General features: G+C 65.4%; 38 protein-coding genes (1 of these 38 running past the window's edge). 27 read left to right on the forward strand and 11 right to left on the reverse strand.

The features are described 5' to 3' along the window. A protein-coding gene (locus tag GGD63_RS32950) for a M20 family metallopeptidase (protein ID WP_183248338.1) crosses the window boundary here: on the forward strand, positions 1 to 680 show its 3' portion. The gene continues 478 nt to the left of window position 1, outside the view; only the last 680 of its 1,158 coding nucleotides appear in the window; its start codon lies off the left edge, out of view; it ends in the stop codon at positions 678 to 680. Next, the gene (gene trmB / locus GGD63_RS32955; protein WP_183248340.1) at positions 677 to 1,387 is read left to right on the forward strand and encodes a tRNA (guanosine(46)-N7)-methyltransferase TrmB; all 711 of its coding nucleotides are present in this window, start codon (positions 677 to 679) and stop codon (positions 1,385 to 1,387) included. Before GGD63_RS32950 ends, trmB begins: the two co-directional genes overlap by 4 nt. An 89-nt stretch (positions 1,388 to 1,476) precedes the next feature. Here the strand turns inward: trmB and GGD63_RS32960 are convergent, their stop codons facing one another. Continuing rightward, positions 1,477 to 2,559, reverse strand: a complete 1,083-nt coding sequence (locus GGD63_RS32960; protein WP_183248342.1) for a DUF2336 domain-containing protein — start codon at positions 2,557 to 2,559, stop codon at positions 1,477 to 1,479. A gap of 362 nt (positions 2,560 to 2,921) precedes the next feature. Here GGD63_RS32960 and rimP point away from each other — a divergent pair, with 362 nt between their 5' ends. From rimP to infB, 4 genes are all read left to right on the forward strand, one after another. After that, the gene (gene rimP, locus GGD63_RS32965; protein ID WP_183248344.1) at positions 2,922 to 3,674 is read left to right on the forward strand and encodes a ribosome maturation factor RimP; all 753 of its coding nucleotides are present in this window, start codon (positions 2,922 to 2,924) and stop codon (positions 3,672 to 3,674) included. A 2-nt stretch (positions 3,675 to 3,676) separates the two neighbouring features. Further along, positions 3,677 to 5,287 carry a transcription termination factor NusA gene (nusA, locus tag GGD63_RS32970; RefSeq protein ID WP_183248346.1) on the forward strand — a complete coding sequence of 537 codons (1,611 nt, stop codon included), beginning with the start codon at positions 3,677 to 3,679 and terminating at the stop codon, positions 5,285 to 5,287. A 23-nt stretch (positions 5,288 to 5,310) separates the two neighbouring features. Next, positions 5,311 to 5,994, forward strand: coding sequence for an RNA-binding protein (locus GGD63_RS32975; protein ID WP_183248348.1), 684 nt, complete (start codon positions 5,311 to 5,313; stop codon positions 5,992 to 5,994). 70 nt (positions 5,995 to 6,064) lie between these two features. Further along, entirely contained in the window at positions 6,065 to 8,770 is a 2,706-nt protein-coding gene (gene infB, locus GGD63_RS32980) for a translation initiation factor IF-2 (RefSeq protein WP_183248351.1), read from the forward strand. A gap of 9 nt (positions 8,771 to 8,779) precedes the next feature. Here the strand turns inward: infB and GGD63_RS32985 are convergent, their stop codons facing one another. Further along, positions 8,780 to 9,007 carry a hypothetical protein gene (locus GGD63_RS32985; RefSeq protein WP_183248407.1) on the reverse strand — a complete coding sequence of 76 codons (228 nt, stop codon included), beginning with the start codon at positions 9,005 to 9,007 and terminating at the stop codon, positions 8,780 to 8,782. Here GGD63_RS32985 and rbfA point away from each other — a divergent pair. The 4 genes from rbfA to pnp all read left to right on the forward strand — a co-directional run bounded on the left by rbfA (position 8,927) and on the right by pnp (position 13,399). Beyond that, complete coding sequence (gene rbfA / locus GGD63_RS32990) at positions 8,927 to 9,370, forward strand: 30S ribosome-binding factor RbfA (RefSeq protein ID WP_183248353.1); 444 nt, start codon at positions 8,927 to 8,929, stop codon at positions 9,368 to 9,370. The genes GGD63_RS32985 and rbfA overlap by 81 nt on opposite strands. After that, the gene (truB, locus tag GGD63_RS32995) at positions 9,367 to 10,500 is read left to right on the forward strand and encodes a tRNA pseudouridine(55) synthase TruB (protein ID WP_183248354.1); all 1,134 of its coding nucleotides are present in this window, start codon (positions 9,367 to 9,369) and stop codon (positions 10,498 to 10,500) included. Before rbfA ends, truB begins: the two co-directional genes overlap by 4 nt. Before the next feature lie 2 nt (positions 10,501 to 10,502). Next, the gene (gene rpsO, locus GGD63_RS33000; RefSeq protein ID WP_028133641.1) at positions 10,503 to 10,772 is read left to right on the forward strand and encodes a 30S ribosomal protein S15; all 270 of its coding nucleotides are present in this window, start codon (positions 10,503 to 10,505) and stop codon (positions 10,770 to 10,772) included. A 464-nt stretch (positions 10,773 to 11,236) separates the two neighbouring features. Continuing rightward, positions 11,237 to 13,399, forward strand: a complete 2,163-nt coding sequence (pnp, locus tag GGD63_RS33005) for a polyribonucleotide nucleotidyltransferase (protein ID WP_183248357.1) — start codon at positions 11,237 to 11,239, stop codon at positions 13,397 to 13,399. A gap of 115 nt (positions 13,400 to 13,514) precedes the next feature. Here the strand turns inward: pnp and katG are convergent, their stop codons facing one another. Next, positions 13,515 to 15,680 carry a catalase/peroxidase HPI gene (katG, locus tag GGD63_RS33010; RefSeq protein WP_183248359.1) on the reverse strand — a complete coding sequence of 722 codons (2,166 nt, stop codon included), beginning with the start codon at positions 15,678 to 15,680 and terminating at the stop codon, positions 13,515 to 13,517. Positions 15,681 to 15,794: 114 nt separating this feature from the next. Between katG and GGD63_RS33015 the strand changes: the two genes are divergently transcribed. The 4 genes from GGD63_RS33015 to GGD63_RS33030 all read left to right on the forward strand — a co-directional run bounded on the left by GGD63_RS33015 (position 15,795) and on the right by GGD63_RS33030 (position 18,802). Then, entirely contained in the window at positions 15,795 to 16,721 is a 927-nt protein-coding gene (locus GGD63_RS33015; protein ID WP_183248360.1) for a hydrogen peroxide-inducible genes activator, read from the forward strand. Between the two features lie 6 nt (positions 16,722 to 16,727). Beyond that, a complete protein-coding gene (locus GGD63_RS33020; RefSeq protein ID WP_183248361.1) occupies positions 16,728 to 17,180 on the forward strand; it encodes a GNAT family N-acetyltransferase in 453 nt (150 codons plus the stop codon). 83 nt (positions 17,181 to 17,263) lie between these two features. Then, on the forward strand, positions 17,264 to 18,103 hold the full coding sequence (locus tag GGD63_RS33025; protein WP_183248362.1) for a hypothetical protein: 840 nt from the start codon (positions 17,264 to 17,266) through the stop codon (positions 18,101 to 18,103). Between the two features lie 102 nt (positions 18,104 to 18,205). Further along, positions 18,206 to 18,802 carry a glutathione S-transferase family protein gene (locus GGD63_RS33030; RefSeq protein WP_183248364.1) on the forward strand — a complete coding sequence of 199 codons (597 nt, stop codon included), beginning with the start codon at positions 18,206 to 18,208 and terminating at the stop codon, positions 18,800 to 18,802. On the opposite strand, the gene fabI is transcribed toward GGD63_RS33030, so the two are convergent. The 3 genes from fabI to fabA all read right to left on the reverse strand — a co-directional run bounded on the left by fabI (position 18,799) and on the right by fabA (position 21,519). After that, entirely contained in the window at positions 18,799 to 19,599 is an 801-nt protein-coding gene (gene fabI, locus GGD63_RS33035) for an enoyl-ACP reductase FabI (protein ID WP_183248406.1), read from the reverse strand. The two genes, GGD63_RS33030 and fabI, sit on opposite strands and share 4 nt — an antisense overlap. Before the next feature lie 133 nt (positions 19,600 to 19,732). Next, on the reverse strand, positions 19,733 to 20,956 hold the full coding sequence (gene fabB, locus GGD63_RS33040; protein ID WP_183248366.1) for a beta-ketoacyl-ACP synthase I: 1,224 nt from the start codon (positions 20,954 to 20,956) through the stop codon (positions 19,733 to 19,735). Between the two features lie 41 nt (positions 20,957 to 20,997). Further along, the gene (gene fabA, locus GGD63_RS33045; RefSeq protein WP_183248368.1) at positions 20,998 to 21,519 is read right to left on the reverse strand and encodes a bifunctional 3-hydroxydecanoyl-ACP dehydratase/trans-2-decenoyl-ACP isomerase; all 522 of its coding nucleotides are present in this window, start codon (positions 21,517 to 21,519) and stop codon (positions 20,998 to 21,000) included. Positions 21,520 to 21,871: 352 nt separating this feature from the next. Between fabA and irrA the strand changes: the two genes are divergently transcribed. Next, complete coding sequence (gene irrA / locus GGD63_RS33050; protein WP_027546833.1) at positions 21,872 to 22,363, forward strand: iron response transcriptional regulator IrrA; 492 nt, start codon at positions 21,872 to 21,874, stop codon at positions 22,361 to 22,363. Positions 22,364 to 22,430: 67 nt separating this feature from the next. On the opposite strand, the gene GGD63_RS33055 is transcribed toward irrA, so the two are convergent. Beyond that, positions 22,431 to 22,961 (reverse strand): SH3 domain-containing protein, encoded by a 531-nt coding sequence (locus tag GGD63_RS33055; RefSeq protein ID WP_183248370.1) that lies wholly within the window; start codon positions 22,959 to 22,961, stop codon positions 22,431 to 22,433. Positions 22,962 to 23,286: 325 nt separating this feature from the next. On the opposite strand from GGD63_RS33055, the gene GGD63_RS33060 reads away from it, so the two are divergent. Next, on the forward strand, positions 23,287 to 24,288 hold the full coding sequence (locus GGD63_RS33060; protein ID WP_183248372.1) for a D-glycerate dehydrogenase: 1,002 nt from the start codon (positions 23,287 to 23,289) through the stop codon (positions 24,286 to 24,288). 146 nt (positions 24,289 to 24,434) lie between these two features. Here GGD63_RS33060 and GGD63_RS33065 read toward each other — a convergent pair whose 3' ends face one another. Continuing rightward, entirely contained in the window at positions 24,435 to 25,346 is a 912-nt protein-coding gene (locus GGD63_RS33065; protein ID WP_183248374.1) for a LysR family transcriptional regulator, read from the reverse strand. Positions 25,347 to 25,461: 115 nt separating this feature from the next. Between GGD63_RS33065 and GGD63_RS33070 the strand changes: the two genes are divergently transcribed. Beyond that, entirely contained in the window at positions 25,462 to 26,469 is a 1,008-nt protein-coding gene (locus tag GGD63_RS33070) for an aldo/keto reductase (protein WP_183248376.1), read from the forward strand. Positions 26,470 to 26,478: 9 nt separating this feature from the next. Here GGD63_RS33070 and GGD63_RS33075 read toward each other — a convergent pair whose 3' ends face one another. After that, positions 26,479 to 27,282 carry a molybdopterin-synthase adenylyltransferase MoeB gene (locus GGD63_RS33075; RefSeq protein WP_183248378.1) on the reverse strand — a complete coding sequence of 268 codons (804 nt, stop codon included), beginning with the start codon at positions 27,280 to 27,282 and terminating at the stop codon, positions 26,479 to 26,481. A gap of 248 nt (positions 27,283 to 27,530) precedes the next feature. Between GGD63_RS33075 and GGD63_RS33080 the strand changes: the two genes are divergently transcribed. Further along, on the forward strand, positions 27,531 to 28,892 hold the full coding sequence (locus GGD63_RS33080; protein WP_183248380.1) for a peptidoglycan-binding protein: 1,362 nt from the start codon (positions 27,531 to 27,533) through the stop codon (positions 28,890 to 28,892). Between the two features lie 142 nt (positions 28,893 to 29,034). Here GGD63_RS33080 and ggt read toward each other — a convergent pair whose 3' ends face one another. Beyond that, entirely contained in the window at positions 29,035 to 30,714 is a 1,680-nt protein-coding gene (ggt, locus tag GGD63_RS33085; RefSeq protein ID WP_183248382.1) for a gamma-glutamyltransferase, read from the reverse strand. A 240-nt stretch (positions 30,715 to 30,954) separates the two neighbouring features. Between ggt and GGD63_RS33090 the strand changes: the two genes are divergently transcribed. Beyond that, positions 30,955 to 31,698: a ParA family protein gene (locus GGD63_RS33090; protein WP_183248384.1), complete on the forward strand. Its 744-nt coding sequence runs from the start codon at positions 30,955 to 30,957 to the stop codon at positions 31,696 to 31,698. A gap of 264 nt (positions 31,699 to 31,962) precedes the next feature. Here GGD63_RS33090 and mutM read toward each other — a convergent pair whose 3' ends face one another. Then, a complete protein-coding gene (gene mutM, locus GGD63_RS33095; protein ID WP_183248386.1) occupies positions 31,963 to 32,844 on the reverse strand; it encodes a bifunctional DNA-formamidopyrimidine glycosylase/DNA-(apurinic or apyrimidinic site) lyase in 882 nt (293 codons plus the stop codon). Positions 32,845 to 32,925: 81 nt separating this feature from the next. On the opposite strand from mutM, the gene ubiE reads away from it, so the two are divergent. The 8 genes from ubiE (at position 32,926) to GGD63_RS33135 (ending at position 42,704) form a co-directional block, all read left to right on the forward strand. After that, on the forward strand, positions 32,926 to 33,687 hold the full coding sequence (gene ubiE, locus GGD63_RS33100) for a bifunctional demethylmenaquinone methyltransferase/2-methoxy-6-polyprenyl-1,4-benzoquinol methylase UbiE (protein ID WP_183248387.1): 762 nt from the start codon (positions 32,926 to 32,928) through the stop codon (positions 33,685 to 33,687). Then, positions 33,684 to 35,258, forward strand: coding sequence for a 2-polyprenylphenol 6-hydroxylase (gene ubiB / locus GGD63_RS33105; protein WP_183248389.1), 1,575 nt, complete (start codon positions 33,684 to 33,686; stop codon positions 35,256 to 35,258). Before ubiE ends, ubiB begins: the two co-directional genes overlap by 4 nt. A 56-nt stretch (positions 35,259 to 35,314) precedes the next feature. Next, positions 35,315 to 36,754, forward strand: coding sequence for a bifunctional phosphopantothenoylcysteine decarboxylase/phosphopantothenate--cysteine ligase CoaBC (gene coaBC / locus GGD63_RS33110; RefSeq protein ID WP_183248391.1), 1,440 nt, complete (start codon positions 35,315 to 35,317; stop codon positions 36,752 to 36,754). After that, positions 36,751 to 37,209: a dUTP diphosphatase gene (gene dut / locus GGD63_RS33115; protein ID WP_183248394.1), complete on the forward strand. Its 459-nt coding sequence runs from the start codon at positions 36,751 to 36,753 to the stop codon at positions 37,207 to 37,209. Before coaBC ends, dut begins: the two co-directional genes overlap by 4 nt. Before the next feature lie 191 nt (positions 37,210 to 37,400). Next, positions 37,401 to 39,905, forward strand: coding sequence for a PAS domain-containing sensor histidine kinase (locus tag GGD63_RS33120; RefSeq protein ID WP_183248396.1), 2,505 nt, complete (start codon positions 37,401 to 37,403; stop codon positions 39,903 to 39,905). After that, positions 39,902 to 41,434, forward strand: coding sequence for a tRNA (adenosine(37)-N6)-threonylcarbamoyltransferase complex ATPase subunit type 1 TsaE (gene tsaE / locus GGD63_RS33125; protein WP_183248398.1), 1,533 nt, complete (start codon positions 39,902 to 39,904; stop codon positions 41,432 to 41,434). Before GGD63_RS33120 ends, tsaE begins: the two co-directional genes overlap by 4 nt. Positions 41,435 to 41,521: 87 nt before the next feature. After that, positions 41,522 to 41,839 (forward strand): PilZ domain-containing protein, encoded by a 318-nt coding sequence (locus GGD63_RS33130; protein WP_183248400.1) that lies wholly within the window; start codon positions 41,522 to 41,524, stop codon positions 41,837 to 41,839. Between the two features lie 142 nt (positions 41,840 to 41,981). After that, on the forward strand, positions 41,982 to 42,704 hold the full coding sequence (locus tag GGD63_RS33135) for a nucleotidyltransferase family protein (RefSeq protein WP_183248402.1): 723 nt from the start codon (positions 41,982 to 41,984) through the stop codon (positions 42,702 to 42,704). Positions 42,705 to 42,890: the final 186 nt, after the last annotated feature.

The raw sequence follows: 42,890 nt of genomic DNA on the forward strand, positions 1-42,890 counted from the left end.
CCTCGCGTGCACTGATCGAGCAGGAAGGACGCAAGGCCAAATACGTGCTGGTGACGGAACCGGCGCGCGACGGCGGCAAGATCGTCACCGGACGCAAGGGCGTCGGACGCTTCGAGGTGTTCATCAAGGGCGTGCCGGCGCATGCCGGCTCGCGGCCCGAAGACGGCCGCAGCGCCATCCGCGAGCTCGCCAACATCATCCACGCGCTGGAGGGAATGAACGACCTGAAGCGCGGCGTCACCGTCAATGTCGGCGTGGTGCGCGGCGGCACGCGCCCCAACGTGACACCGGAAGAGGCCTATGCCGAAATCGACCTGCGCGTTCCGAGCTTCACCGACGCGGACGAATTCGTCGGCAAGATTCTTGGACTGAAATCGAAGACGGACGGCGTCACGGTCACGGTCACGGGCGAACTCAATCGTCCTCCCTACGAGAAGGGCAATGCGGGCGCCTCGCTCTACGAGCACGCCAAAGCGCTCGCCAACGAGATCGGCTTCGAGCTGATCGACACCTATACCGGCGGCGGCTCGGACGGCAATTTCACCGCTCCCCACACCGGCACGCTCGACGGGCTTGGCGTCGACGGCAAGGGCGCGCACACCCATTATGAGCAGCTTTATGTCTCCTCGCTCAAACCGCGCGCGCGGCTGCTCTATCGACTGTATCAGACGCTGCGATGAGCGAGCGCAAGTCAGACCCCGAGCGCGACGACAGCGAGCGCGCCTTCTTCGGGCGCCGCAAGGGCCACAAGCTCAGGCAGCACCAGGCCGAGCTGATCGATCATCTGCTGCCGCATCTTGCGCTCGACATCGCGGGCGCAGCGCCGGCGGATGCAAGCGAGATCTTCGATCCCGCAGCCGATGATGTGCGGCTCGAGATCGGCTTCGGCGGCGGCGAGCATCTCGCGGCCGAGGCGCAGGCTTTCGCCACGACCGGCTTTATCGGCTGCGAGCCCTATGTCAACGGCATGGCAAAAATCCTCGCGCAGATCGAAGTCGCCAACATCGCCAACATCCGCCTGTTCGCGGGCGACGCCGCCGAGCTGCTGGCCTGGCTACCGAAGGCCTCGCTGTCGCGGATCGACCTGATCCATCCGGATCCCTGGCCGAAGCGGCGGCACTGGAAGCGGCGCTTCGTCCAGGACAGGACGATCGCCGCAATGGCGCGCGTGCTGAAGCCGGGCGGCGAATTCCGCTTCGTCTGCGATATCGACGATTACTGCGCCTGGACGTTGTCGCATCTTGCGCGCTCGCCGGACTTCGTCTGGCTTGCCGAGCGCGCCGACGATTTCCGGCAACCATGGGCCGGCTACACCATGACGCGCTACGGCCGGAAAGCGGCGCGCGAAGGCCGCAAGACGGCTTATTTGCGGTTCAGGCGGGTGTAGTTGTCATTCCGGGGCGATGCGCAGCATCGAACCCGGAATCTCGAGGTTCCGGGTTCACGCTTCGCGCGCCCCGGAACGACCGAAAGCATTCAAATCGTCTGCCGGTTGCGCCAGAAATTCACGACGCGCTCGGCCGTCGTCGGCATCAGACGCGTAAAGTTCATGCGCGCGGCCTCGATGTCGGCATCAGCAGGCGTACGATTGGGGCCGTACCAGAGCAGGATCAGCGCGCGCACCGTGGGCCAGCCGAGATTGAGCACGCGGCCGAGGATCAGAATCGGATCGTAGCGGTCGCCCCCGATCAGGCGGTCGAGAATCGAAATGCGGATGCCGGCCATCGCCGAAAGCGATGCGATCGATTCCTCGTATTTGTGCGCCTTGGCGAAGCCGAGCAGCGCGCTCTCGCCGAGATGGCCTTCGCGATGCAAGGTAAGCACCGTGCGCTGGGCCGCGGAGAAATCGCGTCGCGGTCCCGGCGGCAGCGCAGCCTCCTCGATCGCCGCCATCGCACGCTTGATCTCGACCTGGCGCACGGGATTGACCACGCTGGAGAGGCGGCGGCGGATGACGTCGAGCGTGCCGTTGAGAAGCTCCTTCAGGTGCTCGCCGGAGAGATCGCTGCGCTGGCCGATCTTGAGCGTCAGCACGCCGTCCTGCGCGGCGCGCTTGATCAGCTCGGAATAGCTGCCCGGCGAGAACATCGCGCCGGCATTGCCCGCGGCGCGACGCACGACATCGCGATCGCCGCGCTCGACCAGCACGTCGGTGACGACGGCCGGCAAGACGGGGCGCTCCGTCATCGCCAGCAGATGGCCCTGGCCCTTCAGCCGCGCGATCTCGACGAGAGCGGCGTCATCGAGCACGGGCGAGCGGCGCAGCACGGGACCTGCCACCATGATCTCGTTTTCGCGCGCGAACTGGTTCACCAGATGCGGCGGCGCGTTGTTCAGGCGCGAGAAGCGCTCGGCGAGATCGATGCGCGAGGCGAGCTCGGCATGTGGAACGAGATCGATCAGGAGATCGTCGAAGAGATCGATCAGCTCGGGACCGAGCCTCGTGGGATCCTGGAAGAACAGCCCGGCGATGGCACGCGCAATCTCGCCGCGACGGCGGGGGTCGCCGCGTTTGACGATAGCATCCAGTCCGGGAATGAGCGACGTGGCAGCGGTCATGAAAACGCAAACTCGTACAGGGCACGCCGCGGGTGCGCCCTTGGTCCAAGCCGCCCCACAATCAGAGAATTTAGGCCCCGGAAATGAAAGAAGCGTTGCGCGGGAGACCGCGAATCGGGCGCAAAAAGCCTCGCCTGGCCTGCGATGGGCCTTGTCCGGGAGGGCGGAAAGGGCTATATGAGCGCCAATTCATCTTCTCATACGATCCGCGTAGTGAGAGTGGGCCCGAAAGGACCCGCTCTTTTTTATTACCTGAACGCGGGTTGGTGGAAGATCCGGCCCGACGCGCTGTCGGGAGAGTTCCCCAAGCGGGCTTTGACATCGTAACCAAGCCTTAACCATCGAGCGCCTTGACCCTGGATATGACCGAACCGAACACTGGTTCCACGGATGCCGAATTGCTGGCCGAGCCGCGGCTCGTGGTCGAGCCGGGCGTGGCGGCGCGGGTGTCTGCGGTCGCAGCCCCGGTGCTTGAGGGCATGGGCTACCGCCTGGTGCGGATCCGCATTTCCGGGGAAGCTGGCTGCACCGTGCAGATCATGGCCGAGCGGCCGGACGGCTCGATGCAGCTCGAGGATTGCGAGGCGATCTCACGGGCGCTCTCGCCCGTGCTCGATGTCGCCGACCCCATCGACCGCGCCTATCGCCTCGAGATCTCCTCGCCGGGAATCGACCGCCCCCTGGTGCGGCGCTCCGACTTCGAGCGTTATTCCGGGCATCTGGTGAAGGTCGAGATGGCGGTCGCGCATGAGGGGCGCAAGCGGTTCCGCGGCACGCTCGGTGCCGTCGATGGCGACCGCGTCCATCTGCATCGCGACGACGTCAAAGCGGGCGACGATGCCGACGTTCTCCTGACGATGGAGGATATCGGCGAGGCCCGGCTGGTGCTGACCGACGAGCTGATTGCCGAATCCATGCGCCGCGGCAAGGCCGAGGCGCGCGAGATGCGCCGCAATCTGGGTCTTGAGCCGCCGCAGGCGCCGCACGCGAAAATTAGCGAAAAAACCACCAAAAACACCAAGCCGAAAAAGAAGCCGGCCCCGACCAATACGAAGAAACATCGCCTTGCCGCCGAACGTGCGCGGCGCGGCGAGATCGAGCCTGAAGGAGACTAGCCATGGCAGTCAGCGCCAATCGACTCGAATTGCTCCAGATCGCGGACGCCGTCGCGCGCGAGAAATCGATCGACCGCGGCATCGTCATCGCGGCGATGGAGGACGCCATCGCCAAAGCCGCGCGGGCCCGTTACGGCAGCGAGACTGACGTTCACGCCGAGATCGACCCGAAGAAGGGCGAGCTGCGGCTGTCGCGCCACATGCTGGTCGTCGACAAGGTCGAGAATCACTCCAACCAGATCTCGCTGGTCGATGCGCAGCGCGCCAATCCCGGCGCCCAGGTCGGCGACACCATCGCCGACACCCTGCCGCCGCTGGAATATGGCCGCATCGCCGCGCAGTCGGCCAAGCAGGTCATCGTGCAGAAGGTGCGCGAGGCCGAGCGCGACCGGCAGTACCAGGAATTCAAGGACCGCATCGGTGACATCGTCAACGGCGTCGTCAAGCGCGTCGAATATGGCAGCGTGATCGTCGATCTCGGGCGGGGTGAAGCCATCATCCGCCGCGACGAGATGCTACCGCGCGAAGTGTTCCGCAACGGCGACCGCGTCCGCGCCTATATCTTCGACGTCCGCCGCGAGACGCGCGGCCCGCAGATCTTCCTCTCCCGCACCCATCCGCAGTTCATGGCAAAACTGTTCGCGCAGGAAGTGCCGGAAATCTATGACGGCATCGTCGAGATCAAGGCGGTGGCCCGCGATCCCGGCTCGCGCGCGAAAATCGGCGTAATTTCCCGGGATTCCTCGGTCGATCCGGTCGGCGCCTGCGTCGGTATGCGCGGCTCGCGCGTGCAGGCCGTGGTGAACGAACTGCAGGGCGAGAAGATCGACATCATTCCCTGGTCGCCGGACATCGCGACCTTCGTGGTCAACGCGCTTGCGCCGGCCGAGGTCTCCAAGGTCGTCATCGACGAAGACCGCGAGCGCATCGAGGTCGTGGTCCCCGACACCAACAACCAGCTTTCGCTGGCGATCGGCCGCCGCGGCCAGAACGTGCGTCTGGCCTCGCAGCTCACCGGCTGGGACATCGACATCCTGACCGAGCAGGAGGAATCGGAGCGTCGCCAGGCCGACTTCGAGAACTCCACCCGCGTCTTCATGGAATCGCTCAACGTCGACGAAGTGGTCGGCCAGCTACTGGCGTCCGAAGGCTTCACCTCGGTCGAGGAACTCGCGATGGTCGACGTCAAGGAGCTCGCCGGCATCGAGGGCTTTGACGAGGAGACCGCGCAGGAGCTCCAGAACCGCGCCCGCGAATATCTCGAGCAGCAGGAAGCCGAGCTCGAGGCGAGGCGCAAGGAGCTCGGCGTCGAGGATGCCCTCAAGGACGTGCCCGGCGTCACCTCGAAGATGCTGGTGAAGTTCGGCGAGAACGACATCAAGACCGTCGACGACCTCGCCGGCTGCGCCACCGACGATCTGGTCGGCTGGACCGAGCGCAAGGAAGGCGGCGAGCAGACCAAATTTGCGGGTGCGCTCGACGGTATCGACATCACCCGTGACGATGCCGAAGCCATGATCATGCAGGCCCGCGTCAAGGCCGGCTGGATCACCGAGGCCGATCTCGCCAAGCCTGCTGAAGAGGCTGAGGCGACCGAAGATCAGCCGGCTTAAGGGCGACGGAGGATGTCGCCCGGATGCTCGCCAGCACTGACAGCGAACTCGACCATGGGCCGCGGACCGAAAGGTCCGCGACCATGCGGATGTGCGCGGTCAGCCGGCAGGTCCGGCCGATCGACGAGCTGATCCGCTTCGTCGTCTCGCCGCAGGGCGACATAGTTCCCGATCTCAAGCGCAAGCTGCCCGGACGCGGCATGTGGGTCACCGCCTCGCGCGAGGTGGTTGCGGAAGCCGTGCGGCGTCACCAATTTAGCAAGGCCTTCAAGCGCGAGCTGCGCATCCCTCAGACGCTTCCCGCCGATATCGAGGCGCTCCTCGTCAGGAGCGTGACGGAAGCCCTTGGAATCGCTGCCAAGGCGGGCCAGGTTGTGGCCGGCTTCGGTAAGGTCGAGAGCGCCCTGCGGGAAGGCACGGCCGAGGTCCTGATCCACGCCAGTGACGGGGCTGCGGACGGAATCCGCAAATTGGACATGCTGGCGCGTCAAAATGCCGGAAATCGCGGCGCCAAGCCGCAGATTCCCGTCGTCACCGCACTGAAATCGTTAGAATTGGATTTGGCACTGACCCGGTCAAATGTGATACATGCTGCGCTGCTCGCGGGCCCGGCGAGCAGGTCATTCCTGTCACGTAGCCAGATGCTGGTCCGATACCGGATGGCGGACGATGACAAGACTGCCGAAAAGCACGGCCAGGATTTCTGAGAGACAACGACGAACCGATCTGACGGTGCGGCAACGCACAACACTGATAAATCAGGATTAGGACTGCTGAATGGTTGATACCAAGACCCCTGGCGACAAGAAGCTGAGCGTTCCGAGCAAGACGCTATCGCTCAAGCCGCGCGTCGAAACGGGCACCGTACGCCAGAGCTTCAGCCATGGCCGCAGCAAGCAGGTCGTGGTCGAGAAGCGCGGCAAGCGCCGCATTGGCGACGGCCCGGAGCCGCACACGCCTGAGGTTGCCGTAAAGCCGGCACCAGCCGCGCCTGCGCCGTCGCGCCCGGCGCCGCCGCCGCCGCCGCGCAATGCCGGTTCCGGCGTGGTCCTGCGCACCCTGACCGAGGACGAGCGCTCGGCCCGTGCGAGCGCGCTGGCCGATGCCAAGCTGCGCGAGGTCGAGGAACGCCGCCAGGCCGAGGAAGAGGCCCAGCGCCGCGCGGTCCGCGAAGCTGCCGAACGCGCCGAGCGCGAGGCCGCCGAGTCCCGCCGCAAGGCCGAGGAAGAGCGCCACCGTCACGAGGACGAAGCCAAGCGGAAGGCCGAGACCGAGGCCAAGAAGCGTTTCGGCGAGGGCGAGCAGCCGGCATCCGCCGCGCGCCCCGCGACCGCGGCGCCGGCCGCCCCTGCGCCGCGCCCCGGCGCGCCCGCGCCCCGGCCTGGAACCACGACAGCGCGTCCGGGAACCACGACGGCGCGCCCTGCAACGACGACCGCGCAGCGTCCGGGTGGACCGGCAGGTCGCGGCCCCGCAGTTGCGGCCGAACCTGACGAGGACGAGGCGCCGCGCCAGATCCGTCGCGGTCCCGGCGGCGCCGCGCGTCCTGCGGCAGCCCCCAAGACCACCCACAAGCCCGGCCCGCAGAAGGAGCGCGGCCGCCTGACCGTCGTCACCGCGCTCAATGCCGACGAGGTGCGTGAGCGCTCGATCGCCTCGTTCCGCCGCCGCACCCAGCGCCTGAAGGGCCACGCCTCGAACGAGCCGAAGGAAAAGCTCATTCGCGAAGTGGTCATTCCGGAAGCGATCACCATCCAGGAGCTCGCCAACCGCATGGCCGAGCGTGCGGTCGACGTCATCCGCATGCTGATGAAGCAGGGCGCGATGCACAAGATCACCGACGTGATCGATGCCGACACCGCGCAGCTGATCGCCGAAGAGCTCGGTCACACCGTCAAGCGCGTTGCCGCCTCCGACGTCGAGGAAGGCCTGTTCGACCAGGTCGACGATTCCACGGACACCGAGACCCGTTCGCCCGTCGTGACCGTGATGGGCCATGTCGACCACGGCAAGACCTCGCTGCTCGACGCGCTCCGTCATGCCAACGTGGTCTCCGGCGAAGCCGGCGGCATCACCCAGCATATCGGCGCCTATCAGGTGCTGTCGCCCGAGAGCGGCAAGAAGATCACCTTCATCGACACGCCCGGCCACGCCGCGTTCACCGCGATGCGCGCCCGCGGCGCCAAGGTCACCGACATCGTCGTACTGGTGGTCGCGGCCGATGACGGCGTGATGCCGCAGACGGTCGAAGCCATCAATCACGCCAAGGCGGCAGGCGTGCCGATCATCGTTGCCATCAACAAGATCGACAAGCCCGATGCCAAGCCCGAGCGCGTGCGCACCGAGCTGCTCCAGCACGAGGTGCAGGTGGAATCCTTCGGCGGCGAGGTCGTCGACGTCGAGGTGTCGGCCAAGAACAAGACCAATCTCGACAAGCTGCTCGAGATGATCGCGCTGCAGGCCGAAATCCTCGACCTGAAGACCAACTCGGAGCGTCCGGCCGAAGGCACCGTGATCGAAGCCAAGCTCGACCGCGGCCGTGGTCCGGTCGCCACCGTGCTGGTCCAGCGCGGCACGCTTCGTGTCGGCGACATCATCGTCGCCGGCGCCGAGATGGGCCGCGTCCGCGCGCTGATCTCGGATCAGGGCGAGACCGTGCAGGAGGCAGGTCCCTCGGTGCCGGTCGAGGTGCTCGGCTTCAACGGTCCGCCGGAAGCCGGCGATCGCCTCGCGGTGGTCGAGAACGAAGCCCGCGCCCGCCAGATCACCAGCTACCGCGCGCACCAGAAGCGCGAGAACGCGGCAGCCTCGATCTCCGGCATGCGCGGCTCGCTCGAGCAGATGATGTCGCAATTGAAGACGGCGGGCCGCAAGGAATTCCCGCTGATCGTCAAGGCCGACGTGCAGGGCTCGCTGGAAGCCATCCTCGGCTCGCTGGAGAAGCTCGGCACCGACGAAGTCGCCGCCCGCATCCTGCATGCCGGCGTCGGCGGTATCTCCGAATCCGACGTGACGCTCGCGGAAGGTTTCAACGCCGCGATCATCGGCTTCAGCGTTCGCGCCAACAAGGAGGCCGCTGCGGCCGCCAAGCGCAACGGCATCGAGATCCGCTACTACAACATCATCTACGACCTCGTGGACGACGTGAAGAAGGCGATGAGCGGTCTGCTCGCGCCGACCTTGCGCGAAACCATGCTGGGCAATGCCGAGATCCTGGAGATCTTCAACATCTCCAAGGTCGGCAAGGTCGCCGGCTGCCGCGTCACCGACGGCACCGTGGAACGCGGCGCCAATGTGCGCCTGATCCGCGACAACGTCGTCGTGCACGAAGGCAAGCTGTCGACCCTGAAGCGCTTCAAGGACGAGGTGAAGGAAGTCCAGTCCGGTCAGGAATGCGGCATGGCCTTCGAGAACTATCACGACATGCGTGCCGGTGACGTGATCGAGTGTTATCGCGTGGAGACGATCCAGCGCTCCCTGTAAGTCCAAATCTTACCGAAGCGCCCGGATCTTTTTGAGCTGAAATTGCGGGAGTGCGATGGCCGGATTCATTCCGGCCATCCGCGCCTCATTCGTTTCAACAGGACAAATGACAATGCTCGTGTCCCAAACGCGGGCACGACGAGGTGATTTTCGACCATGCCCCGCCACCACCAGAAGAAAAGTTCCGCGACCGGCGGCTCGCAACGTCAGTTGCGCGTCGGCGAGCAGGTCCGCCATGCGATGGCCGAGATTCTGGCGCAAGGCAACGTGCATGATGCGGATCTCGAAGGCCACATCATCACCGTGCCGGAGGTACGGATGTCGCCCGACCTGAAGCTCGCAACAATCTACGTGATGCCGCTCGGTGGCCGCGACACCGAGATCGTCATCGCTGCGCTCGAGCGCAACAAGAAATTCCTGCGCGGCGAAGTCGCGCGGCGCGTTAACCTGAAATTTGCACCTGACATTCGTTTCCGCGTCGACGAGCGATTCGACGAAGCGGAACGGATCGAGAAGCTTTTGCGAACACCTGCGGTGCAGAAGGATCTCGAACAGGACTTGGAACAGGATCCGGATTCGGATCGGGAAGAAGAGCAATGACGATGGACCCGGCTCACGGCGCGATCGAGGGCAACGATGCCGATCAGCGCGATGTGCAGAAAAATAATTTTGCGGACGATAATTTTGCGGGCCTGGGCGCCAATTCCCAGCCGCATCAGGAGCCGCGCCGCGTCAACAACGATCCGCGCGCCAAGCAGCAGAAGGGCAACCAGGTTCGCCGCGACCGCCGCGATGTCCACGGCTGGGTCGTGCTCGACAAGCCGATCGGCATGACCTCGACGCAGGCCGTTGCCGTGCTCAAGCGCCTGTTCAACGCCAAGCGTGCGGGACACGCCGGCACGCTCGACCCGCTCGCCTCCGGCGGCCTGCCCATTGCACTTGGAGAAGCCACCAAGACGGTTCCCTTTGTGATGGACGGCCGCAAGCGCTACCAGTTCACGGTGTGCTGGGGCGAGGAGCGCGACACCGACGATATCGAGGGCCGGGTCACCGCGACCTCCGACCAGCGCCCGACCCGGGAGGCCATCCTGGCCCTCCTGCCCCGCTTCACCGGGGTGATCGAGCAGATCCCGCCGCGCTATTCGGCGATCAAGGTCCAGGGCGAGCGCGCCTATGACCTCGCCCGCGACGGCGAGGTCGTGGAGCTGGCCCCCCGCCCGGTCGAAATTCACCATTTAACCCTTGTCGATCAACCAGATAACGACCGGGCCGTATTCGAGGCCGAGTGCGGCAAGGGCACCTATGTCCGCGCGCTCGCCCGCGATATGGGCCGGATTCTCGGCACTTACGGCCATATCTGCGCGCTCCGGCGGACCCTGGTCGGCCCATTTGGCGAAAACGACATGATTCCGCTGGATCAGTTGGAGGCTTTGTGCGATAGAGCCGCGTCCGGCGAGGGTAGCCTCGCCGACGCGCTTTTGCCCGTTGAGACCGCGCTGGACGACATCCCGGCACTGGCCGTCACTCGGGCTGATGCGGCAAGGCTCCATCGGGGCCAAGCCGTTTTGTTGCGCGGACGGGATGCGCCCACTTGTAGCGGCACAGTCTATGTCACGGTGGCAGGCCGTCTTTTGGCGCTTGCCGAAGTTGGCAATGGCGAAATCATCCCCAAGCGTGTGTTCAACCTGACCGGCCTGACTGCCAGCCCCGGTCGCAACGAGAGAAATTGACGATGTCGATTGCCGCAGAACGCAAAGCGGAAGTCATCAAGACGAATGCCACCAAGGCCGGCGACACCGGCTCGCCCGAGGTTCAGGTCGCGATCCTGTCGGAACGCATCAACAACCTCACCAGCCATTTCAAGACCCACGTGAAGGACAACCATTCGCGTCGCGGCCTCTTGAAGCTGGTCTCGACCCGCCGCTCGCTCCTCGACTACCTGAAGAAGAAGGACGAGGCTCGGTACAAGGCGCTGCTCGAGAAGCACAACATTCGTCGTTAAGAGTTCCTGCGCGCGCCACCGGCGCGCGTTTTTGCGCGTGGTTTCGAACGAAAGCGCTTATTTGAAGGTTTTTGATCGAGGCTGCGTGCGCGTCGGGTGCGAGCCCAAAGCGCGATGAGAATCGCACTTTGGATTGTTGTTTGAGCATGATCTTTTCGGAAAACCGCTTCACACTTTTCCGGATCATGCTCGAGTAACGATTCGCATCCGGGGCATGATCGGCGAAGACCGCGGTTCGGTGTTCGCGTTCGTGCCGACTGACAGTCCAGCAGCAATCCGGCGGCTGGGCACAACGGGCAAGGCGCCCGTATGACCCGAAAGGATGGACGCCATCCGACATCCAAAAACCATGGCAGGATCGCAGGACGCTGATCATCCGCTCCGATCAGCGTCCCGCAATCTTGCGCATGGTTTTTGTTTTTCGAAGCGTCCCTTGTTTCGAGAACCCATGAAAGAAGACCTCTATGTTCACTAAGCATTCAGTCGAGATCGACTGGGGCGGACGCCCCCTCAAGCTCGAAACCGGCAAGATCGCCCGTCAGGCCGACGGCGCCGTCATCGCCACCTATGGCGAGACTGTGGTGCTCGCCACCGTCGTCGCGGCCAAGGCGCCGCGCGAAGGCGTCGACTTCCTGCCGCTGACCGTCGACTACCAGGAGAAGACCTACGCTGCGGGCCGCATTCCCGGCGGCTATTTCAAGCGCGAGGGTCGTCCGACCGAGAAGGAGACGCTGGTCTCCCGCCTGATCGACCGTCCGATCCGCCCGCTGTTCGTCGACGGCTGGCGCAACGAGACCCAGGTGATCGTCACCGTGCTGTCGCACGACATGGAGAACGATCCCGACATCGTCGCGCTGGTGGCATCGTCGGCTGCGCTGACGCTCTCCGGCGCGCCGTTCAAGGGCCCGATCGGCGCCGCGCGCGTCGGCTTCGCCAATGACGAGTTCATCCTCAACCCGACGCTCGACGAGATGGTCGACACCCAGCTCGACCTGGTCGTCGCCGGCACCGCCGACGCCGTGCTGATGGTGGAATCGGAAGCCAAGGAGCTGAACGAGGACATCATGCTCGGCGCCGTGATGTTCGGTCACCGCCACTTCCAGCCGGTCATCAACGCGATCATCGAGCTCGCCGAAAAGGCCGCCAAGGAGCCGCGCGAAGTCACCGTGATCGACAACGCCGCGCTCGAGAAGGAAATGCTCGGCCTTGTCGAGCAGGAGCTGCGCGCCGCCTACGCCATTCCGGTCAAGCAGGATCGCTACGCCGCGGTCGGCAAGGTCAAGGAGAAGGTGATCGCTCACTATTTCCCCGAAGGGCAGGAGCCGAAATACGACAAGCTCCGCGTCGCGGCGGTGTTCAAGGAGCTGGAAGCCAAGATCGTTCGCTGGAACATCCTGGACACCGGCAAGCGCATCGACGGCCGTGACGTCAAGACTGTCCGCAACATCGTCGCCGAAGTCGGCGTGCTGCCCCGCGCCCACGGCTCGGCGCTGTTCACCCGCGGCGAGACCCAGGCGATGGTCGTGACCACGCTCGGCACCGGCGAGGACGAGCAGTACATCGACGCGCTGTCGGGGACGTACAAGGAAACGTTCCTGCTGCACTACAACTTCCCGCCCTACTCGGTCGGCGAGACCGGCCGCCTCGGCGGCACCAAGCGCCGCGAGATCGGCCACGGCAAGCTGGCCTGGCGCGCGATCCATCCGGTGCTGCCGCCGCATCACGAGTTCCCCTACACGGTGCGCGTGGTCTCGGAGATCACCGAATCCAACGGCTCCTCGTCGATGGCTTCGGTCTGCGGCGCCTCGCTCGCGCTGATGGACGCCGGCGTGCCGATGAAGCGGCCGACCGCGGGCATCGCGATGGGCCTGATCCTCGAAGACAAGCGCTACGCGGTGCTCTCGGACATCCTCGGTGACGAGGACCATCTCGGCGACATGGACTTCAAGGTCGCCGGTACGGAAGCGGGCATCACCTCGCTCCAGATGGACATCAAGATCGAGGGCATCACCGAGGAGATCATGAAGGTCGCCCTCGGCCAGGCCAAGGAAGGCCGCATCCACATCCTCGGCGAGATGGCCAAGGCGCTCACCAACGCCCGCGCCGAGCTCGGCGAATACGCGCCGCGCATCGAGACCTTCAAGATCCCGACCGACAAGATCCGCGAAGTGATCGGCACCGGCGGCAAGGTGATCCGCGAGATCGTCGAGAAGACCGGCGCCAAGGTCAACATCGAGGACGACGGCACCGTGAAGGTCGCCTCCAGCGACGGCGAGGCGATGAAGGCCGCGATCAAGTGGATCAAGTCGATCGCGTCCGAGCCGGAAGTCGGCCAGATCTATGACGGCACCGTCGTCAAGGTGATGGAGTTCGGCGCCTTCGTGAACTTCTTCGGTTCCAAGGACGGCCTCGTCCACATCAGCCAGCTCGCTTCGGCGCGCGTGCAGAAGACCTCCGACGTCGTCAAGGAAGGCGACAAGGTCAAGGTCAAGCTGCTCGGCTTCGACGACCGCGGCAAGACCCGCCTGTCGATGAAGGTGGTCGACCAGACCACCGGCGAGGACCTCGAGGCCAAGGACAAGGCCGCCGAGGGCGAGAAGGCCCCGCGCGAAGCGGCCGGCGAGTAAGGCTCGCTATAGTTCAGAAAAACGAAGGGCGGCCGAAAGGCCGCCCTTTTTGTTTTGTGCTCGCTCCGAGGAGTGCTGAGCTCCCTCTCCCGCTTGCGAGAGAGGGAGCAACAACTCACGCCGCGATGTCGAACCGGTCGAGGTTCATCACCTTGGTCCAGGCCTTGGCGAAGTCCTTGACGAACTTCTCCTTGGAGTCCGAGGTCGCATAGACCTCGGCGAAGGCGCGGAGCTGCGAGTGCGCGCCGAAGATCAGATCGGCGCGGGTGCCGGTCCACTTCACCGCGTTGGTCTTGCGGTCGCGTGCCTCGTAGCTGCCGTCAGCAGCCGGCGTCCACTGCGCGCTCATGTCGAGCAGGTTGACGAAGAAGTCGTTGCTCAGCGTGCCCACCTTCGCGGTGAGGACGCCGTACTTCGAGCCGTTCGCATTGGCGCCGAGCACACGCAGGCCGCCGACCAGCACGGTCAGTTCGGGGCCGGTGAGCTTGAGCAGCTGCGCGCGATCGACGAGGGCTTCTTCCTGCTGCAGGAACTGCTGCCGCTTGCCGATGTAGTTGCGGAAACCATCGGCGCGCGGCTCCAGCGGCGCGAACGAGGCCGCATCCGTCTGCTCCTGCGAGGCGTCCATGCGGCCCGGCGTGAAGCCGACCTTGACGTCGACGCCGGCATCCTTGGCGGCCTTCTCGACCGCGGCGGTGCCGCCGAGCACGATCAGGTCCGCAAGCGAGACCTTCTTCGCACCTGACGATGCGTTGAACTCCTTCTGGATCGTTTCGAGCTTGCCGAGCACCTTGGCGAGCTGGGCCGGCTGGTTCACCTCCCAGTCCTTCTGCGGGGCAAGGCGGATGCGTGCGCCGTTGGCGCCGCCGCGCTTGTCCGAGCCGCGGAACGTCGAGGCTGACGCCCAGGCGGTCGAGACCAGCTCGGAGACCGAGAGACCCGAAGCCAGCAGCTTGGTCTTCAGCGAGGCGATATCCTGCTCGCTGACCAGCTCGTGGTCGACCTTCGGAATCGGATCCTGCCAGATCAGCGTCTCCTTCGGCACCAGCGGGCCGAGATAGCGCTGGATCGGACCCATGTCGCGGTGGGTGAGCTTGAACCAGGCGCGGGCAAAGGCGTCCGCGAACTGATCGGGGTTCTCCAGGAAACGCCGCGAGATCTTCTCGTAGGCCGGATCCATACGCAGCGACAGGTCGGTCGTCAGCATGGTCGGCCGATGCTTCTTCGACTTGTCGAAGGCATCGGGAATGATCGCGTCGGCGCCCTTGGCGGTCCACTGGTTCGCACCGCCCGGGCTCTTCGTCAGCTCCCATTCGTACTTGAACAGGTTCTCGAAGAAGTTGTTGCTCCACTTCGTCGGCGTCGTCGTCCACGTCACCTCGAGGCCGCTGGTGATGGAATCACCTGCGAGGCCCGACGCGTGCTTGCTCTTCCAGCCGAGGCCCTGATCTTCCAGCGCGCCCGCTTCCGGCTCCGGCCCGACCAGCGACGGATCGCCGGCACCATGGGTCTTGCCGAAGGTGTGGCCGCCGGCGATCAGCGCGACGGTTTCCTCGTCGTTCATCGCCATGCGGAAGAAGGTCTCGCGGATGTCCTTGGCCGCGGCGATCGGATCCGGCTTGCCGTTCGGACCTTCCGGGTTGACGTAGATGAGGCCCATCTGCACGGCGCCGAGCGGCTCGGCGAGCTGGCGTTCGCCGCTGTAGCGCTCATCGCCGAGCCAGGTGCCTTCCGGACCCCAATAGAGCTCTTCCGGCTCCCAGACGTCGGCGCGGCCGCCAGCGAAACCGAAGGTCTTGAAGCCCATCGATTCCAGCGCGACATTGCCGGCGAGCACCATCAGATCGGCCCAGGAGAGCTTGCGGCCGTATTTTTGCTTGATCGGCCAGAGCAGACGGCGGGCTTTGTCGAGGTTGGCGTTGTCGGGCCAGCTGTTGAGCGGCGCAAAGCGCTGCTGACCGGCTCCGGCGCCACCGCGCCCGTCGGTGATGCGGTAGGTGCCCGCGCTGTGCCAGGCCATGCGGATCATGAGGCCACCATAGTGACCGAAGTCAGCCGGCCACCACTCCTGCGAATCGGTCATCAGGGCGGTCAGGTCCTTGATGACCGCGTTCAGGTCGAGCGACTTGAACTCCTTGGCGTAGTCGAATGCCTCGCCCATGGGATCGGACAGGCCTGAATTCTTATGCAGCATCTCGATGCTGAGCTGCGTCGGCCACCAGTCGCGGTTCGCCGGCGCGCGTTTTCCACCCGAAAACGGGCACTTCGAAGTGTCGTCCATGAATACCTCCTCTGGTGGCGTCGAACTCGCGCCTTTGACCAGGTAGAAGCACTCTAAGCTTCGCATTCGATCAGGGGAAGTTGACTTTAATGATCGCTGCGATAGGATTTTCTGATGGCCAACGTGACAATGCGCCAGCTCAGGTATTTCGACGCGCTGGCGCGGCACGGCCATTTCGGCCGTGCCGCGGAGGCCAGCTCGATCTCGCAGCCGGCCCTGTCGATGCAGATCAAGGAACTGGAGGACGCGCTCGGCGGCCTGCTGCTGGAGCGCAGCGCACGGCAGGTGGCACTGACCCGGTTCGGCGAAGAGCTCGCGCCGCGCGTCCGCGACATCCTGCGCTCGGTCGACGAGCTCGGCGATTTCGCCCGCGCCTCGCAGGACCGCTTCGCCGGCCGGCTTCGCATCGGCATGATCCCGACCATCGCGCCGTATCTGCTGCCCACGATCACCAAGAATCTCACGCGCATGCATCCGGAGCTCGACATCCGCGTGCGCGAGACGATGACGCCCCGGCTGATCCAGGAGCTGGTGGAGGGACGGCTCGACACCGCCATCGTCGCGCTGCCGGTGTCGGAACCCTCCCTCACCGAAGTTGCCCTGTTCGAGGAAAAATTCCTACTGGTGCGGCCCGGCGCGGACGAGGGAACGCCGGCGCCCTCGCGCGAGATGATGCGGGAGATGCGGCTGTTGCTGCTCGAGGAGGGGCACTGCTTCCGCGATCAGGCGCTATCGTTCTGCAACATGCAGTCGGCGCCGCCGCGCGAGATGCTGGACGCGAATTCGCTGTCGACGCTGGTGCAGATGGTCAGCGCCGGCATCGGCGTGACGTTGATTCCGGAGATGGCGGTGCCGGTGGAGACGCGGTCGGCCTCGGTCTCGCTGACGCGCTTCCGCGACCCCGAGCCCTCGCGCACCATCGGCATGGTCTGGCGCAAGACCAGCCCGCTGGCGCGGCAGCTGCTGCAGATTTCCGAGGTGGTGTGCCTGTCGGCCGGCAAGGTGCGCGCGCGGCAATCCGTGCGCAGCCAACGAACTTAGGCTCCGATGGCGCATCCCGTCATCCGCCCCGCCCGCGCAGATGAATATGACGAGATTGCCCGCGTCTGGATGGAGAGCTGGGTCTCGACCGGGCTTGCCGAGGCCAGCAACTTCCTGCTCGCGAACCTCAGGGCGCGCGTCCGGCGCGAGATCGAGGATGGCTGGAGCCTGTTCGTCGCCGACGACAACGCCACCATCGCCGCCATGCTGGCGCTGCATCTGCCAAAACTCTATCTCGACCAGCTCTTCGTCGCGCCCAGCCATCAGGGCCAGTCGCTCGGCCGGCAACTGCTCGCCTTCACGCGCACGCAAATGCCTGATGAGATCTACCTGCGCTGCGTCCGCGAGAACGAGAAGGCCTGGCGCTGGTACGAGCGAGAAGGTTTTGTGTTCGAGAAGGAAGAGGTCGCGACGGCAACAGGCTTCATGATGAAGTGCTATCGGTGGAGGAGGCGGTAGGCGCCGGCGCAGCTTGCGGTTGTCATAATCCCAACCTAGTGTGGCGTGACCGATGACCTCCTGCCTCTGATCTCCCGGAATCCATGGTTCGAATTGCTGTCGCGCTGATCGCCCTGCTGTCCCTTTTGACTTCGGCAGCGGCCCAAACCCCTCCCGCAACCGGCACCCCTCCGGCCTCAACCGCGACACCGGCGAAACCGGTTTCCAAGAAAGCGGCGCCGAAGGCCAAACCGGTTGCAAAGCAGCCGGTCGTGGTGGAGAGCGGCCCATGCCGGCTTGGCGTAATCTCGGTGATCGGAGACCACTACTCCGTACAGAAATTTGGCCTCACGATCTTCGAGAATGAGGCAAGCGAGATTCCGATCGACTGGGGCCTCGATGATCTCGTCTTCGCGCGGGTGCGCGCGGCAACAAACAACGACCCTGCGGTGCGCAGGATCGTCTATCCCAAGAGCGTCTTCGAACCCTTCTATAATCCGAAGACGATCCTCATCCGGGATCCCGGCGAGCGTCTGCCGGTGATCGTGCGGAGCTTTACCGCGAATGCCAGTTGCGAGCGCTATCTTGTCGCGACGACTTTCAAGGCGGAGTTGCCGAATACGCACATGACGCTGAACGGAATCGGAACCTACAATCAGGGCCTCGGCGGTCTCCTCCGGCATTCTCATCTTTTCGCCAACGTTGCGATCACGCTGATCGACGGCCGAAGCTACGAGGAGATCAAGCGCCCCTTTGTGAATTTCGGCGCGAACTTCGCTGCGAGTATGCGACTGACCGAAGAACCGCTCACCAAGCTCGACAACTCGCTGTTCCCTGACCCACCCGCGGCAGCTTCAGCCAGCACGGCGCTGCGCGAGAGGACGCGGGCACTCGTCGCAGACAGGCTCGACCGGGGCTTGCCCGGCTATCTCAAAGAAGACTGAGCCGAAGTCAGGACTATCTGTATCGTCGTGCATTGCGGATTCAATGCAGAGGCGTCATGAATCCGCCCTGGCTCACTTCCCGCCAACGAAAGGTCCCGCGCCATGATCAAGCTCTATTGGTCGCCCCGCTCGCGCTCGTTCGCGACGCTCTGGCTGATGGAAGAGAGCGGCCTGCCCTATGAGCGCGTGCTGACCGACATCTCGACCGGAGCGCAGAAGGCGCCGGACTATCTGAAGATCAATCCGATGGGCAAGGTGCCGGCGCTCAGCGACGGCGATGCCGCACTCGGCGAAGCCGCCGCAATCTGCGCCTACATCGCCGACCGCTATCCCGAGACCAAGCTCGCGCCTGCTGTGACCGACCCGCGCCGCGCGCGCTATCTGCAATGGCTGTTCTTCTCGCCCGGTTGCATCGAGCCCGCCATCATCCAGATCTTCACCAAGATCGAGATCCCGACCTCGACCGCGGCCTGGGGCAGCGCGACGCAGGTGTTCGACGTGCTGGAGGCCGCGCTCGCCAAGGGGCCGTGGATTCTCGGCGAGGATTTTTCCGCCGCCGACATCACGGTCGGCTCCGGCCTGAATTTTGCGGTGCGCCTGTTCAAGATGGTGCCGTCGCGGCCGGCCTTCGACGCCTATCTGGCGCGCTGCATGGCACGGCCGGCGTTCCAGCGCGCGGAGAAGATCGCGGCGGGCTAGCCTTCCGGCTTCAGATCATCCGGCCTCGGCATCAGGACGATGTTGTAGCCGGAATCGACGTAGTGGATCTCGCCGGTCACGCCGCCCGAGAGATCCGACAGCAGATACAGCGCCGAGCCGCCGAGCTCGTCGAGCGTGACGCCGCGGCGGAGCGGCGAGTGCTTCTGCATGAACGCGAACATCGCCCGCGCCTCGCCGATGCCCGAGCCTGCGAGCGTGCGGATGGGGCCCGCGGAGATCGCGTTGACGCGGATGCCGCGCGGTCCGAGATCGGAGGCGAGGTAACGCACCGAGGCTTCCAGCGCCGCCTTGGCGACGCCCATCACGTTGTAGTTCGGCATCGCGCGCTCCGAGGCGCCGAAGGTCAGCGTGATCATGCTGCCGCCCTCCGTCATCAGCTCGGCGGCACGCTTTGCGACCTCCGTGAACGAGAAGCAGGAGATCACCATGGTGCGCGAAAAATTCTCGCGGCTGGTGTCGGCGTAGCGGCCCTTCAGCTCATTCTTGTCGGCAAAGCCGATGGCGTGGATCACGAAGTCGAGCTTGCCCCATTTCTCGCGCAGCACTGCGAAAGTCGCATCGACGCTTGCGATGTCCTCGACGTCGCAAGGCAGCACCAGATCCACACCAAGCGATTCAGCCAGCGGCTTGACGCGCTTGCCCAGCGCCTCGCCCTGGAAGGTGAAGGCGAGCTCGGCGCCGTGGGCATGCAGCGTCTTCGCCATGCCCCACGCGATCGAATGATCATTGGCGATGCCCATGATCAGACCGCGCTTGCCTTTCATCAGTCCTTGCATCATGGCTCCCACAACTCCGATGTCATCGCCCGCGCAGGCGGGCGATCCAGTATTCCAGAGGCGGTCGAGTTAGATCGAGAGGCCGCAGCGTACTGGATGCCCCGCCTTCGCGGGGCATGACCAAATCAAACAATCACACATCCAGTCGGCTGAACACCAGCGTGGCGTTGGTGCCGCCGAAGCCGAACGAGTTCGACAGCACGGTGCCGACCTTCACGTTGTCGATGCGCTTGCGCACGATCGGCATGTCGGCGAACACAGGGTCGAGCTCCTGGATGTGCGCGCTCTCGCAGATGAAGCCGTTGTTCATCATCAGCAGCGAGTAGATCGCCTCCTGCACGCCGGTGGCGCCCAGCGAATGGCCGGTCAGCGCCTTGGTGGCCGAGATCGGCGGGCACTTCTCGCCGACGCCGAACACTTTGCGGATCGCCTCGATTTCCGGCGGGTCGCCAGCGGGCGTCGAGGTCGCATGCGGATTGATGTAGTCGACCTTGGTCTTCACCGTCGACATCGCCATGCGCATGCAGCGCTCGGCGCCTTCGCCCGACGGCGCGACCATGTCGTGGCCGTCCGACGTCGCGCCATAGCCGACGATCTCGCCATAGATGCGCGCGCCGCGCGCCTTGGCATGCTCGAGCTCTTCCAGCACCAGCACGCCGGCGCCGCCGGCGATGACGAAGCCGTCGCGATTGACGTCGTAGGGACGCGAAGCGGTGGCGGGCGTGTCGTTGTATTTCGAGGACATCGCGCCCATGGCGTCGAACAGCACCGAGAGCGACCAGTCCAGCTCCTCGCAGCCGCCGGCGAAGATGACGTCCTGCTTGCCGATCTGGATCGTCTCATAGGCATTGCCGACGCAGTGGTTCGACGTCGCGCAGGCCGAGGAGATCGAATAGTTCACGCCCTTGATCTTGAACCAGGTCGCGAGCGTCGCGGAGGCCGTGGACGACATCGCCTTCGGCACTGCAAACGGTCCGACGCGCTTCGGCCCCCTGGTGCGGGTGATGTCGGCGGCTTCGACGATGGTGCGCGCGGACGGCCCGCCCGAACCCATGATGATGCCGGTGCGGATGTTGGAGACTTCGTCAGGCGACAGACCGGAATCCTGGATCGCCTGCTCCATCGCGATGTGATTCCACGCCGCACCCTGACCGAGGAAACGCATGGCGCGGCGGTCGACCACCGTCGAAGGATCGAGCGTCGGCTCACCTTGCACCTGCGAACGGAAGCCGAGCTCGGCATATTTTTCAGCCCGCGAAATGCCCGACTTCGCCTCGTGAAGGCTCGCAAGCACTTCCTGGGTGTTGTTTCCGATGGACGAAACGATGCCCATTCCGGTGACCACAACCCGCCTCATGACAGCCTCGCCTAAATCGTTGTCTCTCTTGGTGATGCGCCTCAGCCCAGGCTCGTGCCCTGCTTGAACAGGCCGACCTTCAGATCCTTGGCGCGATAGATAATCTGGTCATCGACCGAAAGCCACCCGTCGGCGATACCGAGCACCAGCTTTGACCGCATCACGCGCTTGATGTCGACGTTGTACACAACCTTGCGGGCCTCGGGCAGCACCTGGCCGCTGAACTTCAGCTCGTTGAGGCCGAGCGCGCGACCACGACCTTCGCCGCCGCTCCAGCCCAGATAAAAGCCGACCATTTGCCACAGCGCATCAAGGCCGAGGCAGCCGGGCATCACCGGATCGTTCTTGAAGTGGCAGCCGAAAAACCAGAGATCGGGCTTCACGTCGAGCTCGGCGCGCACCAGCCCCTTGCCGAACTCGCCGCCATTGTCGTTGATGTCCGTGATGCGATCGAACATCAGCATCGGCGGCAGCGGCAGCTGGGCATTGCCCGGGCCGAACATCTCGCCGCGCGCGCATGCCAGCAAATCCTCGTATTCGTAACCGTTGCGCCTGTTCAGCATGCACGAGCCTCTGTTCAAATTCCGATTGAGCGGCGTTCTTTGGCGAAAATGGGCCCCGTCTCGGTCGGAGAGCAACGCCAATTGCCGTCGTCAGGCGCAGCCCCCACAAGCCCCGGATGGACTGCGGACCGGGCCTCCATGCCCGGTTGCGCCAAAATCGGCTAAGCGGAACCGCGGGCTCTCTAACACAGGCTATTTCGGTGGCAAAGCGCTCTCATGAAGGTAAAATGACGGGGTGCTCGCCCGGTTCCAGAGCTGATTAGAACCTCTCTAGTTGCGAGAAACTTGCATCTGCATCTTTCTGTTCTTATATTGCAGAGAGATATTGTTCACGCGTGCCCGAAATCTGGAAATGAGCGAGAATACCGCGCCCCATCACGACGACGACGTCCATGCCGCGGCCCTCCTGTCCGGCCGCCAGCCGGCCCTGACCGGCTGCCCCTGGCACGATGTCAACGAAATGCTCCAGTCCGCCGGGCTGCGTCCGACGCGCCAGCGGATGGCGCTCGGCTGGCTCCTGTTCGGCAAGGGTGCGCGGCACCTCACGGCGGAAATGCTGTACGAGGAAGCCACGCTCGCCAAGGTCCCGGTGTCGCTGGCGACCGTCTACAACACGCTCAACCAGCTCACCGATGCCGGCCTGCTCCGCCAGGTCAGCGTCGACGGCACCAAGACCTATTTCGACACCAACGTCACCACCCACCACCACTACTACCTCGAGAACAGCCATGAGCTGGTCGACATCGAGGATCCGCATCTGGCGCTGTCCAAGATGCCGGAGGTGCCCGAGGGCTACGAGATCTCCCGCATCGACATGGTCGTGCGCCTGCGCAAGAAGCGCTGAGATCGGTCTACATCGCTGATTTGATCGTCATGGCCGGGTTTACCCCGGCCATTGTCGTTTCAGGCCGTCAATTCACCTGCTCGTCCGAATAAACGCCCCAGAGGCGCTCCTGCTGGATCCAGCCGTCAAAGCCGTTGCCGGTGACGCGGCACCAGTTTGCAGTGCACTTCTTCACCTGCGTAACGACGCCGGCCTGGAGTTTTGCCGCAACCGCGCTGTCGGGATCGGCCCGGTCATAGATCGGGGCGAGCTCGTCCTTGTGCTTCATGGTGACGACCGCAGTGCGGCGGCCCGACAGCAGCGAGTGATAGACCCAACCCTCGGCACCCTCGGAATCGCGTACCCGGCGCCAGTTCTCGAACTCGGCGGTGATTTCGACCGGCAGGCCGGCGCGGGTATAGACCCAGGCCACGTCATTATCCTTGGTCGGGCCGGCGCGAACGTTGACGTGATCCGACTTGAGGCTGACATAGCGCGGCACCGGTAAGCCGCTGGCGGTCTGCGGGGTATTGTCCTTCGCCGAATGCGAGGGTCCGACCGAGGCGCTCAACCAGGTACAAACGAGCGCCATCACCGAACAAAAACGCCCCAACGCCATCAACCCGTCTCCTGTCGAGGACCCGGCCGCGCCGAACCCTCACCCCAAACTGCAAAACCCTGCCCTGTCGGTCCCTGACCCGCCCCACGCGGGTGTTCCGCCAAGCTCTGCCCGTGGTTCTTGTCTTGGCCCGGCCTTCTGCTAGAGAGGACAGGCGCTTGAGCAACCAGTTTGTCCCGATTTTCCGGGTGGAAATGTCGGGAGAGCTTGAAGGAAACGCCGGGGACGACACGGCAAGGGCAGTGTCGAACAACCGGGTTAATGAGGCCTGAACGGCCGGCCTTTGGCGACAGAGGCGGCGTGCGGCGTCTCATGAGAGCAGGACATGTCGGTGAAGAAAAAGCCCCTGGTCGTGGTGACCCGCAAGCTGCCGGATTCGATCGAGACGCGGATGCGCGAGCTGTTCGACGCGCGGATCAATCTCGACGACACGCCGATGTCGCCTGAGCAGATCGCGGAAGCCGCGCGCACCGCCGACGTGCTGGTCCCGACCGTGACCGACCACATCACCGCCGATGTCGTGAACCAGCCCGACTGCAAGCTGCGGCTGATCGCCAATTTCGGCAACGGCGTCGACAATATCGATGTCGAGGCCGCGCATGCCCGCGGCATCACCGTCACCAACACGCCGAAAGTTCTGACCGAAGACACCGCCGACATGACCATGGCGCTGATCCTCGCCGTACCCAGGCGGATGATCGAAGGCGCCTCGATCCTGACGGAAGGAAAGCCCTGGCCGGGCTGGTCGCCGACCTGGATGCTGGGCCACCGTATCGGCGGCAAACGCCTCGGTATCGTCGGCATGGGCCGCATCGGCCAGGCGGTGGCGCGCCGCGCCCGCGCCTTCGGCCTGCAGATCCACTATCACAACCGCCGTCCCGTCGCCCCTGTTATCGCCGAGGAGCTTGGCGCGACCTATTGGGAAAGCCTCGACCAGATGCTGGCGCGGATGGACATCATCTCGGTGAACTGTCCGCATACGCCGGCGACCTATCATCTGCTCTCGGCGCGGCGTCTGAAGCTGATCCGCAAGGACGCCTACATCGTCAACACCGCGCGCGGCGAGGTGACCGACGAGGACACGCTGATCAAGCTGATCGAGGGCGGAGAGATCGGCGGCGCCGGCCTCGACGTCTACGAGCACGAGCCTGCGGTGAATCCGAAGCTGGTGCGGCTCGCCAAGGCGGGCAAGGTGACGCTGCTGCCGCATATGGGCTCGGCCACGATCGAGGGCCGCGTCGAGATGGGCGAGAAGGTGATCATCAACATCCGCACCTTCCTCGACGCCCACAAGCCGCCGGATCGCGTGCTTCCGAGCATGCTCTGAGTTTCTAGCCGGCTCCGAGACACGCTCTCACTCCTCATCCTGAGGAGCGCGGAACGCGCGTCTCGAAGGATGAATGGCCGAGCTGCATCAGCGCGGGCCTGCATGGTTCGAGACGCGCGCAAGAGCGCGCTCCTCACCATGAGGGTCTAAGACCTCGACGTGGTTCGCCTGCGCCAATCTGCGACGAAATCGATGAAGGCGCGCAGCGCCGGCGGCACCTGACGTCGGCTCGGGTAATACAGGAACGGGCCGGGAAACGGCTCGCACCAGTCTTCCATCAAGCTGACCAGCGCGCCGGATTTCACGGCATCGCCGACATAGCCATCGAGCGTCGCCCAGATGCCGGCGCCGTCGAGTGCGGCGCGCATCGCAAGGTTCAAATTGGTCGAGATCAGCTTTGCGGGCGGATCGACCTTCACGACCTGGCCAGCTTTCTCGAACTCCAGATCGTGCATGACGCCACTCGAGTAGCGCGCGCGAATGCAATCGTGGTCGAGCAGATCCTTCGGGTGCTTCGGTCTGCCTCGGCGCGCGATGTAATCGGGCGATGCGACGACGACGTAGCTCTGCGGGCCGCTCAGCGGGATCGCCACCATGTCCTGCGCGAGGTGCTCGCCATAGCGCACGCCGGCGTCGTAGCCCCCGCCCACGATGTCGACGAAACCGCTCTCGGAGACGATGTCGAGATCGACCTGCGGATGCGCTGCGAGGAAGGGCCCGACCATCGGCGCCAGGACGAGATCGACCGCCGGCGGCGGCGCATTGATGCGCAGCCGGCCCGAGGCGACCTCGCGCAGGCCGCGGACCAGATCCAGGGCATCGCCAACATCGCGCAGCGCCGGGGCGACGCGCGACAGCAGCAGCTCGCCCGCCTCGGTCAGCGCCACGCTACGGGTGGTGCGGTTCATCAGGCGGACGCCGAGGCGTTCCTCCAGGTCACGGAGCCGCTGGCTCAGGCTCGATACGGACACGCGCATCTCGACCGCCGCGCGCCGGAAATTGCGGGTGCGGGCGACCGCCACGAAGGCATCGAGATCGCGCAGGTCAGGGTCGGCCATTGTTCGCCACTGTGAACAAGCCATTCTGGATTGTCCAGCTTATCGGCGTAATTGACCAGGCGCATATCTCGCCTCGTCACGCGGCGCCATCAGCCGCCTTTCTTGGAGAGCCATCATGGAACAGCGCAAACTCGGTTCAACCGGCCCCATTGTCTCGGCCCTCGGGCTCGGCTGCATGGGCATGTCCGAGGTCTACGGCCCCACAGATCGCGGCGAAGCCATCGCCACGGTGCATGCGGCGCTCGACGCCGGCATCACGCTGCTCGACACCGGCGACTTCTACGCGATGGGCCACAACGAGATGCTGGTCCGCGACGCGCTGAAGGACGTCCCGCGCGAAAAAGTGCAGCTTAGCGTCAAGTACGGCGCGCTGCGCGGCCCCGCCGGTGAATTCGCCGGCATGGACACAAGGCCGGCCGCGACCAGGAACTTCCTCGCCTATTCGCTGCAGCGGCTCGGCACCGACTACATCGACGTCTACCGCCCGGCGCGGCTCGATCCCAGCATTCCCATCGAGGAGACCATCGGCGGCCTCGCCGATCTCGTGAAGGCCGGCTACATCAGGCATATCGGCCTCTCCGAGGTCGGCTCCGACACCATCCGCCGCGCGCATGCGGTGCATCCGATCGCCGATCTCCAGATCGAATATTCACTGATCGAGCGCGGCATCGAGCGCGACATCCTGAAGACCTGCCGAGAGCTCGGCATCGCCATCACCGCCTATGGCGTGCTGGCGCGCGGCCTGATCAGCGGCCACTGGTCGAAAGAGTCAGGCAAGGCCGGCCGCGACTACCGGCTGATGACGCCGCGCTTCCAGGGCGCGAATCTCGACGCCAATCTGGCGCTGGTGGAGCAGCTGCGCGCCATCGCCACCGAGATCGGCGCCACGCCGGCGCAAGTCGCGATCGCCTGGGTGGCGGCACAGGGCAGGGAGATCATACCGCTCGTCGGCGCCCGCACCCGCAACCGTCTCAGCGAGGCGCTCGGCGCCACCAAGGTGACGCTGACGCAAGCGCATCTTGCGGCGCTGGCAAAAGCCTTCCCGCCGAATGTCGCCGCCGGCACGCGTTACGCGGCCGAGCAGATGGCGCATCTCGACAGCGAGAAGCCGGCCACCGCGTAACGGCAGCAATCAGGTGCGATGGACGCTGAGATCGGTGATCACAGGTCCATCGCCATTGAGCGGATTGGCGGGATCGCGCGCATAGCGCAGCGTCTCGAAGCGCATCGCGCGCGCATCGATCATCAGGAGGCGGCCGACGAGGCCGTCACCAAAACCGACGATCTCGCGGATCGCCTCCAGCGCCATCATCGAGCCGAGCACGCCGGCGAGCGCGCCCATGACGCCGGCCTCGGCGCAGGCCGGTATCGTGCCCGGCGGCGGCGCCTCCGGAAACAGGCAGCGATAGGTCGGATTGAACTCGCCCTGCTCATTCGTCTCATGCGCGCGGATGGTGGTGAGCGAGCCGTCGAAGGTGCCGAGCGCCGCCGTGATCAGCGGCCGCTGTGCGAAGAAGCAGGCGTCCGAGACAAGATAACGCGTCGAGAAATTGTCGGAGCCGTCGAGCACGAGGTCGTAGTCGCCGATCAGGCTCAGCGCGTTGTCGGCATTGAGCCAAGTGGCGTGGCCGACGAAGCGGACATGCGGATTGAGCGCCGCGATGCGCTCGGCCGCGCTCTCGACCTTGTGCCGGCCGATATCAGGCGTCGTATGGATGACCTGGCGCTGCAGGTTGGACAGCGACACCACGTCGTCATCGACCACACCGAGCGTGCCGACACCGGCGGCGGCCAGATACATCAGCGCGGGCGCACCAAGACCGCCGGCGCCGACCACCAGCACGGAGGCACGCTTCAGCGCGGCCTGGCCGGGACCACCGACATCGCGCAGCACGATATGGCGGGCATAGCGTTCGAGTTCGTCCGGGCTCAGCATTGTCGTACGCCTCTCTTACCACGCCCTCACCTTCGATCCTCATGGTGAGGAGCGCGGAACGCGCGTCTCGAACCATGAAGGCCGGAATCTCGCCTGCAGCCATCCTTCGAGACGCGGCCTTGAGGCCGCTCCTCAGGATGAGGACCTCAGTTCGTGGCCTCTAAGTCACCTGAACCACCCCAACATTGTTCGCGACCAACGAGATGTGCTTCAATGGCATTGCGTTCAATGGGCTGGCTGGATTTGTCATGAGATCGATGCTTGCGGCAACACTGATGTTGGCGGCCGCCACAGGCGCGCACGCCCAGATGACGGCGCCGCAGGTCCCCGGCACCAAGCCGAAGCCGGTCCAGACTGTTCCAGTCCGCCCGCCGGCAGTCCAGACGGCGTCGGAAACCGCCGATGCCATGGCGCAGGCCGAGCGGCTGTCGCTACAGTCCGACCTTGCCTGGGTCGGCCAATATAACGGCGCCATCACCGGCGACGTCAGCGAGCGCATGGTCAACGCCATCAAGGAATACCAGAAGGCCAAGGGCGGCAAGCCCACGGGCGTGCTCAATCCGCAGGAGCGCGCCGCGCTCGCCGATACCGCAAGGCGGAAGCAGGACGGCGTCGGCTGGAAGATCGTGATGGAGCCGACCAGCGGCGCGCGGCTCGGCATTCCCTCAAAGCTGGTGCCGCAGCAAGCGAGCGACGCCAACGGCTCGAAATGGACCTCGCCGACTGGAACCGTGCAGGTGCTGCTCAGCCGCCGCAAGGAGGCGAGCCCGACCACCGCGAAGCTCGCGGATGCGGAGAAGAAGGAGCCCGCCGGCCGCAAGGTCGACTACACCGTGGTGAAGCCCGACTTCTTCGTGCTGTCGGGATTGCAGGGCCTGAAAAAATTCTACGTGCGCGGCACCTTCAGAGGCGATGAGGTCCGCATCATGACGATCCTCTACGACCAGGCGATGGAGAACACGGTCGAGCCGATCGTGATCGCGATGTCGAGCGCATTCAACGCATTTCCGTCCACCCCGATGGCCGGGCCGCCGCCGCGCAAGAATGTCGAATACGGCACCGGCATCGTCGTCAGCGACGACGGCGCGATTCTGGCCGACCGCCTCGTCACCGACAGCTGCCTTGCGATCACCATCGCAGGCTTCGGCAGCGCCGACCGCCTCGCCGAGGATAAGGAGCACGATCTCGCGCTGCTGCACATCTACGGCGCGCGCGGCCTGAAACCGCTCAGCCTCATCGGCGGCGGGGTGAAGACGAGTGTCGATGTCGTCGGTATCGCCGATCCCCAGAGCCAGGGCGGCGCGGCCGGAATATCGAGCGTCAAGGGCGCGCTGGCGCCGGTCACATCAAGCGATTCCGCATTGTCGCCGCCACCGGCGGTCGGGTTTTCCGGGGGCCCCGCGATCGACGGCGACGGCAAGTTCGCCGGTGTCGCATTGCTGAAGCCGGCAATGGTCGCGGGCCCCGCGTCAGCAGTGCCGGCCTCGCAGGCCGTGATGGTCTCGGCGGAAGCGGTGCGCGATTTCCTCAAGGCGAACGGCGTCAGCGCGAACGGCACGTCGATGGATGCGAAAGCCGCGGTCGTGCGCGTGATCTGCGTGCGGAAGTAATTCTCGTGTCCCGGACGCGCTGCAACGCGCTTGCGTTGCTGCGCAGAGCAGGGACCCATGCATCCAAAGTTCGCGCAAGAAATTCTGGGCCCCGGCTCAGCAGCGCATTACTCCGTACTGCGCTGCGTCCGGGGCACGAGAGCTAGCTCAGCCTGAACCTCACCCCGCTCTTCGCGAGCCCTCCCGAAATCCCCACCGGCGTGCCGTCGGCGCGCCAGCAGGCGGCGCCGGTCATGGTGCCGTCGTCGTGGAAGGCAATCGCATTCATGCCGCCGGCGACCGTTGCGACGGGCTGCACCTTGTGCCCGAGCGCCGCGAGCTTCACACGCACGCTCTCCGGCACCTTCTGCTCGACCTCGAGCGCGTTGCCCTCGGTCCAGACCCGTGGCGCCTCCACCGCTTCCTGCAGGCTCATGCCGTGATCGATCAAATTGACCAGCGCCTGCATCGCACTCGGGAAGATGCGTTTTCCCCCGGGCAGTCCCAGCGCATAGCGCAGCTTGCCGCCATTCAGCGCCATCATCGGCGACATCGAGGTCGTCACGCGCTTGCCCGGCGCCAGCGACAGCGCGTGGCCCGGACGCGGATCGAACAGGTTCATGTAGTTGTTGGCGATGGCCCCTAAGCCCGGGATCATGATCTTGGCGCCGAACAGATTGTTGATGGTCTGCGTGGTCGCCACCACATTGCCGAAGCTATCCGCCGCGGTCATGTGCGTGGTGTGCGCGCCCTCGAGCTGCGACACACCGGCACCCCAGGCCTGCGCCCGTGCCGGATCGATCGCGCGGCGGCGCTCCTCGGCATAGGCCTTCGAGGTCAGCTTCTCCACGGGCACGCCGACATAATCAGGATCGCCGCTCGCCGCAGCGCGGTCCGCGAAGGCGATCTTCAGGACCTCGGCGAGATAGTGGATGGTCTCTGATGTGCCGAACCCGAGGGCTTCGATGTCGTAGCCTTCCAGGATGTTCAGCATCTGCGCGATATGCACGCCGGACGCCGCGGGCGGCGGCGGGACCAGGATGGTCCAGCCGCGATAGTCGGCGCGGATCGGCTGCCGCTCGACGGTCTTGTAGCCGGTGAGATCGTTGCGGCGGATGAAGCCGCCGGTCTTCTCCATGTAGTCCACGAGGATGTCGCCGAGCGGCCCCTCATAAAGAGTCTTCTCGCCGTGGTCGGCGATGTAACGAAGCGTCTCGGCATATTCTGATTGCACCACGCGCTCGCCGACTTTCAGCGGCTCGCCATCAGGAAGAAAGACCGCCGCGATCGGCTTGTCCTTGCGCATCTCGGCGGCACACTCGCTGATGCATTCGTGCAAGTAGGGCGTCGTCGCATAACCGCGCGCGGCATGCTTTATTGCGGACTGCATCACGTCGGCGAGACTCATGGTGCCAAACCTTTGCAGCGTCTCGCACCAGGCCTTCAGCGAACCCGGCACCGCGACGGCCTTCGGGCCGTTGAGATTCTCGTTGCCGACGGTGTCGAACACATCATGCGCCGAGCCAGGCCTGGAGGTGTAGCTGGTGTCGCGCACCGCCGATGGCACCGTGCTCTGGCCGTCGATGAAGCGATGGCTGCCGTCGGCGAGCCGGATATGCGCCATGCCGCCGCCGATGATGCCGACCATCATCGGCTCGACCACGGTCAGCGCGAACAGGGTTGCGATCGCGGCATCGATGGCGTTACCGCCGGCCGCTAGCATCTCGGCGCCGGCGCTGGAGGCGAGCGGATGGTTGCTGACCACCATGCCGCGACTCGAGATCGCCGGCATCTTCTGGCAGTCAAAGGTGGTTGCCGTTCGGTCGCGCCAGTTGCCGCTCATCTCGCCGGCCCTTTCTATTTGCGGTGGCGAGCACATCATACGTACCACTACGGGTCCAGTATTGGTACGGATTAGCTGGCATTCCCGATTCCGCCATCATCGTTACCGTTGATTCGGACATCCGCGGTCCCCTTTGGATCGGGCAGGGCACGTCCTGAGCGAGAAGAGCTCAGCATCCAGAAGCGATGCACGTTCGCCTGGCGTATCCCTGACCCAGCACTCCAAAGGATTGAACTTCAAATGCATACGATCGTACTGGCCACCCAAAAGGGCGGCAGCGGCAAGAGCACGCTCGCCATCGGCCTCGCGCTGGCAGCGAAGCAGGCCGGCTTCACCGTCCGCCTGATCGAGACCGACCCGCAGGGCACCCTGTCCAACTGGCAGCGCCGCCGCACCACCGACGATCTCGTGGTCGAGCCGATCTATCACGCCGCCGACATCGCGCCGCGCCTGAAGATGCTCGCCGACAGCGGCCTGCAGCTTGCGATCGTCGACACCGCGGCCGGCCTTTCCGCCGCCACCACCGCCGCGATCCGCCATTCCGATCTTTGCCTGATCCCGGCCCGCCCGAGTGTCGCCGACATCGAGGCGACCGTCTCGACGCTGAGCGTCGCGCGCGCCTGGAAGCGCCCCTACAGCTTCGTGCTGAACCAGACGCCGATCCGCGGCCAGCGTATCGACAACGCCGCGGGCGCGCTCGCCGAGGAAGCCGCGCTCGATCTCGCCGAGGTGCTCGCGCGTCCGCTGATCGCGATGCGCAACGACCACCAGGATTCACTCGCCAACGGCCTCGCGGTCAGCGAATTCGCGCCGAACGGCAAATCGGCTGACGAGATCCGCGGCCTCTGGCGCTGGATCGAGACCCGGCTCGAGCTCGAAGCCGCGACCAATGTCCCGATCGACCAGGTCATGTCGGCTACGGACGGCATGCTGCATGGCGCCGCCGAGCTTGCTGTAGACGAGACCACGACCCTGGCGTCCTGAGCGGGGCGATCACTCGGACGACAGCCGGCCCTTCTCCATCCGGAAGGGCCCCAGCGACGAAGCAATCCGGCCACCAGCCCGCCCGGATTGCTTCGCTTCGCGGTTCTTGAAGACTCTGTTCGCCGTCATTGCGAGGAGCCCTTGCGACGAAGCAATCCAGACTGCCGCCGCGGAGGGATTCTGGATTGCTTCGCTGCGCTCGCAATGACGCGCGTGGTGGGATCGCCGCCGAGACTCACGGCCTCTCGACGGCAGGCCTGATGCTCACTTCTGACATTTCGGGCACCAAAAGGTCGACCGGCCGTTCTGAGTGAAGCGCTTGACCGTGCCGCCGCAGCGCGGCGTCGTGCACTGTTCGCCCTCGCGGTCATAGACCTTGAACGAATGCTGGAAATAGCCGAGCTCGCCTGAGGTCTGGCGGTGGTCACGCAGCGACGAGCCGCCGGCCTTGATCGCGTCGTTCAGCACGGTGTGGATCGCACCGACCAAACGCTTCGCATGATCCGTCGCCTCGCCCTTCTTCGCCGACAACGTCGCAGCAATGCGCCGCGGCGACAGATGCGAGCGGTGCAGCGCCTCGCAGACATAGATGTTGCCGAGCCCGGCGACGACGCGCTGGTCGAGCAGCGCGGCCTTCAGGCTGGTGGTCTTGCCTTCACAGGAGCCCGCCAGCATCGCGGCGTCGAACTCGTTGCCGAGCGGCTCGGGTCCGAGCCCGCGCAGCAGCGGCTCATCCTCGATCGCATTGCGCGCGATCACTTTCATGTAACCGAAACGGCGCGGATCGTTGAAGACGATGTCGGCGCCGGAGGACATCCGAAACAGCACGTGGTCATGCGCTGAATCCTTGGCCTTCGGATAGTGAAACTCGCCGGGCACCGTGCCGTTGTCCGGCTTGATGACGCGGAACGAGCCCGACATGCCCAGATGCATCAGCAGCACGTCGCCGGAGGCGAGATCGGCCATGAGATATTTTGCACGGCGGCCAAGCCCCGTGACGACCTGGCCCTGGAGCCGGGCCACGAAGTCCGGTTGGAAGGGGAAGCGCAGGTCCGGCCGGCGGGCCTCCGCATTGAGGATTTTCGCACCCTCCATGACGGGCTGAAGGCCGCGGCGGACGGTCTCAACTTCGGGCAATTCAGGCATGGTCGGGCATTCACCTTATGAGGGCGGTGTGATAGCGCCATTGCGGCGGGCGCGCTATGGTCCGCCTCGTGGAGTAGAGTAATGGATCGGCCGGGCGAAACCACGCATTTTGGCTTCAAAGACGTTCCCCTGGGGGACAAGCAGACGCTGGTGAACGATGTGTTTCACAGCGTGGCGTCGCGCTATGACCTGATGAATGACCTGATGTCCGGTGGCCTGCACCGGGTCTGGAAGGACATCATGATCAACGCGCTGGACCCGCCGAGGAGCGACCGGCCGTTCGCCTTGCTCGACGTCGCCGGCGGCACCGGCGACATCTCGTTCCGCGCCGCCAAGGCCGCTGGCCCCGGCTTCCATGCCACGGTCTGCGACATCAATTCGGACATGCTCGCGGTGGGGCGCGAGCGCGCCGCCAAGCGCCATCTCGAGACCCAGGTCGATTTCGTCGAAGGCAATGCCGAAGCGCTCGGCTTCGCCGACCGCAGCTTCGACGCATACACGATCGCTTTCGGCATTCGCAACGTGCCGCGGATCGACCTTGCGCTGCGCGAGGCCTATCGCGTGCTGAGGCCCGGCAGCCGCTTCCTGTGCCTGGAATTCTCCACCGTCGAGATGCCCGGCCTCGACAAGCTCTATGATCTGTTCTCGTTCAAGGTGATCCCGCCGCTCGGCCGCATGGTCACGGGCGACGCCGAATCCTACCAATATCTCGTCGAATCGATCCGCAAGTTTCCGAAGCCTGCCGCCTTCGCCGACGTGATCCGCGAGGCCGGCTTTTCCCGCGTGAGCTGGCAGACACTCTCCGGCGGCATCGTCGCACTGCATTCGGGCTGGCGTTTGTGATCTCTGCTTTCACCCACATTGCGCGCCTCATCCGCGCCGCGTTCGTGTTTGCGCGCGAGGGCGTGTTCGGCTCTGTCGACCCGAGCCTCGTGCCGCCGCCCGGCCAGCTTGCGCTGAAGCTCGCGCGCATCGTCGAGAGGCGCGGCGTCAAGCACGGGCCGCGGATCTCGCGCGCGCTGACACGGATGGGCCCGGCCTATCTCAAGCTCGGTCAATTCCTGGCGACGCGGCCCGACGTGGTCGGCGTCATCATGGCGCGCGACCTCGAAAGCCTCCAGGACCGCCTGCCGCCGTTTTCGCAAGCCGAGGCGGAAGCCGCGATCACCACCTCGCTGGAGCGGCCGCTGAAGGACGTGTTCGCGAGCTTCGGCCCGCCGGTCGCGGCCGCCTCGATCGCGCAGGTGCATCGCGGCGAGGTGCTGCGCGACGGTATTCGCAGGCCGGTCGCGATCAAGGTGCTGCGGCCGAACGTCGCCGCGCGCTTCCGCCGCGACCTCTCCGATTTCTTCTTCGTTGCGCACAAGGCGGAGGCCTATTCGTCCGAGGCGCGCCGGCTGCGGCTGATCGAGGTCATCAACACCATGTCGCGCTCGGTCGCGATGGAGATGGACCTGCGGCTCGAAGCAGCCGCGTTGTCCGAGATGGCGGAGAACACGCAGGGCGATCCCGATTTCCGCGTGCCGACCGTCGACTGGGACCGCACCACGCACAACGTGCTGACGATGGAGTGGATCGACGGCATCGCGCTGAACGATCACAAGCGCCTTGCGGAGGCGCAGGTCGATTTGCCCGATCTCGGCCGCAAGGTGATCCAGAGCTTTCTGCGGCACGCATTGCGCGACGGCTACTTCCACGCCGACATGCATCCCGGCAATTTGTTCCTCGATGACGCCGGCCGCCTCGTTGCAGTCGATTTCGGCATCATGGGGCGGCTCGGAATGAAGGAGCGGCGCTTCCTCGCCGAGATCCTGCTCGGCTTCATCACCCGCGACTATCGCCGCGTGGCGGAAGTGCATTTCGAGGCAGGCTATGTGCCTGCGCATCACTCGGTCGAGAATTTCGCGCAAGCCATCCGCGCCATCGGTGAGCCCATTCACAACCGCACCGCCGAGGAAATCTCGATGGCGCGGCTCTTGACGCTGCTGCTCGAGGTCACCGGCCTGTTCGACATGACGACGCGGCCCGAGCTGATCCTGCTGCAGAAGACCATGGTCGTGGTCGAGGGCGTGGCGCGCGGCTTCGATCCCCGGCTCGACATCTGGAAGGTCGCCGACCCCGTGGTGCGCGAATGGATCGAGCGCAATCTCGGCCCGATCGGCCGCATCGAGGGTGCGCTTGCGGGGACGGGGGACATTGCGCGCGTGCTGATGCGCCTGCCGGAGATCGCCGAGCGCTCGGTGAAGGTCCTCGAGCAGCTCGAGACCATGACCCGGGAGGGGCTAAAGCTGTCGCCGGAGAGCATCGCGGCGATGGGCCGCAGCGAGGGCCGCAAGAACCGCGGGCGCACCGTGGCGCTCTGGATCATCGCTGCGACCTTTATCGGGATCCTGATCGCCGTCCGGAATCTGTGATTGCACTGCAATCACACGAATGATAGCATCGATATCATTCCGTGCTGGAGGGCGTCATGGCAAGCCTGACCATCCGCAAGCTCGACGATGCCGTCAAAACCTATTTGCGGCTGCGCTCGGCCAGGAACCGCAGGTCGGTCGAGGAAGAGGTCCGGGTCATCCTGCGGGAGCTGATCGAGGGCCGCGAGGAGCCGCTGACGCCGTTTTCGGCGCCCCCGGCTCCATCCACCGCCCCGACACCCCAGCGCACGGGCGCGCTTCCTGAGGCCAGCGTCACCCTGATCATCGGCGGCGGGATCGCGGCCTACAAGTCGCTCGACCTGATCCGGCGGCTGAAGGAGCGCCGCGTCGAGGTCCGCTGCGTGCTGACCAAGGCCGCGCAGCAATTCGTCACACCGTTGGCCGTGAGCGCGCTCTCGCACGAGCGCGTCTACACCGACCTGTTCGACCCCCAGAGCGAGTTCGACGCCGGTCACATCCGCCTGGCGCGCGACTGCGACCTGATCGTGGTGGCGCCCGCGACTGCCGACCTGATGGCGAAGATGGCGAACGGCCATGCCGACGATCTCGCCAGCGCCATCCTGCTCGCGACCAACCGCAAGATCTTGCTGGCGCCGGCGATGAATCCGTTGATGTGGAACAACGCAGCAACGCGGCGCAACCTCGCCCAGCTCCAGCGCGACGGCGTGGTGCTGATCGGGCCGAACTCCGGCGAGATGGCCGAAGCGGGCGAGGCCGGTGTCGGGCGCATGTCGGAAGCGATCGAGATCGCCAATGCTGCCGAGCGCCTGCTGCGGCCGCCGGTGCCGCGGCCGCTCGCCGGCAAGCGTGTGCTGATCACCGCCGGTCCGACGCACGAGCCGATCGATCCGGTGCGCTACATCGCCAACCGCTCCTCCGGCAAGCAGGGCTTTGCCATTGCCGCCGCCGCACAGGCCGCAGGCGCCGAGGTGATCCTGGTGAGCGGCCCGGTCGATCTCGACGATCCCGCCGGCGTCACGGTGAAGCACGTGGAATCGGCACGGCAGATGCTGGAGCAGGTGCAGACGGCGCTACCCGCCGACATCGCGATCTTCGCCGCCGCGGTCGCCGACTGGCGCGTCGCCAACGAGGGCGAGCAGAAGCTGAAGAAGACCGAGGTCGGCATGCCGCCGCTTCAGCTGGTCGAGAACCCCGATATTCTCGCCACGATCTCGAAGCTGACCGACAAGCGCCCACCGCTGGTGATCGGCTTTGCCGCCGAGACCGAGCACCTCATCGACAACGCCAAGACCAAGCTGGCCCGCAAGGGCTGCGACTGGATCGTCGCCAACGACGTCTCGCCGGCCACCGGCGTGATGGGCGGCGACCGCAACACTGTTCATCTGATAAGCCGCAACGGCGGAGAGATTGCAGTTGATTCCTGGCCCGTGATGACCAAGGAACAGGTCGCCATCGAACTGGTCGCTCGCATCGCCAGAAGCGTGACCGACAAATCCCTGGAGCCGGCATCTTGAGCACGAAGGTCACCGTCGAACTGCAACGCCTCGCCCATGCCGAAGGCCTGCCGCTGCCGGCCTATCAGACCGCGGAAGCCGCCGGCCTCGACCTCATGGCCGCGGTGCCGGAGGCCGAGCCGATGACGCTCGCCCCTGGCCAATATGCGCTGGTGCCGACGGGGCTCGCGATCGCCTTGCCGCCGGGGTACGAGGCCCAGGTGCGGCCGCGTTCGGGTCTTGCCGCCAAGCACGGCATTACCGTGCTGAACTCGCCCGGAACCATCGACGCCGACTACCGCGGCGAGATCAAGGTGATCCTGATCAACCACGGCGCCGCGCCGTTCGCGATCAAGCGCGGCGAGCGGATCGCACAGATGGTGATCGCGCCCGTGGTGCAGGCCGCGCTGGTTCCGGTGGCGACCTTGTCCGCGACCGACCGCGGCGCCGGCGGCTTCGGCTCCACCGGCCGCTAACGCACGGCAATCCCAGCCGAATCACCCGAAGAATTACGTGCACCGGGAACTGCGCGGCCGGCATTTTTTTGGGGCCGCGATTGCGTTCACGATCTGGACTCTTACCGGTGGAGTCGCGGTGGGGGTATTGTCTTTTGATTCGCGTGCGGCGGGGGTCGCCGCGCGTAAATCCGTGCGGTCTTGGGGCAACTATGTCAGGCGTGATCGTGTCGATGCGTCGGACGCTGTTGTCGTGCACATCGTTGGCGCGCAACAGCTTGTTGGGAGGCGCTCTCGCAGCGCTGATGCCGGCTGCGCCCGCTGAGGCCGCCGACCTCGTCGACACGCTCTCCATATTGCTGGACTTCAACCGGCAGGAGCTCGCGGTGCTCGCTACCGCGCTGGCCCTGCTCGGCTTTTCGGTCATGGCCGCGATCCTGCTGATGCGGACACGGGTGCGCACGGCGACGAACGAGGCACAGCTGCGCGCGCGGATCGGGGAGCTGCAGCTGCAGGCCGACCGCTTCGGTGCGCTGCTGTTCGCCGAACCGCAGATCCTGATCTCCTGGCCGGCCGGCGACAATCGCGCGCAGATCTCCGGCGACATCTCGATGGTGCTGCCGCGCGATTCCTCGCCGCAGCGCGTGCTGGCGTTCGGAACCTGGCTGCCGCCGGAACCCGCGCTGCAGATGGACCACGCCGTCGACGCGCTGCGCGACCGCGGCGACGGGTTCCAGCTGACGCTGACCACCGCACATGGCCATACGCTGGAAGCCATCGGCCGCGCCATCGGCGGCCAGGCCATTGTCCGGATTCGCGAACTCTCAGGCCTGCGGCGCGATCTGGCCGAGACCAATCTGCGTTACAAGGCGCTCTTGGACGAGACCGAGATGCTGCGCGGCTTCGCGGCCGCGGCACCGTGGCCGATCTGGGCCAAGGGCGAGAACGGCGCGCTCACCTACGCCAATCCGGCCTATGTCCGCGCCACCGAGGCGACCAGCATCACCGATGCGCATGAGCGCAAGCTCGAGCTGCTGGACAGCGCCGACCGCACCGCGTTGGAGCGCGGACTGAAGGACGCGGCCAATTTCACCTCGCGGCTGCCGATCGTGATCGGCGGCGAACGGCGCATGTACGACGTCCGCGCCGTCAATGTCGGCAGCGGCAGCGTCGGCGTCGCCATCGATGCCAGCGAGGCGGATGCGCTGAGCTCGGCGCTGGTGCGGATGGCGGAGGCGCATCGCCGCACGCTCGACCAGCTCTCCTCCGGCGTCGCCGTGTTCGACGGCCATCGCCGCCTCGCCTTCTACAACGATTCCTACCGCCGCCTGTGGGACCTCGACCGCACCTTCCTCGACGCCAACCCTGACGATTCCAGCGTGCTCGATCAGCTCCGCGCCGCGCGCAAGCTGCCGGAGCAGCCGGATTTCCGCGCCTGGAAAGCCAAGCTGCACGAAGCCTATCGCGCGGTCGAGACCGCCAAGGACACCTGGTATCTGCCCGACGGCCGCGCGCTCTCCGTCGTCACCACGCCGAACCCGGAAGGCGGCGTCACCTATCTGTTCGACGACGTCACCGAGAGCCTCGAGCTGGCCCGCCGTTTCGACGGCATGATCCGGGTCCAGCGCGAGACGCTGGACAGTCTTGCCGAGGGCGTCGCCGTGTTCGGCAGCAATGGCAAGGCACAGCTGTTCAACCCGGCCTTCGTGCGGATGTGGAAGCTGTCGAGCGATGCCATGCGCGACGAGCCGCACATCCAGACCGTCGAAGGCTGGTGCCATCAGCTGTTCGACGACCCGCAAGTCTGGCGGCAGATTCGCGAGGCCATCACCTCGATCGAGAACCGCGCCGACGTGCCGCTGAAGCTGGAGCGCAAGGACGGCAGCGTGCTCGACGGCATGATCCGCCCGCTGCATGACGGCGCGACCATGCTGACGTTCCAGGACATCACCGACACCGAGAACGTCGAGCGCGCGCTGCGCGAGCGCAACGAGGCGCTGGAGGCCGCCGACCAGATGAAGGTGGATTTCGTCCACCACGTCTCCTATGAGCTGCGCTCGCCGCTCACCACCATCATCGGCTTCGCGCATTTCCTCAGCGACCCCTCGACCGGGCCGCTGACGCCGAAGCAGGCGGAATATCTCGACTACGTCACCAAATCGACCAACGCGCTGCTGGCGCTCACCAACAACATCCTCGATCTCGCCACCATCGACGCCGGCGCGATGAAGCTGGAACTCGGGCCCGTCGACGTCAGCAAGACCATCGAGCTCGCCGCCGAGGGCATCCAGGACCGCCTCGCCACCGACCGCATCCGCCTCAAGGTCGAGATCGCGCCCGATGTCGGCAGCTTCATCGGCGACGAGAAGCGCGTGGTGCAGGTGCTCTATAACCTCCTCGCCAATGCCGTCGGGTTTTCTCCACAGGATTCCACCGTCGGCATCAGCGCACGCCGCACAGATCGCAGCGTGGTCTTCACTGTGACAGATTCCGGGCCTGGAATACCTGCCGACATGAAGGACAAGGTGTTCAACTGGTTCGAAAGCCGCTCGCAGGGCTCGCGTCACCGCGGCGCCGGGCTCGGCCTGTCGCTGGTGCGCTCCTTCGTCGAGCTGCATGGCGGCAAGGTTCGGGTGGATTCGATCGTCGGCCGGGGCACGGTCGTGATCTGCGACTTCCCGACCGACCAGGCGGCGCATCGCGACGCCGCCGAATGACAGCGCCCACCACATTCTCCGTCGCGCTTCACAACGAGACGGCCACCGCGCAACTGATGGCCGACCTCGCCCTGCTGATCGGACCGGGCGACGTCATCACCCTCACCGGCGATCTCGGCGCCGGCAAGACCGCAGCCGCCCGCGCGCTGATCCGCTACCTCGCCGGCGACGAAGAGCTGGAAGTGCCGAGCCCGACCTTCACGCTGGTGCAGGGCTACGAGCTGCCGCCCTTCGCGGTGATGCATGCCGATCTCTACCGCGTCGAGGACGAGAGCGAGCTCGAGGAGATCGGGCTGTCGCCCCTGCCGGACGCAACGCTGGTGCTGATAGAATGGCCGGAGCGCGCGCCGTCGGCCATGCCCGCGGATCGCATCGACATCGCACTGACGCATCGGCCGGCGCTGGGCTCGAACGCGCGCGCCGTCGAGATCACCGGTTACGGCAAGGGCGCAGCGCAGGTCGCGCGGCTACAGGCACTGAGGGAATTTCTCGACGCGTCCGGCTACATCGACGCGACGCGACGGCGCATGAACGGCGACGCCTCGACCCGCTCTTATGCGCGACTGATCCGTGACGACGAGATCGTCATCCTCATGAACTTCCCGCAGCGGCCCGACGGCGCGGCTCTCTACAACGGGAAGTCCTACAGCGCCGCGGTGCATCTCGCCGAGAACGTGAGGCCGTTCGTCGCCATCGACGAGGGCCTGCGCGCGCAGGGAATCTCCGCACCGGCAATCCACCATTTCGATCTCGACCACGGCTTCCTGATCAGCGAAGACTTCGGCAGCGAGGGCGTGATCGAGGGCGATCCGCCGCGCCCGATCGCCGAGCGCTACGAGGCTGCGACCGACGTGCTGGCGATGCTGCATGGCAAGGCGCTGCCGGAGACGCTGCCGCTGGACGGGCAGACCTACGATATTCCGGTCTTCGACATCGAAGCGATGCTGATCGAAATCGGATTGATGCCGGAATGGTACCTACCCGATCGCAACGCGCCGCTGAGCGATGCGAAGCGCGCGGAATTTTTCGCGATGTGGCGCAAGCTGCTGACGACGCCGCTGACCACGCCGAGAACCTGGATCATCCGCGACTATCACTCACCCAACCTGATCTGGCTCGGGGAGCGCAGCGGCATCGAGCGCGTCGGCGTGATCGACTTCCAGGACGCCGTGCTCGGGCCGCAATCCTACGACGTGGTGTCGCTGCTTCAGGACGCCCGCATCGACGTGCCCGAGAACACCGAGCTGACGCTGCTGTCGCGCTACATCAAGGCGCGGCGCGCCGACGATGCGAGCTTCGATGCGGCCGGCTTTGCCGAGCTCTACGCCATCATGTCGGCGCAGCGGAACACGCGTCTGCTCGGCACCTTCGCCCGTCTCAACCGCCGCGACGGCAAGCCGCATTATCTGCGCCACCAGCCGCGGATCTGGACCTACCTCCAGCGCTCGCTGGCGCATCCCGCGCTCGGCCATCTGCGCGACTGGTATCTCGCCAACGTGCCGCCACCCCAAAGCCCGCCACAAGCCTGATTCGGGCCCGATTTACCGGCTGTTAGCCAAGACGTCGCTATTCTGGCGGCGAGACAGCCGGATAAAGACGGGGCTGGAGCGGGGTAGATGGCGGTAAAGACGGACCAGCGCGGCAACAGCCGGGTTGTTTTCGAGCGCGGGATACCGGCCCAGATGATGGGAATCGACGGCACGTGGCGGCGCGACTGCACCATGGAGGACGTCTCCGAGAGCGGCGCCAAGCTGACCATCGACGGTTCGGTCGAAGGCCTGCATCTGAAGGAATTCTTTCTTCTACTGTCGTCCACGGGACTTGCGTACCGGCGCTGTGAACTGGCCTGGGTCAATGGCGACCAGATCGGCGTCAATTTCCTCAAGGTCGGCGACAAGAAGAAAAAGGCGCGTTCCACCGGTGTTGGGGCGTAACGGCAACACCCGTCGTACAACCGTCACGGCGGGTGGTTAAGGCGGTTGAGTCGCGGTGCGGCTGATGAAGTCCCGTGCTAGGATTTGCTGCAAACGCGAAACCAGTTAAGTCCGAGACAGAAGAGTTCTGAGAAGGCAAAGGATGTCCGTCAAGCCGACCAAAGCCATGGTGCTCGCCGCAGGGTTCGGCCTGCGCATGCGTCCGTTGACGGACAAGATGCCGAAGCCGATGGTGCCGGTGGCGGGCCAGCCGCTGCTCGACCACGTGCTCGACAAGCTCGGCCACGCTGGCGTGACCGAGGCGGTGGTCAACGTGCACTACCTGCCGGACCAGATCATCGATCACGTCGCATCGCGCCAGCTTCCGCGCGTGATCATCTCGGACGAGCGCGACCAGGTGCTCGGCACCGGTGGCGGCGTGGTCAAGGCGCTGCCGCTGCTCGGCGACGCCCCGTTCTTCCACGTCAATTCCGACACGCTGTGGATCGACGGCGTGCGCTCCAATTTGACGCGGCTTGCCGAAAACTTCGATCCTGAACGCATGGACATCCTGCTGCTGATGGCGCCGACCGCGACCAGCATCGGCTATAGCGGCCGCGGCGATTACGGCATGCTGCCCGACGGCGCCTTGCGCAAGCGCAAGGAGAAAGAGGTCGTGCCGTTCGTCTATGCCGGCGCGGCGATCATGTCGCCGGCGATCTTCGCGGATGCGCCCAAGGGCGAGTTCTCGCTGACAAAGATGTTTGACCGCGCCAACGACCAGGAGCGGCTGTTCGGCCTGCGGCTCGACGGCGTCTGGATGCATGTCGGCACGCCCGATGCCGTGCACGCCGCGGAAGAGGCGTTTTTGGAGAGCGTGGCGTAGGCCAGCTTTGAAGACGGTGCCGTAGGGTGGGCAAAGGCGCCCTTGCGCCATGCCCACCATCTCTCTATCGCAAAAATGCGTGGGCACGTTTCGCTTTGCCCACCCTGTACCCTTGTGGGTTCGTGGCGGCCTCGGATGTAGACTGGCCGTCCGGGCCGATCCGCCGGGAGCAGCCTTGTCCACCAG

Origin of the sequence: Bradyrhizobium sp. cir1, assembly GCF_014198245.1 — a bacterium.
Taxonomy (GTDB): Bacteria; Pseudomonadota; Alphaproteobacteria; order Rhizobiales; family Xanthobacteraceae; genus Bradyrhizobium.

What these genes read in the sequence shown, in the direction of transcription:
- trmB (WP_183248340.1), top strand. Translation starts at nt 677, where the DNA reads ATGAGCGAGCGCAAGTCAGACCCCGAGCGCGACGACAGCGAGCGCGCC.
- GGD63_RS32960 (WP_183248342.1), bottom strand. Translation starts at nt 2,559, where the DNA reads ATGACCGCTGCCACGTCGCTCATTCCCGGACTGGATGCTATCGTCAAA.
- rimP (WP_183248344.1), top strand. Translation starts at nt 2,922, where the DNA reads ATGACCGAACCGAACACTGGTTCCACGGATGCCGAATTGCTGGCCGAG.
- nusA (WP_183248346.1), top strand. Translation starts at nt 3,677, where the DNA reads ATGGCAGTCAGCGCCAATCGACTCGAATTGCTCCAGATCGCGGACGCC.
- GGD63_RS32975 (WP_183248348.1), top strand. Translation starts at nt 5,311, where the DNA reads ATGCTCGCCAGCACTGACAGCGAACTCGACCATGGGCCGCGGACCGAA.
- infB (WP_183248351.1), top strand. Translation starts at nt 6,065, where the DNA reads ATGGTTGATACCAAGACCCCTGGCGACAAGAAGCTGAGCGTTCCGAGC.
- rbfA (WP_183248353.1), top strand. Translation starts at nt 8,927, where the DNA reads ATGCCCCGCCACCACCAGAAGAAAAGTTCCGCGACCGGCGGCTCGCAA.
- GGD63_RS32985 (WP_183248407.1), bottom strand. Translation starts at nt 9,007, where the DNA reads ATGGCGGACCTGCTCGCCGACGCGCAACTGACGTTGCGAGCCGCCGGT.
- truB (WP_183248354.1), top strand. Translation starts at nt 9,367, where the DNA reads ATGACGATGGACCCGGCTCACGGCGCGATCGAGGGCAACGATGCCGAT.
- rpsO (WP_028133641.1), top strand. Translation starts at nt 10,503, where the DNA reads ATGTCGATTGCCGCAGAACGCAAAGCGGAAGTCATCAAGACGAATGCC.
- pnp (WP_183248357.1), top strand. Translation starts at nt 11,237, where the DNA reads ATGTTCACTAAGCATTCAGTCGAGATCGACTGGGGCGGACGCCCCCTC.
- katG (WP_183248359.1), bottom strand. Translation starts at nt 15,680, where the DNA reads ATGGACGACACTTCGAAGTGCCCGTTTTCGGGTGGAAAACGCGCGCCG.
- GGD63_RS33015 (WP_183248360.1), top strand. Translation starts at nt 15,795, where the DNA reads ATGGCCAACGTGACAATGCGCCAGCTCAGGTATTTCGACGCGCTGGCG.
- GGD63_RS33020 (WP_183248361.1), top strand. Translation starts at nt 16,728, where the DNA reads ATGGCGCATCCCGTCATCCGCCCCGCCCGCGCAGATGAATATGACGAG.
- GGD63_RS33025 (WP_183248362.1), top strand. Translation starts at nt 17,264, where the DNA reads ATGGTTCGAATTGCTGTCGCGCTGATCGCCCTGCTGTCCCTTTTGACT.
- GGD63_RS33030 (WP_183248364.1), top strand. Translation starts at nt 18,206, where the DNA reads ATGATCAAGCTCTATTGGTCGCCCCGCTCGCGCTCGTTCGCGACGCTC.
- fabI (WP_183248406.1), bottom strand. Translation starts at nt 19,599, where the DNA reads ATGCAAGGACTGATGAAAGGCAAGCGCGGTCTGATCATGGGCATCGCC.
- fabB (WP_183248366.1), bottom strand. Translation starts at nt 20,956, where the DNA reads ATGAGGCGGGTTGTGGTCACCGGAATGGGCATCGTTTCGTCCATCGGA.
- fabA (WP_183248368.1), bottom strand. Translation starts at nt 21,519, where the DNA reads ATGCTGAACAGGCGCAACGGTTACGAATACGAGGATTTGCTGGCATGC.
- irrA (WP_027546833.1), top strand. Translation starts at nt 21,872, where the DNA reads ATGAGCGAGAATACCGCGCCCCATCACGACGACGACGTCCATGCCGCG.
- GGD63_RS33055 (WP_183248370.1), bottom strand. Translation starts at nt 22,961, where the DNA reads ATGGCGTTGGGGCGTTTTTGTTCGGTGATGGCGCTCGTTTGTACCTGG.
- GGD63_RS33060 (WP_183248372.1), top strand. Translation starts at nt 23,287, where the DNA reads ATGTCGGTGAAGAAAAAGCCCCTGGTCGTGGTGACCCGCAAGCTGCCG.
- GGD63_RS33065 (WP_183248374.1), bottom strand. Translation starts at nt 25,346, where the DNA reads ATGGCCGACCCTGACCTGCGCGATCTCGATGCCTTCGTGGCGGTCGCC.
- GGD63_RS33070 (WP_183248376.1), top strand. Translation starts at nt 25,462, where the DNA reads ATGGAACAGCGCAAACTCGGTTCAACCGGCCCCATTGTCTCGGCCCTC.
- GGD63_RS33075 (WP_183248378.1), bottom strand. Translation starts at nt 27,282, where the DNA reads ATGCTGAGCCCGGACGAACTCGAACGCTATGCCCGCCATATCGTGCTG.
- GGD63_RS33080 (WP_183248380.1), top strand. Translation starts at nt 27,531, where the DNA reads ATGAGATCGATGCTTGCGGCAACACTGATGTTGGCGGCCGCCACAGGC.
- ggt (WP_183248382.1), bottom strand. Translation starts at nt 30,714, where the DNA reads ATGAGCGGCAACTGGCGCGACCGAACGGCAACCACCTTTGACTGCCAG.
- GGD63_RS33090 (WP_183248384.1), top strand. Translation starts at nt 30,955, where the DNA reads ATGCATACGATCGTACTGGCCACCCAAAAGGGCGGCAGCGGCAAGAGC.
- mutM (WP_183248386.1), bottom strand. Translation starts at nt 32,844, where the DNA reads ATGCCTGAATTGCCCGAAGTTGAGACCGTCCGCCGCGGCCTTCAGCCC.
- ubiE (WP_183248387.1), top strand. Translation starts at nt 32,926, where the DNA reads ATGGATCGGCCGGGCGAAACCACGCATTTTGGCTTCAAAGACGTTCCC.
- coaBC (WP_183248391.1), top strand. Translation starts at nt 35,315, where the DNA reads ATGGCAAGCCTGACCATCCGCAAGCTCGACGATGCCGTCAAAACCTAT.
- GGD63_RS33120 (WP_183248396.1), top strand. Translation starts at nt 37,401, where the DNA reads ATGTCAGGCGTGATCGTGTCGATGCGTCGGACGCTGTTGTCGTGCACA.
- tsaE (WP_183248398.1), top strand. Translation starts at nt 39,902, where the DNA reads ATGACAGCGCCCACCACATTCTCCGTCGCGCTTCACAACGAGACGGCC.
- GGD63_RS33130 (WP_183248400.1), top strand. Translation starts at nt 41,522, where the DNA reads ATGGCGGTAAAGACGGACCAGCGCGGCAACAGCCGGGTTGTTTTCGAG.
- GGD63_RS33135 (WP_183248402.1), top strand. Translation starts at nt 41,982, where the DNA reads ATGTCCGTCAAGCCGACCAAAGCCATGGTGCTCGCCGCAGGGTTCGGC.